The 44356-nt window shown below is 59.6% G+C and carries 45 protein-coding genes (1 of these 45 only partly in view); 23 read left to right on the forward strand and 22 right to left on the reverse strand.

What is annotated here, in order from left to right:
- Together AACY08_RS16455 and htpX are read left to right on the forward strand one after the other, a co-directional pair.
- Positions 1-16, forward strand: partial view of a pyridoxal phosphate-dependent aminotransferase gene (locus AACY08_RS16455; protein WP_339470418.1) — the 3' end only. The gene continues 1196 nt to the left of window position 1, outside the view; only the last 16 of its 1212 coding nucleotides appear in the window; the start codon falls outside the window, past its left edge; its stop codon occupies positions 14-16.
- A 304-nt stretch (positions 17-320) separates the two neighbouring features.
- The gene (gene htpX, locus AACY08_RS16460; protein ID WP_339470419.1) at positions 321-1208 is read left to right on the forward strand and encodes a protease HtpX; all 888 of its coding nucleotides are present in this window, start codon (positions 321-323) and stop codon (positions 1206-1208) included.
- Between the two features lie 159 nt (positions 1209-1367).
- Here the strand turns inward: htpX and AACY08_RS16465 are convergent, their stop codons facing one another.
- Entirely contained in the window at positions 1368-2024 is a 657-nt protein-coding gene (locus AACY08_RS16465; protein WP_339470421.1) for a thiopurine S-methyltransferase, read from the reverse strand.
- Between the two features lie 105 nt (positions 2025-2129).
- On the opposite strand from AACY08_RS16465, the gene AACY08_RS16470 reads away from it, so the two are divergent.
- Positions 2130-2897, forward strand: coding sequence for a DODA-type extradiol aromatic ring-opening family dioxygenase (locus tag AACY08_RS16470; RefSeq protein ID WP_339470422.1), 768 nt, complete (start codon positions 2130-2132; stop codon positions 2895-2897).
- Between the two features lie 139 nt (positions 2898-3036).
- Here AACY08_RS16470 and AACY08_RS16475 read toward each other — a convergent pair whose 3' ends face one another.
- The gene (locus AACY08_RS16475; protein WP_053255160.1) at positions 3037-4710 is read right to left on the reverse strand and encodes a DEAD/DEAH box helicase; all 1674 of its coding nucleotides are present in this window, start codon (positions 4708-4710) and stop codon (positions 3037-3039) included.
- 423 nt (positions 4711-5133) lie between these two features.
- Here AACY08_RS16475 and AACY08_RS16480 point away from each other — a divergent pair, with 423 nt between their 5' ends.
- Positions 5134-5925 carry a crotonase/enoyl-CoA hydratase family protein gene (locus AACY08_RS16480; RefSeq protein ID WP_339470423.1) on the forward strand — a complete coding sequence of 264 codons (792 nt, stop codon included), beginning with the start codon at positions 5134-5136 and terminating at the stop codon, positions 5923-5925.
- A 150-nt stretch (positions 5926-6075) separates the two neighbouring features.
- Here AACY08_RS16480 and AACY08_RS16485 read toward each other — a convergent pair whose 3' ends face one another.
- Entirely contained in the window at positions 6076-6831 is a 756-nt protein-coding gene (locus tag AACY08_RS16485; RefSeq protein ID WP_339470424.1) for a spermidine synthase, read from the reverse strand.
- 123 nt (positions 6832-6954) lie between these two features.
- Between AACY08_RS16485 and AACY08_RS16490 the strand changes: the two genes are divergently transcribed.
- Positions 6955-8301, forward strand: a complete 1347-nt coding sequence (locus AACY08_RS16490) for a class II 3-deoxy-7-phosphoheptulonate synthase (protein ID WP_339470425.1) — start codon at positions 6955-6957, stop codon at positions 8299-8301.
- A 49-nt stretch (positions 8302-8350) separates the two neighbouring features.
- Here the strand turns inward: AACY08_RS16490 and AACY08_RS16495 are convergent, their stop codons facing one another.
- Together AACY08_RS16495 and AACY08_RS16500 are read right to left on the reverse strand one after the other, a co-directional pair.
- Positions 8351-9580: a winged helix-turn-helix domain-containing protein gene (locus AACY08_RS16495; RefSeq protein ID WP_339470427.1), complete on the reverse strand. Its 1230-nt coding sequence runs from the start codon at positions 9578-9580 to the stop codon at positions 8351-8353.
- Between the two features lie 45 nt (positions 9581-9625).
- A complete protein-coding gene (locus AACY08_RS16500) occupies positions 9626-9832 on the reverse strand; it encodes a DUF1127 domain-containing protein (protein ID WP_339427785.1) in 207 nt (68 codons plus the stop codon).
- Between the two features lie 70 nt (positions 9833-9902).
- Here AACY08_RS16500 and AACY08_RS16505 point away from each other — a divergent pair, with 70 nt between their 5' ends.
- Positions 9903-10784, forward strand: a complete 882-nt coding sequence (locus AACY08_RS16505; protein ID WP_339470428.1) for a LysR substrate-binding domain-containing protein — start codon at positions 9903-9905, stop codon at positions 10782-10784.
- Here the strand turns inward: AACY08_RS16505 and AACY08_RS16510 are convergent.
- On the reverse strand, positions 10774-11523 hold the full coding sequence (locus AACY08_RS16510) for a sulfite exporter TauE/SafE family protein (protein ID WP_339470430.1): 750 nt from the start codon (positions 11521-11523) through the stop codon (positions 10774-10776). The genes AACY08_RS16505 and AACY08_RS16510 overlap by 11 nt on opposite strands.
- Before the next feature lie 109 nt (positions 11524-11632).
- On the opposite strand from AACY08_RS16510, the gene AACY08_RS16515 reads away from it, so the two are divergent.
- The 4 genes from AACY08_RS16515 (at position 11633) to AACY08_RS16530 (ending at position 14842) form a co-directional block, all read left to right on the forward strand.
- Positions 11633-12583, forward strand: a complete 951-nt coding sequence (locus tag AACY08_RS16515; RefSeq protein WP_102060865.1) for a LysR family transcriptional regulator — start codon at positions 11633-11635, stop codon at positions 12581-12583.
- An 80-nt stretch (positions 12584-12663) separates the two neighbouring features.
- Positions 12664-13116, forward strand: a complete 453-nt coding sequence (locus AACY08_RS16520) for a MarR family winged helix-turn-helix transcriptional regulator (RefSeq protein WP_339470432.1) — start codon at positions 12664-12666, stop codon at positions 13114-13116.
- Positions 13117-13378: 262 nt separating this feature from the next.
- Positions 13379-13798, forward strand: coding sequence for an organic hydroperoxide resistance protein (locus tag AACY08_RS16525; RefSeq protein WP_339470433.1), 420 nt, complete (start codon positions 13379-13381; stop codon positions 13796-13798).
- Positions 13799-13825: 27 nt separating this feature from the next.
- Positions 13826-14842, forward strand: coding sequence for an alpha/beta hydrolase (locus AACY08_RS16530; RefSeq protein ID WP_339470434.1), 1017 nt, complete (start codon positions 13826-13828; stop codon positions 14840-14842).
- A gap of 67 nt (positions 14843-14909) precedes the next feature.
- Here AACY08_RS16530 and AACY08_RS16535 read toward each other — a convergent pair whose 3' ends face one another.
- The gene (locus AACY08_RS16535) at positions 14910-15482 is read right to left on the reverse strand and encodes an elongation factor P (protein ID WP_003172723.1); all 573 of its coding nucleotides are present in this window, start codon (positions 15480-15482) and stop codon (positions 14910-14912) included.
- Positions 15483-15531: 49 nt separating this feature from the next.
- Positions 15532-16665, reverse strand: a complete 1134-nt coding sequence (earP, locus tag AACY08_RS16540; RefSeq protein ID WP_339470435.1) for an elongation factor P maturation arginine rhamnosyltransferase EarP — start codon at positions 16663-16665, stop codon at positions 15532-15534.
- Positions 16666-16797: 132 nt separating this feature from the next.
- On the opposite strand from earP, the gene AACY08_RS16545 reads away from it, so the two are divergent.
- Positions 16798-17166 (forward strand): hypothetical protein, encoded by a 369-nt coding sequence (locus AACY08_RS16545; RefSeq protein WP_339470436.1) that lies wholly within the window; start codon positions 16798-16800, stop codon positions 17164-17166.
- Between the two features lie 5 nt (positions 17167-17171).
- Entirely contained in the window at positions 17172-17654 is a 483-nt protein-coding gene (locus AACY08_RS16550) for a GreA/GreB family elongation factor (RefSeq protein ID WP_339470437.1), read from the forward strand.
- Between the two features lie 5 nt (positions 17655-17659).
- Here AACY08_RS16550 and cysB read toward each other — a convergent pair whose 3' ends face one another.
- From cysB to AACY08_RS16575, 5 genes are all read right to left on the reverse strand, one after another.
- Positions 17660-18634 carry an HTH-type transcriptional regulator CysB gene (cysB, locus tag AACY08_RS16555; protein WP_339414776.1) on the reverse strand — a complete coding sequence of 325 codons (975 nt, stop codon included), beginning with the start codon at positions 18632-18634 and terminating at the stop codon, positions 17660-17662.
- A 102-nt stretch (positions 18635-18736) separates the two neighbouring features.
- On the reverse strand, positions 18737-19237 hold the full coding sequence (locus tag AACY08_RS16560; protein ID WP_049709304.1) for a universal stress protein: 501 nt from the start codon (positions 19235-19237) through the stop codon (positions 18737-18739).
- A 72-nt stretch (positions 19238-19309) separates the two neighbouring features.
- Complete coding sequence (locus AACY08_RS16565) at positions 19310-20215, reverse strand: 5'-nucleotidase (protein WP_339470438.1); 906 nt, start codon at positions 20213-20215, stop codon at positions 19310-19312.
- A 15-nt stretch (positions 20216-20230) separates the two neighbouring features.
- Complete coding sequence (locus tag AACY08_RS16570) at positions 20231-21184, reverse strand: putative 2-dehydropantoate 2-reductase (protein WP_339470439.1); 954 nt, start codon at positions 21182-21184, stop codon at positions 20231-20233.
- Positions 21181-21567, reverse strand: coding sequence for a thioredoxin (locus tag AACY08_RS16575; protein WP_339414780.1), 387 nt, complete (start codon positions 21565-21567; stop codon positions 21181-21183). The genes AACY08_RS16570 and AACY08_RS16575 overlap by 4 nt, the downstream gene beginning before the upstream one ends.
- On the opposite strand from AACY08_RS16575, the gene AACY08_RS16580 reads away from it, so the two are divergent.
- Both AACY08_RS16580 and AACY08_RS16585 read left to right on the forward strand, forming a co-directional pair.
- The gene (locus AACY08_RS16580; RefSeq protein ID WP_339470440.1) at positions 21566-22000 is read left to right on the forward strand and encodes a PilZ domain-containing protein; all 435 of its coding nucleotides are present in this window, start codon (positions 21566-21568) and stop codon (positions 21998-22000) included. The genes AACY08_RS16575 and AACY08_RS16580 overlap by 2 nt on opposite strands.
- A gap of 131 nt (positions 22001-22131) precedes the next feature.
- The gene (locus tag AACY08_RS16585; protein WP_016975370.1) at positions 22132-23208 is read left to right on the forward strand and encodes a 3-deoxy-7-phosphoheptulonate synthase; all 1077 of its coding nucleotides are present in this window, start codon (positions 22132-22134) and stop codon (positions 23206-23208) included.
- 64 nt (positions 23209-23272) lie between these two features.
- Here AACY08_RS16585 and AACY08_RS16590 read toward each other — a convergent pair whose 3' ends face one another.
- Positions 23273-23554, reverse strand: coding sequence for a GNAT family N-acetyltransferase (locus tag AACY08_RS16590; protein ID WP_049709309.1), 282 nt, complete (start codon positions 23552-23554; stop codon positions 23273-23275).
- Between the two features lie 611 nt (positions 23555-24165).
- On the opposite strand from AACY08_RS16590, the gene oprI reads away from it, so the two are divergent.
- The gene (oprI, locus tag AACY08_RS16595) at positions 24166-24417 is read left to right on the forward strand and encodes an outer membrane lipoprotei OprI (protein WP_003172710.1); all 252 of its coding nucleotides are present in this window, start codon (positions 24166-24168) and stop codon (positions 24415-24417) included.
- Positions 24418-24551: 134 nt separating this feature from the next.
- Here oprI and AACY08_RS16600 read toward each other — a convergent pair whose 3' ends face one another.
- The 3 genes from AACY08_RS16600 to AACY08_RS16610 all read right to left on the reverse strand — a co-directional run bounded on the left by AACY08_RS16600 (position 24552) and on the right by AACY08_RS16610 (position 26550).
- A complete protein-coding gene (locus AACY08_RS16600; RefSeq protein WP_339437445.1) occupies positions 24552-25520 on the reverse strand; it encodes a L,D-transpeptidase family protein in 969 nt (322 codons plus the stop codon).
- A gap of 72 nt (positions 25521-25592) precedes the next feature.
- Positions 25593-25886 (reverse strand): hypothetical protein, encoded by a 294-nt coding sequence (locus AACY08_RS16605; RefSeq protein ID WP_065872740.1) that lies wholly within the window; start codon positions 25884-25886, stop codon positions 25593-25595.
- Between the two features lie 58 nt (positions 25887-25944).
- Positions 25945-26550 carry an arylesterase gene (locus AACY08_RS16610; RefSeq protein ID WP_339470441.1) on the reverse strand — a complete coding sequence of 202 codons (606 nt, stop codon included), beginning with the start codon at positions 26548-26550 and terminating at the stop codon, positions 25945-25947.
- A gap of 10 nt (positions 26551-26560) precedes the next feature.
- On the opposite strand from AACY08_RS16610, the gene AACY08_RS16615 reads away from it, so the two are divergent.
- Both AACY08_RS16615 and AACY08_RS16620 read left to right on the forward strand, forming a co-directional pair.
- Positions 26561-27244 carry an ABC transporter ATP-binding protein gene (locus tag AACY08_RS16615; RefSeq protein ID WP_005786391.1) on the forward strand — a complete coding sequence of 228 codons (684 nt, stop codon included), beginning with the start codon at positions 26561-26563 and terminating at the stop codon, positions 27242-27244.
- Positions 27244-29754, forward strand: a complete 2511-nt coding sequence (locus AACY08_RS16620) for an ABC transporter permease (RefSeq protein WP_339470442.1) — start codon at positions 27244-27246, stop codon at positions 29752-29754. Before AACY08_RS16615 ends, AACY08_RS16620 begins: the two co-directional genes overlap by 1 nt.
- A gap of 137 nt (positions 29755-29891) precedes the next feature.
- On the opposite strand, the gene greB is transcribed toward AACY08_RS16620, so the two are convergent.
- A complete protein-coding gene (gene greB, locus AACY08_RS16625) occupies positions 29892-30365 on the reverse strand; it encodes a transcription elongation factor GreB (RefSeq protein WP_192298729.1) in 474 nt (157 codons plus the stop codon).
- Between the two features lie 112 nt (positions 30366-30477).
- Complete coding sequence (locus tag AACY08_RS16630) at positions 30478-31461, reverse strand: hypothetical protein (RefSeq protein ID WP_339470443.1); 984 nt, start codon at positions 31459-31461, stop codon at positions 30478-30480.
- A gap of 220 nt (positions 31462-31681) precedes the next feature.
- Here AACY08_RS16630 and AACY08_RS16635 point away from each other — a divergent pair, with 220 nt between their 5' ends.
- From AACY08_RS16635 to AACY08_RS16645, 3 genes are read left to right on the forward strand one after another with little or no spacing between them, the layout of a single operon-like run.
- Positions 31682-32608, forward strand: a complete 927-nt coding sequence (locus tag AACY08_RS16635; RefSeq protein WP_339470444.1) for an ABC transporter ATP-binding protein — start codon at positions 31682-31684, stop codon at positions 32606-32608.
- On the forward strand, positions 32605-33330 hold the full coding sequence (locus AACY08_RS16640; protein ID WP_339470445.1) for an ABC transporter permease: 726 nt from the start codon (positions 32605-32607) through the stop codon (positions 33328-33330). The genes AACY08_RS16635 and AACY08_RS16640 overlap by 4 nt, the downstream gene beginning before the upstream one ends.
- A gap of 15 nt (positions 33331-33345) precedes the next feature.
- Positions 33346-35076, forward strand: a complete 1731-nt coding sequence (locus AACY08_RS16645; RefSeq protein ID WP_339470446.1) for a Gldg family protein — start codon at positions 33346-33348, stop codon at positions 35074-35076.
- A gap of 4 nt (positions 35077-35080) precedes the next feature.
- Here AACY08_RS16645 and AACY08_RS16650 read toward each other — a convergent pair whose 3' ends face one another.
- The 3 genes from AACY08_RS16650 to AACY08_RS16660 form a co-directional block, all read right to left on the reverse strand.
- A complete protein-coding gene (locus AACY08_RS16650) occupies positions 35081-35389 on the reverse strand; it encodes a hypothetical protein (protein ID WP_056857201.1) in 309 nt (102 codons plus the stop codon).
- Positions 35390-35639: 250 nt separating this feature from the next.
- Positions 35640-36074: a DoxX family protein gene (locus tag AACY08_RS16655; protein WP_339414790.1), complete on the reverse strand. Its 435-nt coding sequence runs from the start codon at positions 36072-36074 to the stop codon at positions 35640-35642.
- 103 nt (positions 36075-36177) lie between these two features.
- Positions 36178-37599 carry a transglycosylase SLT domain-containing protein gene (locus AACY08_RS16660; RefSeq protein WP_339470447.1) on the reverse strand — a complete coding sequence of 474 codons (1422 nt, stop codon included), beginning with the start codon at positions 37597-37599 and terminating at the stop codon, positions 36178-36180.
- Positions 37600-37835: 236 nt separating this feature from the next.
- On the opposite strand from AACY08_RS16660, the gene AACY08_RS16665 reads away from it, so the two are divergent.
- The 3 genes from AACY08_RS16665 to AACY08_RS16675 all read left to right on the forward strand — a co-directional run.
- A complete protein-coding gene (locus AACY08_RS16665; RefSeq protein WP_339427774.1) occupies positions 37836-38642 on the forward strand; it encodes a TatD family hydrolase in 807 nt (268 codons plus the stop codon).
- A 96-nt stretch (positions 38643-38738) separates the two neighbouring features.
- Positions 38739-40220: a methyl-accepting chemotaxis protein gene (locus AACY08_RS16670; RefSeq protein ID WP_339427773.1), complete on the forward strand. Its 1482-nt coding sequence runs from the start codon at positions 38739-38741 to the stop codon at positions 40218-40220.
- A 198-nt stretch (positions 40221-40418) separates the two neighbouring features.
- The coding region (locus AACY08_RS16675; protein ID WP_339470449.1) for a DUF6531 domain-containing protein at positions 40419-44356 on the forward strand (3938 nt) is incomplete at its 3' end.

Genomic DNA, 44356 nt, shown 5'->3' on the forward strand with positions numbered 1-44356 from the left:
GTCCTATCGCCAGTAACGGAAACGGCGCTGTACGATCGACAATCGGTCGTACAGCGAGTATCTGGCAACACTTCTCTGCCCCTTCTCCGTTCCAGCCGTTTGCTGGCGCAGCAAAAGCTATCTCCCCCCTATATTTACTGGGCTGGAAGGTATGGGTGAGCCGATCAAGGCGGCTTTTTCGCGTCGGAAAATCCCTTCAAGGCTCTACATTCAGGCTGTAGGACACAGTTTGAAATAGTCGCTCGGTTGAATCACCCCATGCCGCACCTTATATACCCCGCAGTACGCGACATATTAAGCATGAGGAGAACCCTACAACCATGATGCGCATCCTGCTGTTCTTGGCCACTAACCTTGCGGTCGTGCTGATTGCCAGCATTACCTTGAGCCTTTTCGGCTTCAATGGGTTCATGGCGGCCAACGGGGTTGACCTGAACCTCAATCAGCTGCTGGTTTTCTGTGCGGTCTTTGGTTTTGCCGGCTCGCTGTTCTCGCTGTTCATCTCCAAGTGGATGGCGAAAATGAGCACCAGCACCCAGGTGATCACCCAGCCACGTACCCGGCATGAGCAATGGTTGCTGCAGACCGTCGAGCAATTGTCCCGCGAAGCCGGCATCAAGATGCCCGAGGTCGGGATCTTCCCGGCCTATGAAGCCAACGCATTTGCCACCGGCTGGAACAAGAACGACGCACTCGTTGCGGTCAGCCAGGGCATGCTGGAACGCTTCTCGTACGATGAAGTGAAGGCGGTGCTGGCCCACGAGATCGGCCACGTGGCCAACGGTGACATGGTCACCCTGGCGCTGGTCCAAGGCGTGGTGAACACCTTCGTGATGTTCTTCGCGCGGATCATCGGCAACTTTGTCGACAAGGTGATCTTCAAGAACGAAGAAGGCCGCGGTATTGCCTACTTCGTGGCAACCATCTTCGCCGAAATCGTGCTGGGCTTCCTGGCCAGCGCGATCACCATGTGGTTCTCGCGCAAACGGGAATTCCGCGCAGACGAAGCCGGTGCCCGCCTGGCGGGTACCGGGGCGATGATCGCAGCGCTGCAACACCTGCGCTCCGAACAGGGCCTGCCGGTGCATATGCCGGACAGCCTGACGGCCTTTGGTATCAACGGTGGCATCAAGCAGGGCATGGCTCGCCTGTTCATGAGCCACCCGCCACTGGAAGAGCGTATCGACGCACTGCGTCGTCGGGGCTGATAGCTCGGTAGTGACACCGAAAGGGGCGATCTGATCGCCCCTTTTTCGTGGGTGCGTCTTTGACCATCGCGGCATAGGTATCTACACCTCTAGAGCGAGCCTCTGCTACGCGATATCACATTTAGAATGTGTAGATACCGATGGCCATCGCTAGCAGGGTCAGCACCTGATCATTTGATACCCACGCTCTTCCAGCCGCGTAACGCCGTCCTGCACGAACTTCCAGCTCTCGCCCAGAATGTCTTGCTCTTCCAGTACCTTCAGGGCCCAGTCCGCGCCAAACAGCACCTTCACCTCCTCATCCGTCACCGCAAACGGCGGGCCGGCTTTTTGCGTCTGGTCGTAATCGAGGGTGATCAGCAGCCCCTGGCAACCCGGCCGCAAAAGCGTATTCAGGTGCTCGGCATACTGCGCACGCATCAGCGGCGGCAAGGCGATCAGCGCGGCACGGTCATACAGCGCCGTGCAATCGGCCAGCGCTTCGGCGCCCAGCGCGAAGAAATCGCCGCACCACACTTCGATCAAATCAGCCTGATACACCTTGAACATGCCCCGCTGGGTGATGCGCGGTGTCAGATTCTGCCCAGTGAAGAAGGCTTCCACCGCCTGCTCCGACAGCTCCACGCCCAGCACCCGAAACCCCAGGCTGGCCAGCCACATCAGGTCCAGGCTTTTGCCACACAATGGCACCAGCACTTTGGCGCCCTTGGCGAGTGCCAACTGCGGCCAGTGCCGTTGCAGGTAAGGATTGACCTCGGGCAAATGAAAGCCGATCTGATTGCGCGCCCAGCGCGCCCGCCAAAACTCAGGCTCCATGGATATGCCCCCAAAAATTCGATCAAATGGTGCTAAAACTTATATTAGATTTAGATCAATGATCTGATTAAAGATGGGCCCATGTTAACGCTCAGGACCCCCCTTATGTTCCCCAGCCTGTTTATCTCCCACGGTTCGCCCATGCTCGCCCTGCAACCCGGCGCCAGCGGCCCGGCGCTCCAGCGACTCGCCGCTGAGATGCCACGGCCGAAAGCAATCGTGGTGGTGTCGGCGCATTGGGAGAGCCATGAGCTCATGGTCAGCGGCAACGCCGCGCCTGACACCTGGCACGACTTTGGTGGCTTCCCCCGCGAATTGTTTGCCGTGCAATACCCCGCGCCGGGCGATCCGCAGTTGGCCGGCGAGATAGTCGAGCGGCTGCACGCCGATGGTTTGAATGCACGCCTAGACGACCAACGCCCGTTCGACCACGGCACTTGGGTGCCGCTCTCGCTGATGTACCCGGCGGCAGACATTCCAGTGGTGCAGGTTTCCCTGCCCAGCCGCATGGGCCCTGCTCTGCAGACACGGGTCGGGCATGCGCTTGCCAGCCTGCGCGACAGAGGTGTGCTATTGATCGGCTCGGGCAGCATCACCCATAACCTGGGCGAACTGGACTGGCACGCGGGGCCTGAGAGCATAGAGCCCTGGGCGCGGGATTTCCGGGACTGGGTGGTGGACAAGCTGGCGGCCAACGATGAGAACGCGCTGCACGACTATCGCCGTCAGGCACCGCATGCGGTACGTAGCCATCCCAGCGATGAGCATTTGTTGCCGCTGTACTTTGCACGTGGCGCCGGTGGCGATTTCAGCGTGGCGCACCAGGGGTTCACCATGGGCGCCCTCGGCATGGACATCTACCGCTTCGGCTGACAGACATCTAAATGTGGGGAGCGGGCTCGCTCGCTCCCACATTAACTTGGATACAAATCCAAAACCTCAAATGCCAGACAAAAAAATCCCCGAACCAGTCGGGGATTTTTTATGTGCGATCAATCAGCCCAGAGGCGGATCAATCTTCGCGGTAGCGACGCAGCTTCAACTGCTTACCGGCAACGCGAGTGTCTTTCAGCTTGGCCAGCAGTTTTTCCAGACCATCTTCCGGCAGCTCCACCAGGGAGAAGCTGTCACGGACCTGGATGCGACCGATGGCTTCACGTGCCAGGCCACCCTCGTTGAGGATAGCGCCGAGCAGGTTCTTGGCAGCGATACCGTCACGCGCGCCCAGCGCGGTACGGCAACGAGCACGGCCTTCAGCCAATGGAACCGGAGCGCGACGCTCACGATCACCACGGTCTGGACGGTCGCCAGTACGCTCTGGACGATCACCGCGTGGCGCGTTGTTCGGCACCAGTGGGCGTTCTTTCTCGATGGCTGCCAGGGTCAATGCTTGACCGTTGGTCGCTTTACGCAGCAGGGCTGCAGCCAGGGCACGTGGGGTGCAACCGATATCGGCGGTCAGGCGGTCAAGCAATTCGCCGTGGGTCGATTCAGCGTCAGCCACCAGCGGCGACAGGCTGTTGGTCAGTTTCTTGATGCGAGCATCCAGAACGGCCTGGGCATCCGGCAGGCGGACTTCAGCGACTTTCTGACCGGTAACACGCTCGATCACTTGCAGCATGCGGCGCTCACGTGGAGTCACCAGCAGCAGTGCACGACCTTCGCGACCGGCACGGCCAGTACGGCCGATACGGTGAACGTAGGACTCTGGGTCGTACGGCATGTCAACGTTGAACACGTGGGTGATACGTGGAACGTCGAGACCACGTGCAGCAACGTCGGTCGCCACAACGATGTCCAGACGGCCATCCTTGAGGGAGTCGATCACGCGCTCACGTTGGTTCTGGGCGATGTCACCGTTCAGCGCAGCGGCTTTGTAGCCTTTGGCTTCCAGGGCACTGGCCAGGTCAAGGGTCGCTTGTTTGGTGCGCACGAACATGATCAGGGCGTCGAAGTCTTCGACTTCCAGCAGACTCAATACAGCCGAGGTCTTCTGGTCAGCGTGAACCAACAGGTGAGCCTGTTCGATCGCGGTAACGGTCTGAGTCTTGGTCTGGATCTTCACGTGTTGCGGATCGCGCAGGTGGCGTTCGGCAATGGCACGGATCGACTGTGGCAGGGTAGCCGAGAACAGGACGGTCTGACGGGTTGGTGGCAGCGCCTTGAAGATGACTTCCAGGTCATCCATGAAGCCCAGCTTCAACATTTCGTCAGCTTCGTCGAGAACCAAGTGGTTCACGGTCGACAGGACTTTCTCGTCGCGACGCAGGTGGTCGCACAGACGGCCCGGGGTGGCGACAACGATCTGTGCGCCGTTACGGATTGCTTTCAGTTGCGGGCCCATCGGCGCGCCGCCGTAAACAGCCACAACGGTAACGCCTGGCATTTGCTTGGCGTAGGTTTCAAAAGCGGTTGCTACTTGCAGCGCCAACTCACGAGTTGGCGCCAGGATCAGGGCTTGCGGTTCGCGCTTGGCAGGATCGATGCAGTGCAGGATAGGCAGGGCGAACGCGGCGGTTTTACCAGTACCGGTTTGCGCCTGGCCAATCATGTCCTGGCCGGCCATGATGATCGGGATCGATTGCTGCTGAATCGCCGAAGGTTCTTCGTAGCCGGTCGCGATGACGGCAGCGAGAATGTTCGGGTTAAGATTAAAAGCGGCGAAGCCGCCGGTTTCCTGGGTCATGGGTCTGCCTCTAAGTGCATCCGCAAAGACCCATGCTCCAAAGCTGCGCATGCCGTGTTGAGACTCAAGAGTCGCCCTGGCTGCTTTGTCGGCGGGGATTTGCGAAAACGAATGAATGAAAAAGATTCGTCAAGGAAGAGTCCGCTGTGCGGACGTGCAGCCGAAGCTGACTTCGGGGAATTGCGCTACCTAAACGCGGCCCGGTTAAAGGCCGGCGCGCACTATACCGGAAATAGCTGAAAAAGGGAGCTTTTTTTATCGTAAAGCACTGATAAACCGCGCTGCGTCACAGTCTTTGCAGATAACACGCGTTAGGTCTATTTTTCAAAGGCCCGGCCCTGTTGGTCACAACGCTTAAACGGTTCACCCAACCCTTCCGACCCTTTGGTCTGAAACCCTTCCCCGCGCCCGAGGGCACACCCGATGAATCAAGCCAGCAGCAGCCGCGTCAGCCGAGAACTGCAGGGCCATGTCCTGCTGTTGGGCCTGGACCGGGTAGCCAAACGCAACGCTTTCGACCTGGACCTGCTCAACGAACTGAGCCTGGCATATGGTGAATTTGATCGAAATGCCGATGCGCGGGTGGCGGTGGTATTTGCCCATGGTGATCACTTCACTGCCGGGCTGGACCTGGCCAATGTCAGCGCGGTGATGGCCGTCGGTTGGCAACCACCGCTGGGGGGCTGCGATCCCTGGGGCGTGTTTGCCGGCCCCCGTGTGAGCAAACCGGTGATCGTCGCGGCCCAGGGCTACTGCCTGACCATCGGTATCGAGCTGATGCTGGCGGCGGACATCAACCTGTGCGCGAGCAATACGCGCTTTGCGCAGATGGAAGTGCAGCGCGGTATCTTTCCGTTTGGCGGCGCGACGCTGCGCTTTCATCAGGTCGCTGGCTGGGGCAATGCGATGCGCTGGCTGCTGACCGGCGATGAATTCGACGCCCATGACGCGCTGCGCTTGGGTTTGGTGCAGGAAGTAATGGCCAGCGAAGATTTGTTGCCGCGCGCCGTCGAACTGGCTAACCGTATCGCGCGGCAGGCACCGCTGGGTGTGCAGGCCACGTTGATGTCGGCACGGCTGGCGCATATGGAAGGCGAAGCCGTCGCGGCAGCGGCTTTGCCGCCTGTGGTGGATAAATTGCTTAACAGCGAGGATGCCAAGGAAGGTGTACGGGCGATGATTGAGAAGCGGCCGGGGGTGTTCAAGGGTATATGAATAACCTGAATTAGCCGTCGACAGTGATGGCCTCTTCGCGGGCAAGCCCGCTCCCACATTTTGACTGCGTGCATCCTGTAGCAATGCGGTCGAATGTGGGAGCGGCGGTTCGACGCTTCGACTTGCTTGCGAAAGCGTCAGAACAGGCGACTAGGTTGCCGGCCGAATCGCCTTGATCAGCGACTGCAACGAATAGCCCAACCGCGGTGCCAGCGCTTCAGCACGAGCCGAAAGCGCGCCAAGGTCCAGTTCCTGATCCAGCTCCGAAGGCACCAACAGAATCACATTCCCCTCCTTCACCGGCAGTTCCCAGTAATGCCGGTGATACAACCCGCGCAACAACGCCGCACCCAACGGTTTGCCATCGTCGGTGGCCCATTGGTTGATCACCAGCCAGCCGCCGGGGTTGAGTTTTTTCTGGCAGCTTTCCAGGAAGGTCCAGGCCAGGTGCCCGACGCCGGGGCCGACGTCGGTGTAGAGGTCGACAAAAATCAGGTCGGCCGACTCAGCCGTGTCGAGCAATTGCAGCGCGTCGCCGACGCGGATATACAGCCGTGGGTCATCGTCCAGCCCCAGGTATTCGATGGCCAGGCGCGGCACGTCGGGACGCAACTCGATGGCCTCCACGTCTTCCAGCGGCAGGAACTTAAGGCACGCCTGGGTCAGCGTACCGGCGCCCAGGCCGAGGAACAGTGCGCTTTCCGGCTGCTCATGGCACAACGCGCCGATCAGCATCGCGCGGGTGTAGTCGTACTCCAGCCAGCTCGGGTCAGCCGTGAACACGCAGCTTTGCTCGATGGCATCGCCGAACTCGAGAAAACGGTAATCGGCCACTTCGAGCACACGGATCATGCCGAAATCATCATGGACTTCGGCGAGCAGGCGCTCGACACGCTCCTCGGTCATCATTACTCCTAAAGGGTTTGCTGCACGGCAAAGGCGTGATTGTCGGCCAACCGGCGGCAACAGGTCACGCACTAATTGCTGATAACATTGGCGCCCGACCGTCAATCAACAATCGAGTGCATGATGAGCCAACCCTGGAGCCCCGACAGCTGGCGCGCCCTGCCGATCCAGCAACAACCCCAGTACCCGGACGCTGCGCACCTGCTGCACGTGGAGCAGAGCCTGGCCAGCTACCCGCCGCTGGTGTTTGCCGGGGAAGCCCGCGAGTTGCGTCGCCAGTTTGCCGAAGTGACCCAGGGACGCGCGTTCCTGCTGCAAGGTGGCGACTGCGCCGAGAGCTTTGCCGAATTCTCCGCCGCGAAAATCCGCGACACCTTCAAGGTGTTGCTGCAGATGGCCATTGTGATGACCTTCGCCGCCGGCTGCCCGGTGGTCAAAGTCGGGCGCATGGCCGGCCAGTTCGCCAAGCCGCGTTCGGCCAACGACGAGACCATCGACGGCATCACCCTGCCCGCCTATCGCGGCGATATCGTCAACGGCATCGGTTTCGATGAAAAAAGCCGCGTGCCGGACCCGGACCGCTTGTTGCAGTCCTATCACCAGTCCACCGCCACCCTCAACCTGTTGCGCGCGTTTGCCCAAGGCGGGTTTGCCGACCTGCACCAGGTGCACAAGTGGAACCTGGACTTCATCGCCAACTCCGCCCTGGCCGAGAAGTACAGCCAACTGGCCGACCGCATCGATGAAACCCTGGCTTTCATGCGCGCCTGCGGCATGGACAGCTCGCCGCAACTGCGCGAAACCAGCTTCTTCACCGCCCACGAAGCGCTGCTGCTCAACTACGAACAGGCCTTCGTGCGCCGTGACAGCCTGACCAACGACTACTACGACTGCTCGGCGCATATGCTGTGGATCGGCGACCGTACGCGCCAGTTGGACGGTGCCCACGTCGAGTTCCTGCGCGGGGTGAACAACCCGATCGGCGTCAAGGTCGGGCCGAGCATGAACCCGGATGACTTGATCCGCTTGATCGACATCCTCAACCCGGACAACGACCCCGGCCGTCTCAACCTGATCGCGCGCATGGGCGCCGGCAAGGTCGGCGACCACCTGCCAGGCCTGATTCGTGCGGTGCAGCGCGAGGGCAAGCAGGTGCTATGGAGCTCCGATCCGATGCATGGCAACACCATCAAGGCCAGCAGCGGCTACAAGACCCGCGACTTTGCGCAGATCCTGGGCGAGGTGAAGGATTTCTTCCAGGTGCACCAGGCCGAGGGGACGTATGCCGGCGGGATTCATATCGAAATGACCGGGCAGAACGTCACCGAATGCATCGGCGGCGCGCGGCCGATTACTGAAGAGGGTTTGTCGGACCGCTATCACACCCATTGCGACCCGCGGATGAATGCCGATCAGTCGCTGGAGTTGGCGTTTTTGATTGCCGAGACCTTGAAGCAGGTCAAGCGCTGAGATTTAAGTTGCCTTTAGGGCGCCATCGGGGACAAGCCCCGATAGCGCCCTAAAGCACAACATCCAAGCTGATCATTGCAACGCTTAACCGGTCGGCACTCGGCCTTTGGCAATTGAGCAGCACCTGCTCCAACCCCAGCCAATCAGCCATCTGCCGCAGATTCAGCGCCAGCGCCAACATCCCCTCCTCATCAAGCCCCGGCTCTTCCTCATGCACCGCATGCACCGCCAAACGCCCATTGGCGCGTTCGGCGCGCAAGTCGATGCGCGCGGCGATCCGCTCGTTGTGCAAAAACGGCAGCACGTAATAGCCGTAGACGCGTTTGTCCTGTGGCGTGTATATCTCCAAGCGGTAACGGAAATCAAACAAGCGCTCGGTGCGGCTGCGTTCCCAGATCAACGAATCGAATGGCGACAGCAATGCGCTGGCCGCGGCTTTGCGCGGCACTTTGGGTTCGGGCAGGCAGTACGCCGGCTGTTTCCAGCCTTGCACCTGGCAGGTCAGCAATTGGCCGTCCTCGACCAATTCGGCAAGGCGATTGCGGCTGTCGGCAGGGTCCAGGCGAAAATAATCGCGCAGGTCTTTTTCCGTACCCACACCTAACGCTGTCGCACTGTGCAACAACAAGCCGCGCTGGGCTTCAGTTTCAGTCACAGAGGCTTGAAGCATCTCGCGGGGGATCACCCGTTCCGGCAAATCATAGAGCCGCTCAAACCCACGCCGCCCTGCGACAGTCACGAGGCCAGCAGCAAACAGCCATTCCAGCGCGTGTTTTTCATCACTCCAATCCCACCACGGGCCCGCGCGCTCTTCGCGGGTCGACAGGCTGCCGGCACCCAGTGCACCCTGTTGTTCAACGGTCTGCAAAACACGCTGGATGGTGGCCTGCTGCTCCCGACCAAAACGCGCCATCTGTGAATAGATACCCTGCCCCTGCTGCGCCCGCACCATGCGCCAACGCATCAACGGGTAAAGCGCCAGCGGCAATAGTGACGCCTCATGCCCCCAGTATTCGAACAACGAACGCCGCCGGCCCTGGCTCCAGGCCGCCTGTTCAAGGAGCAAAGGGGAGTAATTGCCCAATCGGGAAAACAGCGGCAGGTAATGCGAGCGCACCACGGCGTTCACCGAGTCGATCTGCAACACGCCGAGGCGTTCAATCATCCGGTTGAGCTGCGCAGCCTTAATCAGCGCAGGCGCCTGGCGCCCGGAAAAACCCTGGGCCGCCAGCGCCATGCGTCGAGCTTGCTTGAGTGAAAAAGACAGGTCGGCGGGCATGGGGTTCTCCGTGTGGGCGCGCCACCTACCCTACTGCATCCGCGATCATTTTCGCAGCGGGTCTTGCCAGAAATTCAGGTGTCGCTCCTGCTCTACGTCGCGGCGATTGAGCCCGATATCCTTGAGCGCCTCATCGCTCAAGGTTGCCAGCATCTGCCGCTCCGCGTGCACCACCTGCCAACGGGCGATCTTGTGAAACAGCCCGAAAAATGGACGTTTGACTAGCAATACAAAACCTCTTTGACCTTTCATGTTCTCGCCCTCCCGTGGGGATGGCGCAAGTGTGTGCCCGGGCTTATGATCAATCCAACGAATGTTTCTTATGCAATACATCTCAGAGATTGATCATTTGTCCAGCTTCCCAAGCATCGACACAGAAGTGCTGCGCACCTTCGTCGCCATCGCCGACCAGGGCGGTTTTACCCGCGCCGGGGAATTGGTCAACCGCACTCAATCGGCGGTGAGCATGCAGATGAAGCGCCTGGAAGAAGACGTGTTGCAGCGCAAGCTGTTCGAACGTGATGGTCGCCAGGTACGGCTCACACCCGAAGGCCAGGTGTTGCTGGGGTATGCGCGGCGCATCCTGAAACTGCACAGCGAAGTGTTCAACACCCTGCGTGAGCCGCACATGGTGGGGTTGGTGCGCATCGGCACGCCAGATGACTACGTGATGCGTTTCCTGCCTGGGATTCTGAAGCAGTTTTCCAAGGCCTATCCGCTGATCCAGATCGAGATGCACTGCGAATCCTCACCGGTGCTAATGCAGCGGCGGGATTTGGCGTTGACCGTTGTCAGCCGCGAGCCAGGCAATGAAATCGGTGAGCTGTTGCGCACAGAACGCATGGTCTGGGCGGCAGCGCCATGCTTTTGCACGGACGAGCATGAAGCCCTGCCACTGGCGATGTCCGGTGCCGATTGTCTCTACACCCAGTGGGCGCGGTCGGCATTGGAGGCGGCCGGGCGCGATTATCGCCTGGCCTATCACAGCTCCAACGTGGCGGCGATCCAGGCCGTGGTCAACGCCGGCCTGGCGGTGATGGTCAGCATGGAAAGCCTGGTGACTGACGACTTGCGCGTACTTGGCAAGGACGAGGGCCTGCCACCTCTGCCCTCGATGAACCTGCACTTGTTGCGCAACCCACAGATGAATTCGCCCATGACCGAATGCCTGGCGGACTACATCCTCGAAGGTTTCAGACTTTAAAGGTCAGCATCACCGCGCACACCACCAGGAAGCCACAGAACAAGCCGCGCAACACACGCTCCGGCAACGCATGCGCCACCTTCACCCCCCAACTGATACTGAGCAAACCGCCGACGGCCAACGGCACGCCGATCATCCAGTCCACTTCCTGGTGCCAGGCGTAGGTCACCAGCGTTACGCCGGTGCTGGGCAGCGCCAAGGCCAGCGACAATCCTTGCGCGATCACTTGGCTGGTGCCAAACACGCTGGTGAGTACCGGCGTGGCGACCACCGCGCCCCCCACGCCAAACAAACCGCCCATAGAGCCGGACGCCGCACCCAATACGCCCAGCCAGGGCCAGGAGTAACGCATCTGCGCGCTCGGGGGTGCGTTGCGGGTGAACATGCGCAGCAGATTATAGGCCGCCAGCACCCCCAGAAAGACGATAAAGCCGATGCGCATCGCCCCCGCATCCAGGCCCACCGCCCAGATCGAACCGAGCCAGGCAAAACTGAAACCCATGATCCCCAACGGCAGCGCATGCCGCAGTTCGATGCGGTTACGTTGGTGATAGCGCCACAGCGCAAGCATCACGTTGGGCACCACCATCACCAGCGCCGTACCCTGGGCCAGTTGTTGATCCAGGCCGAACAATACACCCAGCACCGGGATCGCAATCAGCCCGCCACCAATGCCAAACAGGCCACCCACCGTGCCGAGGGCTGCGCCCAAGATCAAATACATCACTACATCCAACACTGCGCGTTACTCCTCAATCCCATGCCTTGCATGCTACGCAGTCGGCTATGGCGTGGAAACGCACAGCAACGCACAATGGCTGTGCCAATCTCGCATAAGCGTTTGTGTAATGAACCCGAATACCTTGACCGATCAGCTTGGCCTGTTTCTCGATGTACTGGAGACCGGCAGCTTTTCCGCCGCCGCACGTCGCCACCCGCTGACGCCCTCAGCGGTGGCACGGCGCATCGACAGCCTGGAAAGCTCAGTGGGCAGCCGCCTGTTCCAGCGCAGCACCCACGCGGTGGTGCCGACCCCGGCAGGCCTGGCATTTGCCGAGCGGGCGCGACGGATTGTCAGCGAGTTGCAATTGGCGCGCGCCGAAGCGGTGTCCCTCAGCCATGCGCCGGAAGGCTTGATTCGCGTGGATGCGCCGGCAGCGTTTGGACGACGGCATCTGGCACCGGTGATTGCAGATTTTCTCAATGTGTATCCGGGGCTGGACGTGCACCTGCATCTGATCGACAGCTTTGTGGATATGCAGGGCGCGCACCTGGGCAAGGTCGATCTGGTGCTGCGCGCCGGGCATATCGTCGACACCCGGCTGATTGCCACGCCCCTGGCAAGCATCGTACGCATCGCCTGCGCCAGCCCGGCCTATCTGAAAAGCCGTGGCACGCCGCTGCATCCTCGCGAGCTAAGCGAACACGACGGGCTGGACTGGGATGGCTTGGCGCCGATGTTCGCCTGGCGCTTTGAGCTGGATGGGCGCCGCGCGACCTATCGCCCGCAGCGCATCCGCATGAGCGCCAACAACGCTGAAGCCTTGCTGTCCGGCGCGCTGGCGGGGCTGGGGATTGCCCATCTGCCCACATGGCTCGCCAGTGAGTACCTGGTGCGCGGCGAGCTGTTACCGTTGTTTTGCGAAAACGGCCTGCCCAGCCCCGAGACCACCGGGATCTATGCGCTGCGCCTGGAGCAGCAACCCAATGCACGTAGCCGTTTGTTGCTGGAATACCTCAAAACCCGTTTCAGCCCAGTGCCGCCCTGGGATCTGGCATTGCAAAACGGCTTGGTCTGACCGCCCGGACGGAATTATCTGGCGCATTAAAGAATTGCACGCTAGATTCCAGCCCAGACACGCTTTTTCGAGGCCCCGCCATGAGCAAAAACCCTGATCCGTGCGAATCGCTGCTGCTGGACAACCAGTTGTGCTTCGCCCTGCACTCCACCTCGCTGCTGATGACCAAGGTCTACAAGCCGTTGTTGCAGGCCCTGGGCCTGACCTACCCGCAATACCTGGCGATGATGGTGCTGTGGGAACAGGATGGTTTGACCGTCGGCGAAATCAGCAGCCGCTTGCTGACCGATCCGGGCTCCCTCACCCCGCTGCTCAAGCGCCTGGAGGTCGAAGGCCTGCTCAGCCGAACACGCAGTCGTGAAGATGAGCGCGTGGTGGTGGTGGAATTGACCGACGCCGGCCGGGCGTTACAGGACAAGGCCATGGGGATACCTCAGTGCATTCTGGGCGCCAGCGGCTTGGAATTGGACCAGTTGCGCAAGCTACAAGGCGACTTGATTGCGTTGCGTGCCAACCTGCAAGCCAGCCTCTAACGCGGTAGACCCGCCATCAAAAATCTAAAATGTGGGAGCGAGCTTGCTCGCGAAGGCGGTATGTCAGTCGATTGATTCAGTGACTGATCCACCGCTATCGCAGGCAAGCCAGCTCCCACATTTCGTTTGTGGCGCCAGAAAACGACGCATTGCGAACTTTTTTATACATTTATATTGCGCGCTAAACATTAGCGCTATATATTCACCTCAACAACTACTTAGCGCGCAAACATTTAGCGCTGCAAGCCAAGAGGAAAACACCATGCAAACGCTCTACACCGCAGTAGCCACCGCCACCGGCGGCCGTGATGGTCGTGCTGTTTCCAACGACAACATCCTCGACGTCAAACTCTCCACGCCCAAAGAACTCGGCGGTGCCGGTGGCCAAGCCACTAACCCTGAACAACTGTTCGCTGCCGGCTACTCGGCCTGCTTTATCGGTGCGCTGAAATTCGTCGCCAGCCAGACCAAACGCAAGATCCCGGATGATGCCTCGATCACTACCCACGTCGGCATTGGCCAGATCCCCGGTGGTTTCGGCCTGGATATCGACCTGCACATCAGCCTGCCGGGCCTGGCCCTGGACGATGCGCAAAGCCTGGTCGACGCGGCTCACCAAGTCTGCCCGTACTCCAACGCCACCCGTGGCAACGTCGATGTGCGCCTGCACGTGACCGTCTAATGACCTTGGCCGCCCCTGGAGAAAGACATGAACACAATGGGTAAAACGCTCACCGGAACCCTGCTCGCCCTGTCCATCACCCACGCCTTTGCTGCGACGGGTGATGTGGAACACAACACCCAGGCCTTCCTGGATGCCTTGAACGCCGGCACCGGTAAACCGATAGAGCAACTGACGCCAAAGGACGCCCGTGCCGTACTCACTGGCGCCCAGGCCGGTGTCAAGCTGACCTTGCCCACCGCGGATGTGAGCCAGAAGACCATTCAGGTCGATGGAAAGCCGCTGGACCTGACCATCGTGCGTCCGGCCGGGGTCAAGGGCACATTGCCGGTATTCATGTTCTTCCACGGTGGCGGCTGGGTGCTGGGGGATTACCCGACCCACGAACGCCTGGTGAGGGATTTGGTGGCGGGCTCGGGTGCGGTGGCGGTGTTCGTCAACTACACGCCTTCGCCGGAAGCGCATTATCCGGTGGCGATCAACCAGGCCTACGGCGCCACTAAATGGGTGGCCGAGCACGGCAAAGAGATCAATGTCGATGGCAAGCGCCTGGCGGTAGCCGGCAACAGTGTCGGCGGCAATATGGCGGCCGTGGTCAGCCTGATGGCCAAGGACAAGGGCACGCCGGCGATCACATTCCAGCTACTGCTGTGGCCGGTGACCGACGCCAGCTTCGACACGGGGTCCTACAACGAGTACGCCGAAGGGCACTTCCTCAGCCGCAACATGATGAAGTGGTTCTGGGACAACTACACCACCGACGCCAACCAACGCGCCGAGATCTATGCCTCGCCGCTGCGGGCCACCACTGCTCAGCTCGAAGGCTTGCCGCCCGCGCTGATCCAGACGGCCGGCGCCGATGTGCTGCGTGATGAAGGCGAGGCCTATGCCCGCAAGTTGGACCAGGCAGGTGTGCCGGTAACCGCCGTGCGCTACAACGGCATGATCCACGACTACGGTTTGCTCAATGTGGTCAGCCAGGTGCCAGCGGTGCGTTCAGCCCTGCTGCAAGCGTCGGACGAACTGAAGCAACACCTGAAGTAATCAATACGACGCGCACGAAAAAGCCCGACACAAGGTCGGGCTTTTTTTCGTATCGGCTGGGCCAGAATTACTTCTTGGCGCGACCTTTGTACGAACCGCCTTCGCGGGTATCGATCTCGATCAGGTCGTCGATTTCGATGAAATCGGCCACTTGCAGTTCGGTACCGTTGCTCAGCTTGGCAGGCTTCATCACCTTGCCGGAAGTGTCGCCGCGAGCGGAACCTTCGGTGTAGGCCACTTTACGCACGATGGTGGTCGGCAGCTCTACGGAAACCAGGCGCTCTTCGAAGAAAATAGCTTCGCAGACGTCTTCCATGCCTTCTTCGATGAACGGCAGAACGGCTTCGATATCTTCAGCGTTCAGCTCGTACATGGTGTAGTCGGTGGTGTCCATGAACGTGTAGGTGTCGCCGCTGATGAAGGACAGGGTCGCTTCTTTGCGGTCGAGGATCACGTCGTCCAGTTTGTCATCGGCGCTGTAGACGATCTCGGTCTTGTAACCGGTCAGCAGGTTCTTCAGCTTGGTCTTCATGATTGCGCTGTTACGACCAGACTTGGTGAACTCAGCTTTCTGAACCAGCCAAGGGTCGTTTTCGAGACGGATCACTGTACCGGGTTTCAGTTCTTTACCAGTTTTCATTGCATATATCCGAAATTTGGATGGGATTTACAAAATTCAAGGTGGCGTATCATATCCAACTTTCATAAAACTTCACCAGCGCCGTCGCAAGATCGGCCTGCAAGCCTTGTTCCAGACACCATGTTTCGGCGTGCTGGCTCACCTCCGGCCCGTGTTCCAGCAACATTTTCCACGGTTGTGCCATATCGCCCTCCGTGTTCCAGGCTTGCCAGAGTCCGATCAAGGCAGCCTTTGCCGCCGCTGATAAGCCGGCCGTGTACAGCGCCAGGAAGGCATCGAGCTTGTCGAGATGGATGTCTTCGTCCTGGCGATAGATGTGCCACAGCAACGGCCTGCCGGCCCATTGGGCGCGCACGAACGAGTCTTCGCCGCGTACGGCATTGAAGTCGCAGCACCACAGCAGGCGGTCATATTGCTCTTGGCGTACGAACGCGATGACCTGCACCGTCAGCGCTCCGCGTTGCTGGATGTCCCCCGCTGCCAGCCGGTCCAGGCCCAGCCAGTGCTGCACATCCCCCAGAATCCGGCCCTCCGGAACCAACAGATGAGTGGCACGCCCATCCGTCGATAACACGTCCAGCCAACTGGCCAGCCCGGGATTTTCGTAGGCAAACAGTGAGATCAGCCGCGCATCGGCTGCGGGAAATATGCCCAAGGCTTGCAGGAAGTCTCGCTGCGCGCTGGCATCCTGTTGAAAGGCCCGACGCTGCTCCAGCAGCCCGGCCTCGCGCAACAAGCCGCCGGTGCCGGGACGAAACCCGGGAAAGAAAAAGTACTTCTGCACGCCTTTGAATTTCACCGACGGTAGCCGGTGACACCCCACCACCCAGTCTTCCGCGCTGAGGTAATCCAGGTTCATCCATAACGGCGTACGCTCGCACTCGGCCATGGCCTCCATATAGTCGGGCGGCAACTGGCAGGCGAAGGCGGCGATCACTACATCCGCCGCTGGCGCACCCACCCACTCGGCCGGCCAATGGCACACTTCGACGCCTTCCTGCCATTGCACGTCTTGCTGCACATCAATTTCCGGGCACATGCGCTCGAAGGCGCGCAGGTCATCGACCCACAAACGCACAGCGCAACCATGCTCCGCCACCAATTGCCGGGCCAGGCGCCAGGTCACGCCGATGTCGCCGTAGTTGTCGACAACGCTGCAAAAAATATCCCAGCGGGCTTTCATTCCGGGCTCCAACGATCAAAGGCTCGATTGTCCGCATAAATGCACCGATGCAGAAGGCTTGATCGCGATTATTCTGCACAGTGGCTGTGCGACAATCGCCACCACGCCGCAAATGCCTGCCAGGAGGCCGCCATGTCTGATCGTTCGTTATCGCTGCTCAAGCTCAGTGTTTCTATCGCGTTTGGCGTGTGGCTGGGGTTTATCGCCATCGTGCTGACCACTTGGCTGGCTTCGCGCTATCTGTTTCCGCAGAGCCTGGCGCCGGTGGCCCAGGCGGTCCAGCAATTGGGCAAGCCTGCGGTTGTGGAACCTGATCCGCCGAACCGCCTGTTCGAGCAATATCAGCAGAACCTGCAGAAGCAGGAACAGCAGCAACCCCTGGATCAGGCCCGCAGCAATGCACGCAACCTGTCCAACCCCAAATGCCAGTTCTGGCTGCAACAGGACCAGAACGCTCCCAACGAAAAGACTCGGGCCAATGTCCTGCAATTCTGCGATTGATCACTATGAATAAACACGCCGTCCACTCGTTGGTCCTGGAAAAGCTCAGCGTCGACCTCGACATTGCCCAACGTGCCGCGCAGACCGCCTACGAAACTGCGACCCACGAAGAAAACATCGCCGAAAACAAATACGACACTCTGGGGCTGGAGGCGTCCTACCTGGCAGCCGGGCAAGCCAAGCGTGTCGAGGAAATCAAGCAGTCACTGGCGCAGTGCCAGAACATGGCACTGCGTGCCTACGATGATCAGCGGGGCATAGAAATCGGCGCGCTACTGGGCCTGGCTGATGAGAGCGGTCGCCAGCAGTGGCTGTTCCTGGCGCCGGACGCGGCGGGTTTGAAAGTGGACGTGGTGGGGCAACCGGTGACCGTCATCACCCCGCGCTCGCCGCTGGGCAAAAGCCTGCTGGGCAAGTTTGAAGGTGATGAGGTAGAGATTCTGGTGGCAGGCGCTCGGCAACTGTTTACGGTTACCGAGGCCAAATAAACCACTCAGTGAACGGGCAGTTCAACGCCGTCGAACAGCTCTTCCAGTTCCTGCTTGTTATGGCACTGGATCGCCTTGGCCATGACGTCACGGGTCAGGTGCGGCGCAAACTTCTCGATGAAATCGCACATGAACCCCCGCAGGAAAGTGCCGCGACGGAAACCTATCTTGGTCACACTCGACTCGAACAGCTCGCTCGCATCAAGCACCACCAGGTCTTTATCGAGGGCAGTGTCGACCGCCATCTTGGCGACGATACCGACGCCCAGGCCCAGGCGCACGTAAGTCTTGATCACGTCGGCGTCGGCCGCAGTGAACACCACTTTCGGCGTAAGACCACGATGGCTGAAGGCTTCGTCGAGTTTGGAACGGCCGGTAAAACCGAATACGTAGGTCACGATCGGGTATTCAGCCAGGGCTTCCAGGGTCAGTTTCGGCAGCTTGGCCAACGGGTGACCTTGCGGCACGACCACGCAGCGGTTCCAGCGGTAGCACGGCATCATCACCAGGTCACCGAACAACTCAAGGGCTTCGGTGGCGATAGCGAAATCGACGGTGCCGTCAGCGGCCATCTCGGCGATCTGCATCGGCGACCCCTGGTGCATGTGCAGGGCCACGTCCGGGTACTGCTTGATGAAGTCACGGATCACCGGCGGCAACGCATAACGTGCCTGGGTGTGGGTGGTTGCAATGGACAGGGTACCCTTCTTCTCGTTGGAGAATTCCTGGGCAATCTGCTTGATGCTCTCGACTTTGCGCAGGATCTCGCCAGCGGTGGTGATGATGCGTTCACCGGCCGGGGTAACACGGGTGAGGTGCTTGCCGCTGCGGGCGAACACTTCGACGCCCAACTCATCTTCGAGCAGGCGGATCTGCTTGCTGATACCAGGTTGCGAGGTGTACAGGCTTTGAGCGGTAGCGGAAACGTTGAGGTCGTGGTGCGCCACTTCCCAGATGTAGCGCAGTTGTTGAAGCTTCATATGTGTCCCTCAAAGCAGATAGACGCCACGGGTATCAGCGACGGTATATAACTATATTAAAGGTTTGATGGATAAATCTAGAACTTTTTATTGGTTTACCCATCACGCATCATCACTGCGTCGACGTTGTAACGAAGGCACCAGGTACACCGGCACCGTAGACAACTGCAGCACCCGTGCAGCAGTGCGCCCCAACGGGGTGGCCGCCGCGATCGCGTGGCTATGACTGCCTACAATCAACAAGTCTACGGACAGTTTGCGCAGCTGGTCGAGTATCACCTCGCACGGGTCCCCCTGGATCACCCGCACCGAACGGATCAACTTCAGGTCTTGCTCCCCTTCCCCCAACTCCTCGCGAAAACTGTCCAGTACCCGCTGCTCAATCGTCGCCATCACCGTGGTCAGCCCCTGACTCTGCCATTCACTCAGGGCCTTCTCATCAAGGTAGCTCTGTAACACCGATTCGGCGAACAACCCGATGGGCTCGACCACATGGATCACATACAAATCTGCCTTGAACGTTCGGGCCAGCGCCAGCGCGTGCTGCATCACATAAGGCGCGTACAGACCAAGGTCCGTGGCGTACAGCATCGAACGAATCATAGAACCCCCCCGGAACTGCCAGGATGGCGGAGATGAAATGAGCTTAGCAGTGCCCGGGCGAATACGATTAGCTTAGATCTTCACCTCATTACTGATGCCATGGGGCACATGCCCGGTCGCTACAAACTCCCTGGCTTTCTCGCAATGCCCGGCCTGGTCATCGAAAAACACATCCGCAGCAAACGCCTCCAGAAACGCGGATTTTTCCAGGCCGCCGAGGAACAACGACTCGTCCAGGCGGATATCCCACTCACGCAAGGTGCGAATCACTCGCTCGTGCGACGGCGCCGAGCGCGCGGTGACCAAGGCCGTACGGATCGGGCAGGACTCATCGGGAAACTCGCGCTGCAGCAGGTTGAGCGCCGCCAAAAAACCCTTGAAAGGACCGCCGTGCAAAGGCCGGCGCGCCGACTCGCGCTCATTGGCCTGGAACGCTTCCAACCCACCAGCCTGGTAAACACGCTCCGACTCATCGGAAAACAACACGGCGTCACCGTCGAAGGCGATGCGCAGCTCTTCGCTGGAGGCACGGTTTGGACCGCCGGACAAAATCGTCGCCGCCGCGAAACCGGCATCCAAGGCACTGCGCACATCTTCAGCATGGGTCGACAGAAACAGATGGCAGCCAAACGCCGCCAAATAAGGATAAGGACTACGCCCGCCTACGAAAGCGGCGCGGGAAATATCCAGGCCGTAATGCTGGATCGAGTTGAATACGCGCAGGCCGGTATCGGCACTGTTGCGCGACACCAGCACCACTTCGACCCGGGCACGGTCCAGGCTGGCGTTGAGACTCAGCAGCTTCTTGACCAACGGGAAGGCATCGCCGGTTTCGAGGATTTCTTCTTCGTGTTCGATCTGGTATTTGCGGTAGGCCTCGACGCCCTGAGCGAGGTAGACCTTGTGGCTGTCGCTCAGGTCGAACAGGGCCCGCGACGAGATCGCCAGCACCAGCTTGTCGCCCAATTCCTTTGCCATGGTGTGTCCCCCGACTCAGCGGTTATGCCGATCAATAAAACTCAAGGCCTGGTACAGCGCCTGCATCCGCGGCAGTTCGCAACCGGCAGCTTTTGCCGCTGCGAGTGGCCGCGCATAGATCGCCGCCAGTTCCAGCGGGCGTTTGTGCACGTGGTCGTGGTACATGCTCGGCAGGTAGTCGACCATCGTTTCGGTCATGGCGAACATCTGCTCAGCGTAACTCTTGGGGATTTCATGGCCGCAGGCGTGGGCGCCTTGTACCACTTCGGCCATCAACGCCTGAATCAGCTCGCGGCTGGATTCATCCGCCATCATCGCCGTGGTGCCCGCGCCCAATAACACCGAGAGGCCGTTGTAGGGCACATTCCACACCAACTTATGCCAACGGGCCTGATGCACGTTCGCCATGGCCTGGGACTCGATACCCGCCTTGTGAAACAACGCGGCGCCGGCTTCGACGATCGCCTTTTGGCGGGCTTCATCATTGGCCGCCGAGCCACTGTGATAACCCAGGTTGACCCGGCCCAACGCCTGATGCTCGATAACGCCGGGGGCAGAACGATGCACGCCGATGTAGCACAGGCCGCCGAGCAAATGCAGCGATGCGGACAGGTGCTCGCGCAGGCTGTCTTCCACATCGAGGCCATTTTGCAGCAACACCACCTTGGCATCCGGCGCCGCAACCTGGGCGATGGTCGGGGCCAGGTCGACGTTGCCGGTGGACTTGGTGCCCACCAGAAGCCAGTCGCACGCTGGCATATCGGCAGCCCGGGCGTAGGCCTGCACCGGGTGCAGGTGCAAGGGGCCATGCACGCTGCTGTTAAGGTGAAGGCCGGTCTCGCTGACCGCTGCGTACTCACTGCGCAACAGGAAGTGCACATCAAAACCGGCGCGTGCCAGCATCAAACCGTAGAAACCACCGATGGCGCCGGTGCCGATGATGCCAATGCGGGTTGATTGTGCGGTCATGGCAGATCCTCTGGAGTGCGGGTAAGCGCATGTTTTATAGAGTCAGCAAGGTCAGAAGGTGTAAGACGCGTCTGTAATTGCCCGAGGAATTGACCCTCGCACACCACGAACAACGCCGGCAAATGAAAGATCTGGTAGCGTTCGACCGCACCGCCGTTGTGCCCGGCATCCACCCAGCACACCCGGTCCAGCGGCAACGTCCAGCCTGGCAATTGCTGGCGCGCCCAACGACAACTGGAACACCCTACGCTTGTGAACACGACAAGCGAAATACCTGGCAATCCCAGCAATTGCTGGTCAATATCCAGGTCGGTCAATTCCAGTTCCTTCACTATACTGCTGCTGCCGCCGTCAACTGGACGGTACTCGGAGTCCGTGTACATGGGTCGTTTTTTACCTCACCCTGATGATGTCGCTGTCGAGTTAATCCAACGCCCCTCTCCTGCCATCCCCCGCCAACGCCTGCACACTATCGGCCTGGGCGGTGTGGCCTGCCATTGGCCACGCGCCTGGCGCGAAGGCACGGCGGTTGATCTGCACATCCCTTCCCTGGGCGCCAGCGCGCGTTATCCAGGCTATGTGGCGTGGTGCCGCAAGGTGGAAAACGGCTACCGCGTCGGCGTCTCGTTTACCGATGAACATGCGCTGTTCGGTGCGCGAATGGGTGAGCAAGCATGCCGGATAGAGCGCTATTGCCGCCAGCACGACAACGCAGAACCCACCGCCCAGCAATTCGAAGCACTGGCCCGCGAGTGGGTATCGCGCCATGCCTGTGAGTTCTCCCATGAAGCGTTTATGGCGCCAACGCTGGATTAAAGCGGGCTTTGCCCATTGTCGCGGGCCGGTGTTACGCGCTAAGGTTCCCTCCCCCTGCATCCAAATCATGCTGTGCTCCGCCGCACGGGGATGGCTGGCGGCCGGCACCCGTGACCCTGACGAGTAACACGATGGCTGATTTACCGATCAATGACCTAAACGTCGAATCCAACGAGACCCTGATCACACCTGATCAGCTCAAGCGCGAAATCCCTTTGAGCGACGCTGCCCTGCAGACCGTCACCAAGGGCCGCGAAGTCATCCGTGACATTCTCGACGGCACCGACCACCGCCTGTTCGTCGTCATCGGGCCCTGCTCGATCCATGACCTCAAGGCTGCCCACGAGTACGCCGAGCGCCTCAAAGTACTGGCGGCGGAAGTGTCCGACACCCTGTACCTGGTGATGCGCGTCTATTTCGAAAAACCGCGTACCACCGTCGGCTGGAAAGGCTTGATCAACGATCCGTACCTGGACGACTCGTTCAAGATCCAGGATGGCCTGCACATCGGTCGTCAATTGCTGCTGGACCTGGCTGAAATGGGCCTGCCCACCGCCACTGAAGCCCTGGACCCGATCTCCCCGCAGTACCTGCAGGACCTGATCAGCTGGTCGGCCATCGGCGCACGCACCACTGAATCCCAGACTCACCGAGAAATGGCGTCCGGCCTTTCCTCGGCCGTGGGCTTCAAGAACGGCACCGACGGTGGCCTGACCGTGGCGATCAACGCGCTGCAATCGGTCTCCAGTCCGCACCGCTTCCTGGGTATCAACCAGGAAGGTGGCGTGTCCATCGTCACCACCAAGGGCAACGCCTACGGCCACGTGGTGCTGCGCGGCGGCAACGGCAAGCCCAACTATGATTCGGTCAGCGTTGCGCTGTGCGAACAGGCGCTGAACAAGGCCAAGATCAAGCCGAACATCATGGTCGACTGCAGCCACGCCAACTCCAACAAGGACCCGGCCCTGCAACCACTGGTGATGGAAAACGTCGCCAACCAGATCCTCGAAGGCAACCAGTCCATCATCGGCCTGATGGTCGAGAGCCACCTGAACTGGGGTTGCCAGGCGATTCCAAAAGACCTGGCCGACTTGCAATATGGCGTTTCGATCACTGATGCCTGCATCGATTGGGCCGCCACTGAAAACACCCTGCGCAGCATGCACGCCAAGCTCAAGGACGTATTGCCGAAACGCAAACGCACCTGACACAACACTGCGCACACAAAAACGCCGGGCTGAGCCCGGCGTTTTTTATGGTGCTATTTATGCCTTACAGCTTCGCGGCATGGCGCTGGTGGCGCTCCATGTAGCGTTCGACGTATGAGCAGGACGGGATCACCGTATAGCCTGCCTGTTCGGCGAACTTCAAGGCTTCCTCGGTCAATGCCGCCGCAATACCACGGCCCCGCAGTGCGTTGGGCACGAAGGTCCGATAGATATCCAGGGTCTGTTTGCCGAGGTCCATGTAGGTCAGATAGGCACGATGACCGTCCACATTGGTCTCGAACTGATGACCAGCCTGGTCATGGTGGATGGACAACGCCTCGCTCATCACTACTCCTCGCGGGTCTTGGTTTCTGACCCTACCTTACCGATGTTTTTCCGGCGAAGGAACATCTACGCCACCCCGTGCCGGTTCCGACAACGAGAAAACCCTGAGCGCTCACAACCAGCACGCAGGAAATAGTAGGCACCAATCCTGAGATTGCTCAAGGCGCACCTGCCATCCCCTGCCGCTGGTAGATATAGAAAGGGCCTCGATCAACCGATGATCGAAAGCCTGTACATTGCCGGCAGTTGAACCTTGAGACGAACAGGCGCTCTTAAAGTCACCTCTACATGCGCAAAAGATGCCGGGCAACGCAAAGCCGTGCTGAACGAAAGTGTCAGCTGTATATATAAATTTTCATCTATTTACAGCGCTTAACACATGCCGGCCGGCCTTTCCAGCCTGGATCCAATTGTCGCCTGATTGAAAAAAATTGGACGCTTTTTATACAAACCTTCAAAAGGTTAGCCAAAATAGATTCGGCACGAGAATTTTTTTTGCTTCTTGCGCTACGTCAGTTTACTTACTACAAGTAATGGGTAGTATGTACGCCGGCTATTAGCTCACTCTGGGCGAACTAGCCATCTAATAGAAAGTCCTTGAAGGGGAACACGATGAACAACGTTCTGAAATTCTCTGCTCTGGCTCTGGCCGCAGTTCTGGCTACCGGTTGCAGCAGCGTCTCCAAAGAAACCGAAGCTCGTCTGACTGCAACTGAAGACGCAGCAGCTCGCTCCCAGGCTCGTGCAGACGAAGCCTACCGTAAAGCTGATGAAGCGCTGGCTGCTGCTCAAAAAGCACAACAGACTGCTGACGAAGCTAACGAGCGCGCACTGCGTATGCTTGAAAAAGCTAGCCGCAAGTAATAATCCTTCGGGGTTGTTATCAAGCCGATCCATTTATGGGTCGGCTTTTTTATTGCCTGGGATGTGTACCTGAATAACGCGCAATAAAAAGCCCGCCGAGGCGCAAGGCCTTGACGGGCTTTTGAACGAACGCCTTATTGCTGCAGGTCGATCGGCGCGCTGGAGGCGATCGGTGCCGGGCCCGGCACACCGATTTCCGTCGGCAAACCGTCTTCCGCCGCGACGACGTCACGCACCTGATCCCAGTTCACTCGAAGTTGATTGGCCAAGTCTTCACGCTTGAGCAAGGCGTTGATCACTGCCGTGTGCTTGTCGACCACCGATGGCGTCCCGTCATCATTCAATGGCGTATGCGCTTCCAGATAGACCTTGCCGCCACTGCGACCGAACTTGTAGGCCTCGCTGATGATGCGCACCGACGTGCCCACCGGCACCATGCCGGCCATCTCCAGCACGTTGTTGTTGAACATACGGAAGCAGCCGTGGCTGGTGCGGGTGCCGATGCCGAACTTCGCGTTGGAGCCGTGGATCAGGTAACCCGGAGTACCCAGGGTAAACTTGAACGGGCCCAAGGGGTTATCCGGGCCGGCCGGGACCACGTTGGGTAGCGGGTCACCGTTGGCGGCGTGCTCGGCCTTGATCGAGGCGGGCGGCGTCCAGGTCGGATTCGGCGTTTTGGCAATGATGCTGGTATGGGCGATAGGCGAACCCCAGCCTTCACGACCAATGCCCAGCGGGAAGGTGTAGACCACGTTCTGGCCCTTGGGGTAGTAGTAGAGCCGGTACTCCGCCAGGTTGATCACAATACCTTCGCGCGGGCCCGGCGGCAGGATGAACCGCGTCGGCAGCACGATCTCGGTGCCCGCCCCCGGCAACCAGGCATCCACGCCCGGGTTGGCCGCGACCATCTCCGAATAGCCCAGGTCATAGGTGGTGCCCAGGTCGGCAAAGGTGTCCTCGTACTTGGCCTTGATCACTTGGACCTGACCGACGATGTCTTCACCCGGCGGTGGCAAGGGCAACTGCAAAGCTGACGCAGAACCGGCCGCACAGAGTGCGGCGAGAGACAGGCAGCAGGTGACGACGGAAAGGCGCGACAACATCCGGAAAATCCTTCGCAGAACGACGGGAGATAAAGATAGATTGTATACGTGAAGCGCGCTTCTAGCTGCCCCTTACAGCTCGAAACGCAGCTCCGGCCAGATCGGCGGCGTGCCACGCTTCTGGGATTCCAGGATCGCACGACACAACGGGCACAGGCGCTGGTCCTGGAAGATCGAGCGATCAACCCGCGACCAACGCGGTTGCGCCGGCAGTAGCGTGCCGCACAGGGTACGATCGATGGTGCCGCCCAGTTCCAGTTGACGCGTCACCAGATGCACCCGCACTTCCTGGCAGGCGAACAGATCCAGCTGCTCGTCCGGCTCGATCAGTTGGTAATTAAACAGGGACCAGGCAGGACGCGACATCAGGGGCTCCAAATCGGGGGGGCGCCACCTTAGCCGAAAGCCTGCCGGTAGAAAAGCGTCAAAGCAGCGGTTTTAGCGTCGGCCAGACATTTTCCAGCAACTTGCCCTGGGCGCCGACGGCCGGGTGCAGTTGATCGGCCTGCATCAGCTCCGGGTGCCCACCCACGCCTTCGAGGAAAAACGGCACCAGCGGGACGTTTTTTTCCTTGGCCAGTGCGCCAAAGACTTCGGCAAATGCCTTTGTGTAGCGCGGGCCATAGTTGGGCGGTAATTGCATCCCCAACAACAACACCTTGGCACCACCGGCCTTGGACTGGTCAATCATCGACGCAAGATTTTGTTTCAATTGCGCCGGGGGTTGTCCACGCAATCCATCATTGCCGCCCAACTCGATCACCACCACGTCTGGCTTATGCTCTGCAAGCGCCGCCGGCAGCCGCGCCAAGCCCCCGGCACTGGTATCCCCGCTGATGGAGGCGTTGATCACTTTATCGTCGAAACCTTCCTGCTTGAGCCGTTGCTCCAGCAGGGCAACCCACCCCTTGCGGGTATCCAGGCCGAAACCGGCACTGATACTATCGCCAACGATCAGGACTGTACCCGCCGCTGCGTTCTGGGCCATGCACATCAAGGCCAGGCCAGCACTCAAAAACCACATTCGCATCGGATTCTCCATGGGCGCAAGCATTCTCACCGCGCGGAACCTTAGCAAAGTGGTTCCCAGCGCGGAAGGTGAACTGACTATCCTGCACGAACTGAGCCTGGAACTGAACAAGGGCGATAGCCTGGCTATCGTCGGCAGCTCCGGTTCCGGCAAATCTACCCTCCTCGGCCTGCTGGCCGGCCTCGACCTGCCCAGCAGCGGCGAAGTCACCCTCGCCGGGCAAGCCTTGAGCACTCTCGACGAAGACCAGCGCGCGCGCATCCGTGCCGAGCACGTAGGGTTCGTGTTCCAGTCCTTCCAACTGCTCGACAGCCTCAACGCGCTGGAGAACGTCATGCTGCCGTTGGAGCTGGACGGCCGCAAAGACGCCCGCGAGCGCGCCCGGCACCTGCTCGAACGTGTCGGCCTGGGCCAGCGCCTGACCCACTCACCACGCCAACTCTCAGGTGGCGAGCAACAACGCGTGGCGATTGCCCGCGCCTTTGCCGCCGAACCGGACGTACTGTTTGCCGACGAGCCTACCGGCAACCTCGACAGCCACACCGGCGAGCGCATCAGCGACCTGCTGTTCGAACTCAATAAAGAGAGCGGCACGACCCTGGTGCTGGTCACCCACGACGAGCGCCTGGCCCACCGTTGCCGACGTCTGATCCGCCTTGAAGCCGGCCTGATGGTCGCGCCCCTGGAGCCTTGATGGCACGTTTGCCGCTGTTGCGCCTATTCAGCCTTGCCATGCGCCAATTGCTGCGCGATGCCCGCGCGGGCGAATTGCGTGTGTTGTTCTTCGCCCTGTTGGTGGCCGTGGCCGCCAGTACCGCCATCGGCTACTTCGGCGCTCGCCTCAATGGCGCCATGTTGTTGCGCGCCACCGAGTTTCTGGGCGCCGACCTGGTGCTGGAAGGCAGCTCGCCGGCCCGCCCCGAGCAAATCCAGTCAGGCACCGAATTGGGCCTCGATCACGCTCGCGTCGTGGAGTTCTCCAGCGTTATAGCCACTGATAACGGCATCCAGCTCTCCAGCATCAAGGCGGTCAACGAGCAGTACCCGCTGCGCGGCGAACTGAAAAGCGCTGCTGCGCCCTTCGGCGAGGAGACCCCTGGCGGCGGGCCCAAACCCGGGGAAGCCTGGGTTGAAGCCCGGCTGCTGACAGCACTGGACCTCAAGGTCGGCGACAGCATTGATGTGGGCATGAAAACCCTGCGCCTGACCCGCGTGCTCACCTATGAGCCGGACCGCGCCGGCAACTTCTACAGCCTTACGCCCAGGGTGATGATCAACCTGGCGGACCTGGACGCCACCGGCGTCGTCCAGCCCGGCAGCCGCGTCAGCTATCGCGAACTGTGGCGCGGGCCACAGGGCAGCACGGTACTGCAAACCTATCGTGACCTGGTCAAGCCAGGACTCGCCGCCAACCAGCGGCTGCAGGATTCACGGGACGGCAACCAACAGATCGGCGGCGCGCTGGGCAAGGCCGAACGCTACCTGAACATGGCCAGCCTGGTCGCGGTGCTGCTGGCCGGTGTGGCCGTGGCGCTGTCGGCCAATCGCTTCGCCACCCGGCGTTTTGACGCCAGTGCCTTGCTGCGCTGCCTGGGATTGTCACGGCGCGAAGCCATGTTGCTGTTCAGTCTGCAACTGAGCGTACTGGGGCTGCTGGCAAGCCTGACCGGCGCCCTGCTCGGCTGGCTGGCGCAGTTTGGCCTGTTCTACTTTCTCCATGACCTGCTGCCGGCGGACGTTCCTCCCGGCGGGCTGTTACCGGCAATTGCGGGCATCGGCACCGGCCTGGTCGCCCTCGCCGGTTTCGCCCTGCCGCCCTTGGCCGCCCTGGGTCGTGTGCCCCCACTAAGGGTATTGCGTCGCGACCTGCTGCCGATTCCTTCCAGCACCTGGATGGTCTACGGTGCAGCATTGTTTGCATTGGGCCTGATCATGTGGCGCCTGAGCCTCGACCTGGTGCTGACCTTCGCCCTGCTGGGCGGTGGCGTGGTGGCTGCGCTGGTCCTCGGCGGCTTGCTCCTGCTGCTGTTGCAAAGCCTGCGCCGCCTGCTGGCACGCGCCTCCCTGCCGTGGCGCCTGGGCCTGGGCCAATTGCTGCGCCACCCGTTGGCGGCGGCCGGTCAATCCCTGGCGTTTGGCCTGATCCTGCTGTCCATGGGCTTGATCGCCCTGCTGCGTGGCGAGTTGCTCGACACCTGGCAAAACCAGCTGCCTAAGGATGCGCCCAACTATTTCGCGTTGAATATCCTGCCGGCCGACAAGGACGCCTTTGGCGCCCGCCTGCTGGAACTGCAAGCGCAATCCGCGCCGCTTTATCCGGTGGTGCCGGGTCGCCTGATCAGTATAAACGGTGAACCGGTACAGGAAATCGTCAGCAAGGACTCAAGCGGCGATCGTGCGGTACAACGCGACCTGAGCCTGACCTGGGCTGCCGACCTGCCACCGGGTAATGCCCTGACGGCGGGCTCATGGTGGTCACAGCCGCCCACCGATGAAATCCCTGGCGTCTCCGTAGAAGCCAAGGTAGCGGAAAGCCTCAAGCTCAAGCTCAATGACCACTTGGTGTTCACGGTGGGCGGCGAAAATCGTGAAGCGCGGGTGACCAGCCTGCGGACCATCAACTGGGATAACTTCCAGCCCAACTTCTTCATGATTTTCCAGCCAGGCACCTTGAAGGACCTGCCGACCACCTACCTGACCAGCTTCTACCTGGCACCCGGGCATGACCAGCAAATCGTCGACCTGTCCCGGGCGTTCCCGGCGGTAACCATCCTGCAGGTCGAGGCGCTGCTGGAGCAGTTGCGCAGCATCCTCGCCCAAGTGACCCTGGCGGTGGAGTACGTGCTGCTGTTTGTCCTGGCAGCGGGGATGGCGGTGTTGTTCTCGGGCCTGCAGGCCACGCTGGACGAACGTATCCGCCAAGGCGCGCTATTACGCGCACTGGGCGCCGAACGCAAGCTGCTGGTCAAGGCCAGGCGTATCGAGTTCGGCTTGCTGGGTGCCGTCAGTGGGCTGTTGGCGGCACTGGGGACTGAACTGGTGACCTTTGTGCTGTACCGCTATGCATTTGACCTGGCCTGGCAGCCTCACCCATGGTTGTTGTTGCTGCCGGTGATTGGCGCCGTGCTGATCGGCGGTGCGGGTGTGTTTGGCACCCGCCGTGCACTGAACGCCAGCCCGCTGACTGTGTTGCGCGAAGGTTGAAGCGCTGTGTGGGAGCGCTTTAGCAACGCGGCGAAGGGATCACCGCGCGGTCTTTGCCAGACCGCAGCGCCGGCATCGCAGCCTCGCTAAAGCTCGACAGCTCTCACATTTGATCTCTAGTGTTTTCGCAGCCCCGCTCACTTCACATACTCGATCCCGGTGATCCACCAGCACACTTCACCACTCGGGGTCTGCACGAGGGCCTCGTCGTCTACTTCCTTGCGCAGCAGCGCACGGGCCATGGGTGAGTCGATGGAGATGTAGTCCATCCGATCATAGATCTCGTCATAGCCGACGATACGAAAACGCTTGGTCTCACCCTGTTCGTTTTCGATGTCCACCCAGGCGCCAAAAAACACCTTGCCCTCCTGCTCGGGCATGTACTCCACCACACGCATGTCTTCCAGGCGCTTGCGCAGGTAGCGCACGCGACGGTCGATCTCGCGCAGCAACTTCTTGTTGTACTGGTAATCGGCGTTTTCGCTACGGTCCCCCAGCGAGGCCGCCCACGTCACTTTGCGCGTGGTGTCCGGGCGCTTCTCACGCCAGAGGTAATCCAGCTCCTTCTTCAGCGCTTCATGGCCTTCTTTGGTAATCAGCTTGGTACTCAAACGCTTGCATCCCCAGGCAATGTCCATAGGTGCCGATACGCCTGAGTTTCAGCCCCGGCGTTGGCTGGCTGGCGTTGATGATAAATGAACCCGGGAAAGTAGCCAGGCCAGTCTAGCTATCCAACGCCCGATCCAGCTCAAGCAGCATGCCTCTCAGGCTTTGCCGCAGGCCCGCCACCTGCGACGTCATCACCTTCAGGGCTTCGGTCCTCTGGCTGACCGCAAGCGACTGATCATGCAATTGAGCGGTGCGTTGTTCCAGTTCTCGAACCTTCTCGTCCAACTGGCTTTGCCCCTGCTGCAACCGCGCCTGCCATTGCTCAAGTGCCGTCTCCTGCTCGATTGCCGCGAGTTTTTGCTGGGTCAGCTCCTGGGCGACACGGGCAAGGTTGGTCAACGTACTGTCCACTTCGAACAACGTACTGTGGTCACCTGACGCAGGGGGTTGCGGTTGTGCCGGCGCAACGGGTGCCCGTGGGATTGCAGGTGGCGGCGGCGCCATGACCACGGGCGTTTCGACGGAAGCTGGCAGGGGCTCCTCAACCAGATGTTCATGCATCGGCCGGGGTGGCTCTGAGGGGCCTGCCCCTTTGGCCGGGGAGCTCATTTGCGACGAAAAACGAATGGACGGCACGATCAATGAAGCACTCTCGATAGCCGGCAGTGTCGATGCCGACATGCCCAGGGTGATCACTTTCATCACCAGCGCTTTCTTGATGATCACCGAGTGATGATCCTCGGGCCTGGCGGGCGGCAGCTTGCAACCTTTCAAATCAACAAAATGATAGGGCACCTGGGTCTCAGTAACGCCGCCCGCCTTAACCCCCGAAGCGGCCAATGTCAGTATTTGCTTAAAAACATGTAAGGCCACCTGCAAATCTTCCTTGGACTCGACCCCGCCCAGGAAATACCGATCAAGTTTCTTACGCAAGGCCGCGATATAGACCCTGGAACTTCCCGGCTCTACCTCCTCATCCAAACTGTAAACAAGAAAGTTGCACGCCGTCTGACCTACAGCAAACCCACAGAGCAGCGCACCGTTAACCGGAGCATCTTGACCGTCGCGTTCAAGCACAAGGGTACGTAGCAGCATCATGGCATTCAGGCCTCATTATGCGGGGCAGAAAGTTTACATAAACAACAAATAAACATTTGAAAATTTGACGCTTTTAAAACACAACACATTGTTTCAGTGGCTTGACTGCCCCGCACGTAGGACTTGTCTTATTAATAGTTATCGGCGTTCCCAAAAACGGTCATTACCCGTACCCTTTTTTCACGCCCCCTACGTCATGCCAAACTTATTCGGTAAAAACATGATCGAAATAAGCAATCTGACAAAACACACGGGTAACACAACTCTAATAAGCGACTTTTCATTTAGCGCCCCGTCACAAGAATGCCTGGGTTTATTCGGAGAGGATCATACGGTCAAAACAGCCCTGCTCAATCTAATAGCCGGTTCGACCCAGCCGTCCAGCGGTTATATAAATATCCAGGGCTTCAATACTCAAACCCATGCACTTAAAGCGAGAAAACTCGTCGGCTACCAACTGTCCAAAGACCTCGGCCATCCAACAATGTCCGTCAATACATTCCTTGGTTTTATCGCGGCCGTTCGCGGCCTCCATGGCGCCGAAAAGCGCGCACGGTTGGAACACGTTGTTGCACGACTGGAACTGTTTCCGGTGCTCAATGCCCCCCTCGACGCGCTCTCCATTGCCTGGAAACGCAAAGTCGCTATTGCCCAAGCCATCCTGCATGGTCCAGCCCTGTTACTGCTGGATGAGCCAACGGAAGGGTTCGCACCTGATCAGAAACATACCTTCAGGGCGCTTATCCAATCACTGACGCAAGAAATGACAGTGATCATCGCCTCTCGTCACTGCGATGAATTGTCCCAATGGTGTACACGCGCGTTGGTCATAGCCGGCGGTCGCCTGGTGGCCGATACCCCACTGCCCGATCTACAGCGCGACTCCCGTCACTTCCAGGCCGTCACACTTGCTGCGGACGCCCCGTTGGATCTGCTGGCCCTCGCCGTACTGCCAGGCGTGGCAGGCATCGAAGAGCATCGGCATGCACCCGGCACGGTGACCGTTCTCGCCATGCCGGGGCACACCATCTATCCCCATATCAACACGCTGATTGCCAGTCGTCGCTGGAAAATCAACTCACTGAACCTGGAACCAGGGCGCCTCAATGATGTAGTCCAGCAGTTGAGCCAGGAGGCGTCTCTTTGAAACTATTGCCTGTCATTTTAAAGCGTCAACTTGCCAGCTTTGCCTGCACGCCCAGTATTTACCTGAGCATTGCGACCTTCCTGATGCTGTCAGTGACATTGGGCATGTACGTAAGCTCGTGGCCGGAACAAAACCACAACGACTTGCAGGTCTTTTTTCAGTTCCATCCCTGGCTGTACTTATTGTTGATTCCCGCCCTGGCCACGCAACTATGGTCGGATGAGGCCAATGCAGGTTTTTTCGGCGTGATGAAAACCATGCCCATCACGACACTTGAATGGGTTATCGGGAAATTCCTCGCCGCCTGGCTCGTCGCAGGCACAACGCTGCTCCTGATGTTTCCTCTCGTCATCATTGCCAACTCCTTGGGCAGCGCGGACAACAGCGTTATTGCTTCACAATTTTTAGCGAGTTGGCTGCTCGCGGGCAGCTACCTGTCCGCCGGTTGCTTTATTTGCACATTTGTATGCCAGCGCACTGTCATTTTCGTACTGACCCTTGTCTTGCTGCTGACAGCCAGTGGACTCTCTACTGTATTGGATTCGCTTGAGCACCAAGCCCCGATAGGGTTGATCGACAGCCTGGCCACCCTCAGCCCGGCTTTACGATTCAGCAGTATCGATGATGGAAAACTTACACTTCGCGACACGCTTTACTTCATTAGCATGATCCTCGCCTTTCTCGCTGCGGCGACCGTCACACTCAACTACAAACACAGCTGAGAAGGGAAACCCTTAATGCGGTCCACTCTGCGCACCGGCATGACACTCACCGTCACCTTGTTACTTTTCCTGGCGTTCAATCTGGTTTGGATAGGTAAACTTCCTGATATCCAGTGGGATCTTTCTCAACAAAAAATTCACACTTTATCGTCTTCAGCACAACATCTAGTTGCCACATTGGAAAGCCCCGTCGACCTGTATTACTTCAACTCGAACAACGACGCGAAAAGAAGCTACGCCGTGCAACGCTACAGCAAGCGTATTGAGGAACTGCTCAAGGCGTACGAAAAAACAGCCAATGGCATGATTAACCTGCACCTTATTGAACCTGCACCTTTTTCCGAGGACGCCTACAAAGCGCGGCTATCCGGACTCGACCACACCGCTGGGTTTCTCGGCCTTATCGGCACCCGCGCCGGTCACAGTGTGCGCCGTATTGGTTCCTTCAGCCTCGACCGGGAGCCTTTGCTCGAGTATGAAATCAGCCATCTGCTCTATAAGTTGCAGCACCCGGAGCGCCCGGTCGTTGCACTGCTGTCGGGGCTGGCGATGAACGAAGCTGCAGGTCGGCTGTTGCAGGATCTACGACGTGAATTTGATCTGGTCAACCTGGAGTCGACTGCCGCGCACGTCCCCGAGCGCATAAAAACGCTGATGGTTGTGCACCCACAGGCGTTATCTGAGCGAACCCTGTATGGGATTGAACAATTTGTATTGAGGGGCGGCAGATTGATGATGTTTATTGATCCCTTGAGCGAGCAACGCTCAAACGCTGCCCCTGCCAACACTCGACTGGGCGAATTACTGGCTGCCTGGGGTATCCAGATGCCAGCGGACAAGCTGCTGGCCGACGACCTCTATACGCCTTGGGAAACGCCAGGGGCGCCCACTCAAGTCCGATTGAATCTGCCTCGGCAGGCGATGAACACAAACGATATCAGCACATGGAACCTCAACAGGGTGACGGTATCGAGCAGTGGTGCCCTCTCACGAATCAGTAAAAGTCGCACGACCTTCACCCCTCTCCTGCAAAGCTCCGAGCAATCGGTGCTGCTGGATGCCAATAGTTTCACACGCGCAACCACGGTCGACTCATTGATTGAACAGGCATCGGGCCAAGCGCGACGTCATGTGATAGCCGCACGTATCGAGGGGCCGAGCTATTCTGTCTTTCCAGATGGCCTCAAGGGGCAACCGCCCGGTGTGCAGAAAGCAGCGCAGATACATGTCGTGGTCATTGCTGACACGGACTTGCTTACGGACAAGGTCAGCAATTCGGCACCTGACAGCAACGCGTTGTTTGTCTTGAATACATTGGACCACCTGGCCGCCCCCGACACACTCGCCGCAATTCGCCCTCGCGTGCCGCAGGAACGGGAGCCGACAGTGCTGGAGCGCATGCGCGAGGTCGCGAAGCACGCCTATCGCGCGAAGGCCAGCGACCTGGAACGACGCCTGCAACGAACGGAGCAGGAATGGCAACGGCTGAACCCGTGGTCCACTGCCCTCGGCACCCAGGCGGTGGAGACCACCACCCAGTTGCAAGCCCTCAACAAGGAACGCCTACGCTTGCCCATGGAGCTGCATGCCTTGCAACGCGAAGCCTATGCCCAGGTGCGTCACCTGGAACTGGCGATAAAACTGGTGGTGACCTTTGCCATTCCGCTGACGTTATGCCTGATCGCCTGGGGGGTCTTCAGGGGTCATCGCCGTCGTCGCCTGCACGCTGGCAGCCTGATTCACTGAACGATTAACGTCGGGCGATCAGCCCTTGTCGAGCGATGCGGGTCAATTGGCGGATGACTTCTTCGGCGTCGCCGGCACTGGGGGCCTGGATGACAGCGAGGTCAAAGCTGTTGCTGGCAAAACGCGCAAGGGAATCGCCATCTTCGACAAACTGGATCAGGAACGCTGAGGGTCGGCCAGTGCGGCGCGGCCAACCATCCAAGTAACGCAAGAGCGTAGGCTGGTGCTTGCCGCCAAGGAGAATTTTAGGATTGCGTTGAGTGAGGTCCGCGGTGATCGGGGCCAGGCGTATCAGGGGGCGTAGTGCATTCATCGTGTCGTGTCTCTGCCTCAAAAGTCTGCGGGCAGGTGAGAGGCAACACCGAACCAGCGCTTTAGCGGAATTTCGAAGCATGGAACATGCTTCTGTCGGGACCTATAACGATCACCCATGGCGCCCCGCAATTAGCTGTTTAAATCGGCGCATGAACGGCATCCTAGAGAAGCCGGTGGGGCGGTGTCAACAATCCCGAGCAACGAAAAGGCCCGCACATGGCGGGCCGATTCAAGGTTTTGCAGAACGATCAGTTGGCGATAGCACGGTCGGCAGACAGTTTGCCCGCACCTTCCAACAACACCGCCAGGGTGCCGCCGAGCAAGGCCAGTGCGAACTCATAACCGTTGTTGGCCATGAACAGACCGTTATGGATGTGCACCGAGAAGATCGCCACCAGCGTCAGGATGGTCAAGCCGAGTGCCGCCGGACGCGCCAGCAGACCAACGATCAGTGCCAGGCCAGCGAAGAACTCGGTACCACCCGACAGCAGCGCCATCAGCGTACCCGGCGCCAGGCCGATGCTTTCCATCCACTGGGCAGTGCCCGCCAGGCCATAGCCGCCAAACCAGCCAAAGAGTTTTTGCGAACCGTGGGCGGCGAAGATAATGCCGACAATAATACGCAGGATGGTCAGGCCGTAACCGGCACGGGTGGACAGGACGCTTTTGATCAGTGGGCTCATGGTGATAATCCTTTTCAAAGTAGGGGTTGGTTGGCCGCTATACTAATCAGTTTAAACAATGATAAAAGCTGAAAAAATGCCTGATTAATATCGATGAAATCGATTACTTCCGTGAAACGATTTTCGGCGCTGGCGGTTCCAGGGACTCCCGCTCCCGATCGAACGCCAAATAGTACTTGTTGACGCTATTAACATAGCTGACGCCGCCCATGCCGACTTGCTCCATGGCAATGCGTTCAACCTGGAAGAACCACTGGTTGGGGTTGAGCCCCCGGCGCTTGGCCTCTGTGCGCATGCCCTGCACCCGCTCTGGCCCCATGTTGTACGCCGCCAGCACAAAGGCCATCCGCTCGCGCTCGTTGAGCTTGGGGCTGGCGAAGAACTTGCGGCGGATCATCGCCAGGTAGCGCGCACCCGCCTGCACATTACTGTCTAGACTTTCGATATTGTTGATCCCCACGCGCTGCGCTGCCGAGGGCGTGATCTGCATCAGGCCGGTGGGCCCGCCGCTGTTGCGTGCGCCAGGGTCAAGTGCGGATTCCTTGAAGGCCAGCGCGGCAAGGTTCAACCAATCCATGCCCTGCTCGCGGGCATGTTTTTGCAACACCGGGCGCAATTTTTCCAGGCGCTGGCGGTCGGCGCGGGCCAGCGGGTTACGCACTTGGTAGAGGCGACGGTAGATGCGTTGAAACGCCACATCCTGGTCTGCGGGGGTTCGATAGGTCTTGAGGAAGCGATCAATGCTGGCCCGCAGCATCGAGGCATCCTGGCGCACAAACCAATACTCGTCGCCCGGCTCGCTGATGACCACCTGTTTATCGAAACGCAACTTGGGCAGGATCTTCGACCAGCGCTCGGCAATCGGCTTTTCGACAATGGTGAGGTGGAAAATGCCAGCCTGGACCATCTCCAGCACATCCTCCACCGCCAGGGTCGGGTCAACCCATTCCACCTTGATGGGTGGTCGCTTGTGCAGGGCCAGTTTCTGATTGACCTGGCTGATGGCGTCCGCCGCCGCACTCCCGGTGGTCAGCGCCAGGGTGCGTCCGGACAGCTGCTCAACCTTGGTAAACCGCCGCTCGCCTTTCACACCCACCAGCCATAGCGGGACATCGCTGGCAATCGGATCACTGGTGCTGATCTTGTGCGCAGCCTTTACATCCAGCAGCTCACCGGGCGCCACCAGGTCACCTTCACCACGGGCCAGCGCGCCGAGCAACTGGTCCTTGGCCTTGGGAATGATCTTGAGGTTGATTTCCTGGCCGTTACGGGCATGGCCATTGAGGTATTGCTCGAAGGCGCGCAAACGATGGTATTCCACACCGATGGCCTGACCCTGAACCTCGCCGGAACTGTTACGGCTCTGGTTGACCAATACACGCAGGGTGCGGCTAGAGCGGATCTGCGCCAGGTCGCGCACTTTGCCGGGCTTGGTCACTTCAAGCGGCCCGTCCAGACGCGCAATCGCGGCCATGGGCAGCAGCAGCGTCAGGCACAACATAAGCAACGCCGAGGGTCGGATCATCCGCTCTCCGGAAAAGAATACTGGCCAACGTCCTCGCGAAAAACGAGGCGGTGGGGTCAGAAACAGAGCGCTTTAAGCGCAGGCTTTGCGCGCAACGGTGGTACAGGGCAAGGCGTTCGACCAAGCCCAGTGTCACTTGCGACGTTCAAAGACAGCTATAACTCGTTGTAGTTCTTAGTTTTTCTTATAAATCTACAGCTCTGATATGCTTTCCGGCCGCAGGCGGAGGTAGCACCATGCAACTCATTGATATCGGCGTCAACCTGACCAACCCCAGTTTCGACGAGAAACACCAGGCCGTGCTTGAGCGTGCCTATGCCGCCGGCGTGCAACAATTGGTGCTCACCGGCACCAGCGTCGAGGGCAGCGAACACGCCCTGGAGCTGTGCGTAAAACTCGATGAAAGCGGCCAGCGCCTGTTCAGCACCGCCGGTATTCACCCCCACTCTGCCAGTGACTGGAACGGCGACAGCGCCCAACGCTTGCGCGGTTTGCTCAGCGAAAGCCGCGTGCGAGCAGTGGGTGAATGCGGGCTGGACTTCAACCGGGATTTTTCACCGCGCCCGCAGCAGGAAAAAGTACTGGAAGAACACCTGGCACTGGCCGTCGAGCTGAAACTGCCAGTGTTTCTCCACGAGCGTGACGCCAACGTGCGCCTGCTGGAAATCCTCAAGGACTACCGCGACCAACTCACCGCCGCCGTGGTGCATTGCTTCACCGGCGAACAAACGGCGCTGTTCAGTTATCTCGACCTCGACCTGCACATTGGCATCACCGGCTGGATTTGTGACGAACGCCGTGGGACACACCTGCACCCACTGGTCAGGGAGATTCCCCGTGGCCGTCTGATGCTGGAAAGCGATGCGCCCTACCTGCTGCCACGTACGCTGCGCCCCAAGCCGAAAAATGGCCGAAATGAACCTGCGTATCTGCCGGAAGTGCTGCGCGAAGTCGCCCTGCATCGCAACGAAAGCGTGGAAGATCTGGCCCGGCACAGCACTGCCTGCGCCCGCACCTTTTTCGGGCTGCCTGAAGTGGATTGATGCGGCGCGTTGACCCATGTCAAAACCGGTTTCCTCGATAGCGGCACAATAATGGCACCTTGCCAATGCTGTTTCCGCTATCAGAGAAAACCTTCCATGGGTGCCTGGCTTAGCAATATCTCGCTGAAGTACAAATTCTGGGCCGTCAACGCGGTCGCCTTCATTACCACCCTGTTGCTGGTGCTGTACGCCCTGCAGCTTGAACAACAGGCCCGCAGCAGCGCGTCCCATGCCTCGGCGCAGGCCCAAGCACGGTTGCTCAGCGCCTGGCCGGCTGGCGAAGCGCTGCCCAAGGGCGAGCAATGGCTGACGTTCAAGCGCGGCCAAGTCCCACAAATGGCCGACCAGGACCTGTCAGCCCTGGGTAGCAGCGTTGGCTGGGTCGAACTCAATCACATGCCGTTATTCGGCGAGAACGTACTGATGGGGGCTGAAGTCATCGCCCGCACTGACGGTCAATACGTGGCCGTACTCGCTTACGCGCCAAGCCTGAGCCAGGTGTTCGGCGAACGCTTCGCCAACTATGCGGTGGCGGTATTGATCCTGATGCTCGCGATGCTCGGTGCCTCGCAATTGCTGATCCGCTTCCTGCTCAGCCAACTCAACACCCTCAAGGACGTGATGCTGCACGTTGAGAAAACCGGCGACCTGTCGGCCCGTGTGCCTTTGGCGTGCAAGGACGAAGTCGGCCAGATGGCCAGCGCCTTCAACGCCATGCAAGCGGGCTATCAACGTGTGGTCAACACCGTCGCGCGTACCGCCAAGCAACTCGATGATGGCGCCGCGCGCCTGGCCAGCAGCATGAACGAGGTGCAGCACGGCATGCTCGGCCAGCAGAGCGAAACCGACCAGGCCGCCACCGCCATCAACGAGATGACCGCCACCGTCTACCATATTGCCCAGCACGCCGGCGCCACCCGGGATCTGTCGCAGACCGCCGACACCCTTGCCGGCAGCGGCCGGGAAGTGGTCACCCGCGTACAACGCTCGATTGCCGGCCTGTCGACCGGCGTGCAGCAAACCGCCGAAATGATCCAGAGACTCGCCGAGGACAGCCAGAAAATCAACGGCGTGGTCAGCGTGATCCACAGCATCGCCGAGCAGACCAACCTGCTCGCCCTCAACGCCGCCATCGAAGCGGCCCGCGCCGGCGAAATGGGTCGGGGGTTCGCCGTGGTTGCCGACGAAGTGCGCAACCTCGCCAAACGCGTACAAACCTCCACCGACGAAATCACCCGCATGGTCTCAGCCCTGCAAGCCGGCACCCGCGACGCAGTGGACTTCATGCAGGAAAGCTCGTTCAAGGCCGACGACTGCGTCCAACAAGCCCAGGAAGCCGGCGCCGCCCTCGCCGAAATCACCGGTGCTGTGGCGCAGATGCGCGAAAGCAACACCCAGATCGCCGTCGCCGCGGAACAACAAAGCCACGTCGCCGAAGAGATGAACCGCGCGGTCGTGAGCATTCGTGACGTGACCGAGAACACCGTGCAGCAGACTGTGGACTCGGCGACTACCAGCAATGAACTGGCGGCATTGGCCGGGGAGCTGAGCAAAGCGATTGGGCTGTTGAAGCTGTAGGACTGATCAGCCTGTAATCCCTTGCCTACAACGAAGCCTCGGTTTGCCCGAGGTTTTGGTGAAACTTCCTAGCTATCCCGGCGAATAACGCCGACTTCTTTTCCCTACCAACCTCTCCAAAGTCTCTCGCCTGATCAATCAGCGCGAGGGACCGCCGATGTACTTCTCCGTTAACACCCTGACCCGCTGGACGGCCTCTTGATTCCGGTCATTGGCAAGTTTGTCCTGTCGCCGATGAATGCCAAAGCGCCAGACGTCGAAAGCGTCTTTCGTGACTTTCGGGATTGCCTGAATACTTTTGACGAATGGGCCGAGAGCGTCTGGAGTGGCTCGTCGCTGGAAGTCGAGCAGGTATTCAAGGTGGGGGAAGAGGTTTCTCTCGTCGCTCCGGCGTCCTCCAAAAAAACCAATCGCACGGTTGCCGTCTGCAAAGCCCAGGGCGCGTTGACCTTGGTGCATATGTTCGAGAGCACACGCTTTGTGCCCATCGGCAATACGCCGGTGATGCTACAAGCGATTGCTCCCGATGGCAGCCCGATAGGCGCGCCGATTCATCGAACCATTGGCCCAAGCGGCATTCTTGAAATCAAAGATTGCACCCGCGACCAGCACTACCAAATCACTTTTTATCCCAACGTTTCCAAGGATCACGTCAAGACGCTGTATGCGTCTTATCAGTCGGTGATCGCGGGGCTGGAACGTCGTCTGCGTGATGAATGGAAAACGACATTCAAGCGGCAATGGAGCAGCTTTGCCAATGCCGCGCCGTTAGAGCGCAGCGCGATGCAGGCCGTGGCGTTTTCAACAGGGATTGGCAAGGCGCTCTACAACCTCTGGGACAATTTCACACAGCTATACGACCTGTTGGCGGACCTGAAGACCAACAGCGAGAAGTTGCTGCAGTACATCACCCAAGCCGAGCTGGATGAACTGCTGAAACTGGGCAAAGACGCCATTGCCCACGGCCTGCTGGTGCTTAGCGATGAGCCGCTGTTGTTCATTTATTTGTCAGCGATGGTGGCCTGGATACGCATGCTCCCGCCGCCGCAGATGTACGAACTGCTGGGCGAGATTACCGGCGAGGTGCTGATCAATCTGTTTTTGATCTGGGCGACGCGGGGGATGGGGGTGCAGGTACGCATGGGTGCGCAGGTGCTGGGGCATATCAAGTCCGGGCAGGTGCGTAAGTGGCTGGAGATGCTGGCGGATCAGCTTGTCGGGCCTCGGTTGGAAGCGCATGTCGAAGCGGCCAAGCCGCTGTTACTGGGGGGCGCCGGGACGCCGATCAAGGTGATTCCGGATTTGCCGTTGAAGGCTGGGGATCAGGTGGTTTCCAATCCGGTGACGATGGTTAGGGACAAGCTGGAACAGCGGACGGTGTTGGTGCGGCTGGAGCCTATCGACGACGCGCCTGAGGTTGCAAAAAACCCAGCTGGCGATGCGACGGCTTCTTCGGCTAAGACCGCGACCAATGGCTGCCCGGTGTCGATGGTCACCGGGGAGGAATTGCTGACGCTGACCGATGGTGCGCTCGATGGAATTCTGCCGTTTGAGTGGACACGGTTGTACCGCACCAGTGCGGTGGAAGTGGATTGCGGGCTGGGGTTTGGCTGGAGTCACTCGCTGGCGCATCGGCTCGCGGTTTCAGGTGATTCGGTCGTTTGGACAGACCATGAGAATCGATCGACCACCCTGCCCTTGCCATCTGTTTCTCGGCCAGCAATCACCAATAGCTTGGCTGAAGCGGCGATCTACTTGGGGTCTTTGCCTGATGAATTAGTCCTGTCTCAAGGGTCACGTTTCTACCATTTCTGCGACGGTGTGCTGACAGCGATCAGCGACGCGTATGACAACCGGCTGCGTATTTTCCGTAACTACCTCGGGCAGATTGAGCGGCTGGATAACGGTGTGGGGCGCTCGTTGTTTTTGCGCTATGCGTCGGGCCGCATTGTCGCGGTGGATTACCAAGTTGAACGGGCAGTGGATGACGGTCCGTTTGTCTGGGTGACGGAGCAGAAGGTTGTTTCCTACGCCTATGACGATGCCGGTCGGTTGGTTTCAGCGACTAACGCTGTAGGCGAAAGTGAGGTTTATCGGTACGACGATCAGCACGTCATTCTTGAGCGCGGACTGGCCGGTGGGGCGAGCTTCTTTTGGGAATGGGAACGGTCTGGTAAGGCGGCGCGATGTGTCCGGCATTGGGCGAGCTTTTCGCAGATGGACACGCGGTATGCGTGGGATGACAACGGTCAGGTCACGGTTCATAACGCCGATGGCAGCCAGGAAGTCTACGTGCATGACCAGCGGGCGCGGCTGGTGCAGCGGGTGGATCCGGATGGTGCTGCGCACTTCAAGTCCTACGATAACAAAGGTCGGCTGACGGTTGAGCAGGACCCACTCGGCGCGATCACGGCCTACCAGTACGACGAAGCTGGGCGGTTGGTGGCGCTGTTTCCGGGGGATGACGAGCCGACTTCCTACGAGCATGACAATGGGTTCGTACGGGTTGTAAGGCGGGGTCTGGCGGTCTGGAAATATGAACGTAATGACCAGGGCGACGTTACGCGTAGGACCGATCCAGACGGTCATTCCACGGACTACAGCTACAACAAATATGGGCAACTGACGGGGATTTGGTATCCGGATCACAGTTGTCAGCGGCTGGTCTGGAATGAGCGCGGACAACTGCTTGAAGAACAATGGCCGAATGGCAGTATCAAGCGCTATCGCTATGACGACCTTGGGCGAAAAATCACCCAGGAAGACGAGCACGGCGCGCTTACACAGTTCGAGTGGAACAACGTTGGGCGATTAGTCCAAATCGTCTTGCCGAGCGGTGCCACGCGTAAATATACCTACAACGCTTACGGAAAAATCACCTCCGAACGCGATGAACTGGGGCACGTCACCCGTTACGAATATGCGGACGGCTTGCACCTGATCAGCCGCCGCATCAACGCCGATGGCACCCAGGTCAACTACCGTTACGACAACGCCCGGCTACTGCTGACCGAGATCGAAAACGAAGTCGGCGAAACTTACCGGCTCCAGTACCACAGCAACGGCCTTATCCAGCAGGAAACCGGGTTTGACGGCCAGCGCACCGCCTACGTTTACGACCTCAACGGCAACCTGCAAGAAAAGACCGAACACGGCGACGATGGCAGTCAGCTAGTCACTCGCTACGAGCGCGACCACGCCGGTCGACTCGTAAGAAAAACCCTGCCCGACGGCAACATCGTCGATTACGCCTACGACCGCCAAGGCAACCTCCTCAGCGTCGACGACGGCCACTGGGCGCTGGCCTACGAATACGACCCGCAAAACCGTCTTACCGCTGAGCACCAAGGCTGGGGCACTTTGCGCTATGGCTACGACGCTTGCGGCCAACTCAAAAACCTGCGTTTGCCGGACAACAACCGCCTCACCTTCAATCACGACAAAGGCGGACACCTTTCCACAGTTGAACTGAATGGTGCGGTACTGACCTCACACCTATTCAGCGCCGGCCGCGAGCAGCAACGTGCCCAAGGAAAACTGCTCAGCAGTTACCAACACGACGCCCAAGGGCGCCTGTTCAACCAAGGCATCGCCGATGCCGAAGGCACTGTTTACCGCCGCCACTACGACTACGACAAATCCGGCAACCTCACCCGCCTCATCGATACCCGCAAAGGCGAACACCACTACCACTACGACCCGCTAAGCCGCCTCACCCGCGCCGACCACTCCCAAGGCGAGCAGGAACGTTTCGGCCACGACTCCGCCGGGAACCTGCTCATGCAAGACCGCCCCGGCCCGGACATCGTCGCCGGCAACCGCCTAATGATCCAAGGCGACCGCCATTACGACTACGACGCCTTCGGCAATTTGATCCGTGAACGCCGAGGCAAAGGCCAGCAACTCGTCACCGAATACCGCTACGACTGCCAGCACCGCCTGATCAGTATTAAAAAAACTAACGGCCAAACCGCCAGCTACCGCTACGACCCCTTCGGCCGCCGCATCCGCAAAACCATCGACGGCCTAACCACCGAGTTCTTCTGGCAAGGCGACAAACTCATCGCCGAACACCACGCGGACCGGCACCGCAGCTACCTCTACGAACCGGACAGCTTCCGCCCGTTGGCGCTGCT

Origin of the sequence: Pseudomonas sp. EL_65y_Pfl1_R83 (genome assembly GCF_963970695.1) — a bacterium.
In the GTDB taxonomy this organism is placed as follows: Bacteria; Pseudomonadota; Gammaproteobacteria; order Pseudomonadales; family Pseudomonadaceae; genus Aquipseudomonas; species Aquipseudomonas tritici.

Bases quoted from the DNA above. Each gene is read 5' to 3' on its own strand.
- AACY08_RS16585 (WP_016975370.1), top strand. From the start codon at position 22,132: ATGGCTGATTTACCGATCAATGACCTAAACGTCGAATCCAACGAGACC.
- oprI (WP_003172710.1), top strand. From the start codon at position 24,166: ATGAACAACGTTCTGAAATTCTCTGCTCTGGCTCTGGCCGCAGTTCTG.
- AACY08_RS16600 (WP_339437445.1), bottom strand. From the start codon at position 25,520: ATGTTGTCGCGCCTTTCCGTCGTCACCTGCTGCCTGTCTCTCGCCGCA.
- AACY08_RS16645 (WP_339470446.1), top strand. From the start codon at position 33,346: ATGCGGTCCACTCTGCGCACCGGCATGACACTCACCGTCACCTTGTTA.
- AACY08_RS16530 (WP_339470434.1), top strand. From the start codon at position 13,826: ATGAACACAATGGGTAAAACGCTCACCGGAACCCTGCTCGCCCTGTCC.
- AACY08_RS16655 (WP_339414790.1), bottom strand. From the start codon at position 36,074: ATGAGCCCACTGATCAAAAGCGTCCTGTCCACCCGTGCCGGTTACGGC.
- AACY08_RS16575 (WP_339414780.1), bottom strand. From the start codon at position 21,567: ATGTACACGGACTCCGAGTACCGTCCAGTTGACGGCGGCAGCAGCAGT.
- AACY08_RS16525 (WP_339470433.1), top strand. From the start codon at position 13,379: ATGCAAACGCTCTACACCGCAGTAGCCACCGCCACCGGCGGCCGTGAT.
- AACY08_RS16580 (WP_339470440.1), top strand. From the start codon at position 21,566: ATGGGTCGTTTTTTACCTCACCCTGATGATGTCGCTGTCGAGTTAATC.
- AACY08_RS16615 (WP_005786391.1), top strand. From the start codon at position 26,561: ATGGGCGCAAGCATTCTCACCGCGCGGAACCTTAGCAAAGTGGTTCCC.
- AACY08_RS16610 (WP_339470441.1), bottom strand. From the start codon at position 26,550: ATGCGAATGTGGTTTTTGAGTGCTGGCCTGGCCTTGATGTGCATGGCC.
- AACY08_RS16545 (WP_339470436.1), top strand. From the start codon at position 16,798: ATGTCTGATCGTTCGTTATCGCTGCTCAAGCTCAGTGTTTCTATCGCG.
- cysB (WP_339414776.1), bottom strand. From the start codon at position 18,634: ATGAAGCTTCAACAACTGCGCTACATCTGGGAAGTGGCGCACCACGAC.
- AACY08_RS16480 (WP_339470423.1), top strand. From the start codon at position 5,134: ATGAATCAAGCCAGCAGCAGCCGCGTCAGCCGAGAACTGCAGGGCCAT.
- AACY08_RS16560 (WP_049709304.1), bottom strand. From the start codon at position 19,237: ATGATTCGTTCGATGCTGTACGCCACGGACCTTGGTCTGTACGCGCCT.
- AACY08_RS16660 (WP_339470447.1), bottom strand. From the start codon at position 37,599: ATGATCCGACCCTCGGCGTTGCTTATGTTGTGCCTGACGCTGCTGCTG.
- AACY08_RS16485 (WP_339470424.1), bottom strand. From the start codon at position 6,831: ATGACCGAGGAGCGTGTCGAGCGCCTGCTCGCCGAAGTCCATGATGAT.
- AACY08_RS16515 (WP_102060865.1), top strand. From the start codon at position 11,633: ATGAACCCGAATACCTTGACCGATCAGCTTGGCCTGTTTCTCGATGTA.
- AACY08_RS16565 (WP_339470438.1), bottom strand. From the start codon at position 20,215: ATGGCAAAGGAATTGGGCGACAAGCTGGTGCTGGCGATCTCGTCGCGG.
- AACY08_RS16635 (WP_339470444.1), top strand. From the start codon at position 31,682: ATGATCGAAATAAGCAATCTGACAAAACACACGGGTAACACAACTCTA.
- AACY08_RS16550 (WP_339470437.1), top strand. From the start codon at position 17,172: ATGAATAAACACGCCGTCCACTCGTTGGTCCTGGAAAAGCTCAGCGTC.
- AACY08_RS16650 (WP_056857201.1), bottom strand. From the start codon at position 35,389: ATGAATGCACTACGCCCCCTGATACGCCTGGCCCCGATCACCGCGGAC.
- AACY08_RS16505 (WP_339470428.1), top strand. From the start codon at position 9,903: ATGCAATACATCTCAGAGATTGATCATTTGTCCAGCTTCCCAAGCATC.
- AACY08_RS16570 (WP_339470439.1), bottom strand. From the start codon at position 21,184: ATGACCGCACAATCAACCCGCATTGGCATCATCGGCACCGGCGCCATC.
- earP (WP_339470435.1), bottom strand. From the start codon at position 16,665: ATGAAAGCCCGCTGGGATATTTTTTGCAGCGTTGTCGACAACTACGGC.
- AACY08_RS16520 (WP_339470432.1), top strand. From the start codon at position 12,664: ATGAGCAAAAACCCTGATCCGTGCGAATCGCTGCTGCTGGACAACCAG.
- AACY08_RS16495 (WP_339470427.1), bottom strand. From the start codon at position 9,580: ATGCCCGCCGACCTGTCTTTTTCACTCAAGCAAGCTCGACGCATGGCG.
- AACY08_RS16465 (WP_339470421.1), bottom strand. From the start codon at position 2,024: ATGGAGCCTGAGTTTTGGCGGGCGCGCTGGGCGCGCAATCAGATCGGC.
- AACY08_RS16620 (WP_339470442.1), top strand. From the start codon at position 27,244: ATGGCACGTTTGCCGCTGTTGCGCCTATTCAGCCTTGCCATGCGCCAA.
- htpX (WP_339470419.1), top strand. From the start codon at position 321: ATGATGCGCATCCTGCTGTTCTTGGCCACTAACCTTGCGGTCGTGCTG.
- AACY08_RS16500 (WP_339427785.1), bottom strand. From the start codon at position 9,832: ATGAAAGGTCAAAGAGGTTTTGTATTGCTAGTCAAACGTCCATTTTTC.
- AACY08_RS16630 (WP_339470443.1), bottom strand. From the start codon at position 31,461: ATGATGCTGCTACGTACCCTTGTGCTTGAACGCGACGGTCAAGATGCT.
- AACY08_RS16535 (WP_003172723.1), bottom strand. From the start codon at position 15,482: ATGAAAACTGGTAAAGAACTGAAACCCGGTACAGTGATCCGTCTCGAA.
- AACY08_RS16670 (WP_339427773.1), top strand. From the start codon at position 38,739: ATGGGTGCCTGGCTTAGCAATATCTCGCTGAAGTACAAATTCTGGGCC.
- AACY08_RS16475 (WP_053255160.1), bottom strand. From the start codon at position 4,710: ATGACCCAGGAAACCGGCGGCTTCGCCGCTTTTAATCTTAACCCGAAC.
- AACY08_RS16665 (WP_339427774.1), top strand. From the start codon at position 37,836: ATGCAACTCATTGATATCGGCGTCAACCTGACCAACCCCAGTTTCGAC.
- AACY08_RS16605 (WP_065872740.1), bottom strand. From the start codon at position 25,886: ATGTCGCGTCCTGCCTGGTCCCTGTTTAATTACCAACTGATCGAGCCG.
- AACY08_RS16490 (WP_339470425.1), top strand. From the start codon at position 6,955: ATGAGCCAACCCTGGAGCCCCGACAGCTGGCGCGCCCTGCCGATCCAG.
- AACY08_RS16470 (WP_339470422.1), top strand. From the start codon at position 2,130: ATGTTCCCCAGCCTGTTTATCTCCCACGGTTCGCCCATGCTCGCCCTG.
- AACY08_RS16590 (WP_049709309.1), bottom strand. From the start codon at position 23,554: ATGAGCGAGGCGTTGTCCATCCACCATGACCAGGCTGGTCATCAGTTC.